This window comes from Salinicola sp. 4072 (assembly GCF_036663415.1).
Classification (GTDB): domain Bacteria; phylum Pseudomonadota; class Gammaproteobacteria; order Pseudomonadales; family Halomonadaceae; genus Salinicola; species Salinicola salarius_A.
Genome location: NZ_JAXOVV010000003.1, coordinates 171403 through 228281, shown reverse-complemented (window position 1 = coordinate 228281; position 56879 = coordinate 171403). Strand labels below are relative to the sequence as shown.

General features: G+C 64.3%; 50 protein-coding genes and 3 tRNA genes (2 of these 53 only partly in view). 20 read left to right on the top strand and 33 right to left on the bottom strand.

Going from position 1 to position 56879, the window contains the following annotated elements; all coding sequences use genetic code 11:
* Both R3F72_RS04570 and R3F72_RS04565 read right to left on the bottom strand, forming a co-directional pair.
* Positions 1 to 1305 carry the 5' portion of an EAL domain-containing protein gene (locus R3F72_RS04570; protein WP_332779006.1) on the bottom strand. Its footprint begins 630 nt before the window's first position, so only the first 1305 of its 1935 coding nucleotides appear in the window; its start codon is at positions 1303 to 1305; the stop codon falls past the left edge of the window.
* Positions 1302 to 1868, bottom strand: coding sequence for a heme NO-binding domain-containing protein (locus tag R3F72_RS04565; RefSeq protein WP_332779005.1), 567 nt, complete (start codon positions 1866 to 1868; stop codon positions 1302 to 1304). The genes R3F72_RS04570 and R3F72_RS04565 overlap by 4 nt, the downstream gene beginning before the upstream one ends.
* Before the next feature lie 223 nt (positions 1869 to 2091).
* On the opposite strand from R3F72_RS04565, the gene R3F72_RS04560 reads away from it, so the two are divergent.
* Together R3F72_RS04560 and R3F72_RS04555 are read left to right on the top strand one after the other, a co-directional pair.
* Positions 2092 to 2979 (top strand): ion transporter, encoded by an 888-nt coding sequence (locus R3F72_RS04560; protein WP_087718146.1) that lies wholly within the window; start codon positions 2092 to 2094, stop codon positions 2977 to 2979.
* Between the two features lie 115 nt (positions 2980 to 3094).
* Positions 3095 to 4807, top strand: a complete 1713-nt coding sequence (locus R3F72_RS04555) for a methyl-accepting chemotaxis protein (RefSeq protein ID WP_332779004.1) — start codon at positions 3095 to 3097, stop codon at positions 4805 to 4807.
* Between the two features lie 83 nt (positions 4808 to 4890).
* Here the strand turns inward: R3F72_RS04555 and R3F72_RS04550 are convergent, their stop codons facing one another.
* A complete protein-coding gene (locus R3F72_RS04550) occupies positions 4891 to 5511 on the bottom strand; it encodes an L-threonylcarbamoyladenylate synthase (RefSeq protein WP_332779003.1) in 621 nt (206 codons plus the stop codon).
* 117 nt (positions 5512 to 5628) lie between these two features.
* Positions 5629 to 6552: a PHP domain-containing protein gene (locus tag R3F72_RS04545; protein WP_071230670.1), complete on the bottom strand. Its 924-nt coding sequence runs from the start codon at positions 6550 to 6552 to the stop codon at positions 5629 to 5631.
* Positions 6553 to 6662: 110 nt separating this feature from the next.
* Here R3F72_RS04545 and R3F72_RS04540 point away from each other — a divergent pair, with 110 nt between their 5' ends.
* The 3 genes from R3F72_RS04540 (at position 6663) to mnmC (ending at position 9739) form a co-directional block, all read left to right on the top strand.
* A complete protein-coding gene (locus R3F72_RS04540) occupies positions 6663 to 7214 on the top strand; it encodes a septation protein A (RefSeq protein WP_071230669.1) in 552 nt (183 codons plus the stop codon).
* Positions 7214 to 7513 carry a YciI family protein gene (locus R3F72_RS04535; protein ID WP_303855408.1) on the top strand — a complete coding sequence of 100 codons (300 nt, stop codon included), beginning with the start codon at positions 7214 to 7216 and terminating at the stop codon, positions 7511 to 7513. The genes R3F72_RS04540 and R3F72_RS04535 overlap by 1 nt, the downstream gene beginning before the upstream one ends.
* A gap of 204 nt (positions 7514 to 7717) precedes the next feature.
* Positions 7718 to 9739: a bifunctional tRNA (5-methylaminomethyl-2-thiouridine)(34)-methyltransferase MnmD/FAD-dependent 5-carboxymethylaminomethyl-2-thiouridine(34) oxidoreductase MnmC gene (gene mnmC / locus R3F72_RS04530; RefSeq protein WP_332779011.1), complete on the top strand. Its 2022-nt coding sequence runs from the start codon at positions 7718 to 7720 to the stop codon at positions 9737 to 9739.
* Between the two features lie 97 nt (positions 9740 to 9836).
* On the opposite strand, the gene R3F72_RS04525 is transcribed toward mnmC, so the two are convergent.
* Both R3F72_RS04525 and R3F72_RS04520 read right to left on the bottom strand, forming a co-directional pair.
* A complete protein-coding gene (locus R3F72_RS04525) occupies positions 9837 to 10568 on the bottom strand; it encodes a response regulator (RefSeq protein ID WP_087718152.1) in 732 nt (243 codons plus the stop codon).
* 3 nt (positions 10569 to 10571) lie between these two features.
* Positions 10572 to 12173: an ATP-binding protein gene (locus tag R3F72_RS04520; RefSeq protein ID WP_256961074.1), complete on the bottom strand. Its 1602-nt coding sequence runs from the start codon at positions 12171 to 12173 to the stop codon at positions 10572 to 10574.
* 344 nt (positions 12174 to 12517) lie between these two features.
* Between R3F72_RS04520 and R3F72_RS04515 the strand changes: the two genes are divergently transcribed.
* Entirely contained in the window at positions 12518 to 13831 is a 1314-nt protein-coding gene (locus R3F72_RS04515; protein ID WP_087718154.1) for a 2-hydroxycarboxylate transporter family protein, read from the top strand.
* Positions 13832 to 14245: 414 nt separating this feature from the next.
* Here the strand turns inward: R3F72_RS04515 and R3F72_RS04510 are convergent, their stop codons facing one another.
* The 5 genes from R3F72_RS04510 to R3F72_RS04490 form a co-directional block, all read right to left on the bottom strand.
* The gene (locus tag R3F72_RS04510; RefSeq protein WP_087718155.1) at positions 14246 to 14515 is read right to left on the bottom strand and encodes a YheU family protein; all 270 of its coding nucleotides are present in this window, start codon (positions 14513 to 14515) and stop codon (positions 14246 to 14248) included.
* A complete protein-coding gene (gene ligA / locus R3F72_RS04505) occupies positions 14512 to 16548 on the bottom strand; it encodes an NAD-dependent DNA ligase LigA (protein WP_087718156.1) in 2037 nt (678 codons plus the stop codon). The genes R3F72_RS04510 and ligA overlap by 4 nt, the downstream gene beginning before the upstream one ends.
* A 165-nt stretch (positions 16549 to 16713) precedes the next feature.
* Positions 16714 to 17955 carry a cell division protein ZipA gene (gene zipA, locus R3F72_RS04500; protein WP_087718157.1) on the bottom strand — a complete coding sequence of 414 codons (1242 nt, stop codon included), beginning with the start codon at positions 17953 to 17955 and terminating at the stop codon, positions 16714 to 16716.
* A gap of 207 nt (positions 17956 to 18162) precedes the next feature.
* Positions 18163 to 21666 carry a chromosome segregation protein SMC gene (gene smc / locus R3F72_RS04495; protein WP_332779002.1) on the bottom strand — a complete coding sequence of 1168 codons (3504 nt, stop codon included), beginning with the start codon at positions 21664 to 21666 and terminating at the stop codon, positions 18163 to 18165.
* 81 nt (positions 21667 to 21747) lie between these two features.
* The gene (locus R3F72_RS04490; protein ID WP_179208828.1) at positions 21748 to 21912 is read right to left on the bottom strand and encodes a c-type cytochrome biogenesis protein CcmI/CycH; all 165 of its coding nucleotides are present in this window, start codon (positions 21910 to 21912) and stop codon (positions 21748 to 21750) included.
* Between the two features lie 65 nt (positions 21913 to 21977).
* Here R3F72_RS04490 and R3F72_RS04485 point away from each other — a divergent pair, with 65 nt between their 5' ends.
* On the top strand, positions 21978 to 22451 hold the full coding sequence (locus R3F72_RS04485) for a LexA family protein (RefSeq protein ID WP_087718159.1): 474 nt from the start codon (positions 21978 to 21980) through the stop codon (positions 22449 to 22451).
* A gap of 70 nt (positions 22452 to 22521) precedes the next feature.
* Entirely contained in the window at positions 22522 to 23133 is a 612-nt protein-coding gene (locus R3F72_RS04480) for an IMPACT family protein (RefSeq protein WP_087718160.1), read from the top strand.
* A gap of 20 nt (positions 23134 to 23153) precedes the next feature.
* Here the strand turns inward: R3F72_RS04480 and R3F72_RS04475 are convergent, their stop codons facing one another.
* Positions 23154 to 23873, bottom strand: a complete 720-nt coding sequence (locus tag R3F72_RS04475) for a GntR family transcriptional regulator (protein WP_303856072.1) — start codon at positions 23871 to 23873, stop codon at positions 23154 to 23156.
* A gap of 195 nt (positions 23874 to 24068) precedes the next feature.
* On the opposite strand from R3F72_RS04475, the gene R3F72_RS04470 reads away from it, so the two are divergent.
* From R3F72_RS04470 to R3F72_RS04440, 7 genes are all read left to right on the top strand, one after another.
* A complete protein-coding gene (locus tag R3F72_RS04470; protein ID WP_332779001.1) occupies positions 24069 to 25700 on the top strand; it encodes a gamma-glutamyltransferase family protein in 1632 nt (543 codons plus the stop codon).
* A 3-nt stretch (positions 25701 to 25703) separates the two neighbouring features.
* Positions 25704 to 26282 (top strand): chromate transporter, encoded by a 579-nt coding sequence (locus R3F72_RS04465; protein WP_087718163.1) that lies wholly within the window; start codon positions 25704 to 25706, stop codon positions 26280 to 26282.
* On the top strand, positions 26279 to 26809 hold the full coding sequence (locus tag R3F72_RS04460) for a chromate transporter (RefSeq protein WP_087718164.1): 531 nt from the start codon (positions 26279 to 26281) through the stop codon (positions 26807 to 26809). Before R3F72_RS04465 ends, R3F72_RS04460 begins: the two co-directional genes overlap by 4 nt.
* 118 nt (positions 26810 to 26927) lie before the next feature.
* The gene (locus tag R3F72_RS04455; RefSeq protein ID WP_218776951.1) at positions 26928 to 27941 is read left to right on the top strand and encodes a Bug family tripartite tricarboxylate transporter substrate binding protein; all 1014 of its coding nucleotides are present in this window, start codon (positions 26928 to 26930) and stop codon (positions 27939 to 27941) included.
* Positions 27938 to 28471, top strand: a complete 534-nt coding sequence (locus R3F72_RS04450; RefSeq protein WP_087718165.1) for a tripartite tricarboxylate transporter TctB family protein — start codon at positions 27938 to 27940, stop codon at positions 28469 to 28471. Before R3F72_RS04455 ends, R3F72_RS04450 begins: the two co-directional genes overlap by 4 nt.
* A 67-nt stretch (positions 28472 to 28538) precedes the next feature.
* On the top strand, positions 28539 to 30044 hold the full coding sequence (locus tag R3F72_RS04445) for a tripartite tricarboxylate transporter permease (protein ID WP_332779000.1): 1506 nt from the start codon (positions 28539 to 28541) through the stop codon (positions 30042 to 30044).
* A 273-nt stretch (positions 30045 to 30317) separates the two neighbouring features.
* Complete coding sequence (locus R3F72_RS04440; RefSeq protein WP_332779010.1) at positions 30318 to 31310, top strand: tRNA dihydrouridine synthase; 993 nt, start codon at positions 30318 to 30320, stop codon at positions 31308 to 31310.
* 167 nt (positions 31311 to 31477) lie between these two features.
* Here R3F72_RS04440 and R3F72_RS04435 read toward each other — a convergent pair.
* The 9 genes from R3F72_RS04435 to R3F72_RS04395 form a co-directional block, all read right to left on the bottom strand.
* Positions 31478 to 31554 (bottom strand) — tRNA-Arg (locus R3F72_RS04435).
* A 47-nt stretch (positions 31555 to 31601) separates the two neighbouring features.
* Positions 31602 to 31678, bottom strand: a tRNA-Arg gene (locus R3F72_RS04430).
* 70 nt (positions 31679 to 31748) lie between these two features.
* Positions 31749 to 31841, bottom strand: a tRNA-Ser gene (locus tag R3F72_RS04425).
* 216 nt (positions 31842 to 32057) lie between these two features.
* Complete coding sequence (csrA, locus tag R3F72_RS04420) at positions 32058 to 32255, bottom strand: carbon storage regulator CsrA (protein WP_075570877.1); 198 nt, start codon at positions 32253 to 32255, stop codon at positions 32058 to 32060.
* Between the two features lie 229 nt (positions 32256 to 32484).
* Complete coding sequence (locus tag R3F72_RS04415) at positions 32485 to 33729, bottom strand: aspartate kinase (protein WP_071230654.1); 1245 nt, start codon at positions 33727 to 33729, stop codon at positions 32485 to 32487.
* 71 nt (positions 33730 to 33800) lie between these two features.
* Positions 33801 to 36404 (bottom strand): alanine--tRNA ligase, encoded by a 2604-nt coding sequence (gene alaS / locus R3F72_RS04410; protein WP_303855585.1) that lies wholly within the window; start codon positions 36402 to 36404, stop codon positions 33801 to 33803.
* A 450-nt stretch (positions 36405 to 36854) separates the two neighbouring features.
* Positions 36855 to 37349, bottom strand: a complete 495-nt coding sequence (locus R3F72_RS04405; protein WP_087718168.1) for a regulatory protein RecX — start codon at positions 37347 to 37349, stop codon at positions 36855 to 36857.
* Positions 37350 to 37370: 21 nt separating this feature from the next.
* A complete protein-coding gene (gene recA, locus R3F72_RS04400) occupies positions 37371 to 38435 on the bottom strand; it encodes a recombinase RecA (RefSeq protein ID WP_087718169.1) in 1065 nt (354 codons plus the stop codon).
* 178 nt (positions 38436 to 38613) lie between these two features.
* The gene (locus R3F72_RS04395; protein WP_332778999.1) at positions 38614 to 39144 is read right to left on the bottom strand and encodes a CinA family protein; all 531 of its coding nucleotides are present in this window, start codon (positions 39142 to 39144) and stop codon (positions 38614 to 38616) included.
* 317 nt (positions 39145 to 39461) lie between these two features.
* Here R3F72_RS04395 and R3F72_RS04390 point away from each other — a divergent pair, with 317 nt between their 5' ends.
* Positions 39462 to 40067 carry a hypothetical protein gene (locus tag R3F72_RS04390; protein WP_332778998.1) on the top strand — a complete coding sequence of 202 codons (606 nt, stop codon included), beginning with the start codon at positions 39462 to 39464 and terminating at the stop codon, positions 40065 to 40067.
* A 151-nt stretch (positions 40068 to 40218) separates the two neighbouring features.
* Here the strand turns inward: R3F72_RS04390 and R3F72_RS04385 are convergent, their stop codons facing one another.
* The 8 genes from R3F72_RS04385 to R3F72_RS04350 form a co-directional block, all read right to left on the bottom strand.
* On the bottom strand, positions 40219 to 41079 hold the full coding sequence (locus R3F72_RS04385; RefSeq protein WP_332778997.1) for a universal stress protein: 861 nt from the start codon (positions 41077 to 41079) through the stop codon (positions 40219 to 40221).
* A 68-nt stretch (positions 41080 to 41147) separates the two neighbouring features.
* Entirely contained in the window at positions 41148 to 42635 is a 1488-nt protein-coding gene (locus R3F72_RS04380) for a SulP family inorganic anion transporter (protein WP_332778996.1), read from the bottom strand.
* Between the two features lie 580 nt (positions 42636 to 43215).
* Positions 43216 to 43638: a manganese-binding transcriptional regulator MntR gene (gene mntR / locus R3F72_RS04375; RefSeq protein ID WP_087718174.1), complete on the bottom strand. Its 423-nt coding sequence runs from the start codon at positions 43636 to 43638 to the stop codon at positions 43216 to 43218.
* A 76-nt stretch (positions 43639 to 43714) separates the two neighbouring features.
* A complete protein-coding gene (locus tag R3F72_RS04370) occupies positions 43715 to 44992 on the bottom strand; it encodes an Nramp family divalent metal transporter (protein ID WP_256961080.1) in 1278 nt (425 codons plus the stop codon).
* Positions 44993 to 45227: 235 nt separating this feature from the next.
* Positions 45228 to 45932, bottom strand: coding sequence for an HAD family hydrolase (locus R3F72_RS04365; protein WP_179208829.1), 705 nt, complete (start codon positions 45930 to 45932; stop codon positions 45228 to 45230).
* A gap of 70 nt (positions 45933 to 46002) precedes the next feature.
* Positions 46003 to 46791, bottom strand: a complete 789-nt coding sequence (locus R3F72_RS04360; protein WP_087718176.1) for a slipin family protein — start codon at positions 46789 to 46791, stop codon at positions 46003 to 46005.
* Positions 46792 to 46886: 95 nt separating this feature from the next.
* Positions 46887 to 48155 (bottom strand): NfeD family protein, encoded by a 1269-nt coding sequence (locus tag R3F72_RS04355; RefSeq protein ID WP_332778995.1) that lies wholly within the window; start codon positions 48153 to 48155, stop codon positions 46887 to 46889.
* Between the two features lie 189 nt (positions 48156 to 48344).
* Complete coding sequence (locus tag R3F72_RS04350; protein ID WP_332778994.1) at positions 48345 to 49040, bottom strand: haloacid dehalogenase type II; 696 nt, start codon at positions 49038 to 49040, stop codon at positions 48345 to 48347.
* Positions 49041 to 49156: 116 nt separating this feature from the next.
* Between R3F72_RS04350 and R3F72_RS04345 the strand changes: the two genes are divergently transcribed.
* Positions 49157 to 50158: a GlxA family transcriptional regulator gene (locus R3F72_RS04345; protein ID WP_332778993.1), complete on the top strand. Its 1002-nt coding sequence runs from the start codon at positions 49157 to 49159 to the stop codon at positions 50156 to 50158.
* Between the two features lie 88 nt (positions 50159 to 50246).
* On the top strand, positions 50247 to 51497 hold the full coding sequence (locus tag R3F72_RS04340; protein WP_332778992.1) for a TauD/TfdA family dioxygenase: 1251 nt from the start codon (positions 50247 to 50249) through the stop codon (positions 51495 to 51497).
* Between the two features lie 122 nt (positions 51498 to 51619).
* Here the strand turns inward: R3F72_RS04340 and R3F72_RS04335 are convergent, their stop codons facing one another.
* The 4 genes from R3F72_RS04335 to R3F72_RS04320 all read right to left on the bottom strand — a co-directional run bounded on the left by R3F72_RS04335 (position 51620) and on the right by R3F72_RS04320 (position 55238).
* Entirely contained in the window at positions 51620 to 52090 is a 471-nt protein-coding gene (locus tag R3F72_RS04335) for a thioesterase family protein (protein WP_332778991.1), read from the bottom strand.
* 17 nt (positions 52091 to 52107) lie between these two features.
* Positions 52108 to 53079, bottom strand: coding sequence for an L-carnitine dehydrogenase (locus R3F72_RS04330; RefSeq protein ID WP_332778990.1), 972 nt, complete (start codon positions 53077 to 53079; stop codon positions 52108 to 52110).
* A gap of 96 nt (positions 53080 to 53175) precedes the next feature.
* Entirely contained in the window at positions 53176 to 54057 is an 882-nt protein-coding gene (locus R3F72_RS04325) for a 3-keto-5-aminohexanoate cleavage protein (protein ID WP_332778989.1), read from the bottom strand.
* A 161-nt stretch (positions 54058 to 54218) separates the two neighbouring features.
* A complete protein-coding gene (locus R3F72_RS04320; RefSeq protein ID WP_332778988.1) occupies positions 54219 to 55238 on the bottom strand; it encodes a GlxA family transcriptional regulator in 1020 nt (339 codons plus the stop codon).
* A gap of 95 nt (positions 55239 to 55333) precedes the next feature.
* Here R3F72_RS04320 and tmpA point away from each other — a divergent pair, with 95 nt between their 5' ends.
* Complete coding sequence (gene tmpA / locus R3F72_RS04315; RefSeq protein WP_332778987.1) at positions 55334 to 56464, top strand: 2-trimethylaminoethylphosphonate dioxygenase; 1131 nt, start codon at positions 55334 to 55336, stop codon at positions 56462 to 56464.
* Positions 56461 to 56879, top strand: partial view of an HD domain-containing protein gene (locus R3F72_RS04310; protein WP_303855809.1) — the 5' portion only. Its footprint extends 160 nt past the window's final position; only the first 419 of its 579 coding nucleotides appear in the window; the start codon lies at positions 56461 to 56463; the stop codon falls past the right edge of the window. Before tmpA ends, R3F72_RS04310 begins: the two co-directional genes overlap by 4 nt.

The window sequence follows — 56879 nt, the reverse complement described above, 5'->3', positions numbered from 1 at the left end:
GATCAACCCGGAGCGTTCCGCGACCTCGATGAAGCTGCCAGGCCCCACGATCGTGCCTCCCGGTGCCTGCAAGCGCATCAACGCCTCGAAACAGCGAACCTCGCCTTTCGAAACGTCGATGATCGGCTGCACGAAACAGCGAACCCCACGAGTCGCCAGCGCCCCACGAATCAACTGCTCGGCCTGGCTGTTCTGTCGCTCCCACTGCCGTAGCGATTCACTGTAGTAGCGCCGGGCGCCGATATCCGACTGGCGTGCATTGGCCAGGGCCAGACGCGACCGATGGCGCCATTCGTCGACACTCACCGGCTCTGACGGGCTCAATACCGCCACCCCGCTGACGTGCGACAGCCAGACCTGCTGCCCATCTATCTCCACCGGTTGCGCGAGCAGCGCCTCCAGGGGTTCGAGGACGTGATCGAGCCGTTCGGCATCACCGATCTCGAAAATCATCGCAAAGGTGTGTTCCGGCAAGGCGATCAAGGCCACCTGCAGGGGCAACTGGCGGCGCATCTGCTGGACCAGCCCCCGTAACGCAGTGATCGCATCCTCGACCGCCACACCATCGAACAGCGAGGCCACGTTGAGCAGCTGGAACTTGACCAGCGCCATCGGCGGCAGTGGCGAGCACGATAGGCGTTCTCGCAGCAGCAGATCGAGATAGTCCCCATTGGGCAGCAGCGTCAACGGATCGACGAGTCGCTGTTCGGTGGTATCGGTCTGGGTGCCGGCCATGCGAGTCGCCACACCATGATCATCGCGCTGGCACAATCCCCGGCACAGCATCATTCGCCAGCTGCCGCGAGCGTCGCGAATGCGGTATTCCACGTTGACCGACGAGGTCAACCCGTCGAGATGCTGGTACAGCGACTGCTGGACCTTGGCGCGATCGTCATCGTGAATCCGCCGTAACCATTCATCGACATCCTGCTGCCCTGCGGCATACGGCAACCCCAGCATGCTGGACCAGCGCTGCGACAACGTGATGTTGCCACTGGCGATATCCCACTCCCAGACACCGTCGTTGGTGGCGGTCAGCACCAGGTTCAGGCGTTGCGTCCGCTCCTCGACGCGGGTCTCGAGCTCGTCTCGTGAGGCCTGGAGATCCCGGATCGTGCGGCGTACCGAATCGAGGACGAAGTTGTTGAGCTGAGCCAGCTTCTGCACCGAGATTTCGTCGCTGTCGGTATGGACGTGGAACTCGAAGTTGCCGTCCACGGCCTGACATAGCTGGTTGCTGATGGAGTCGACCTCCGCCAGCAGGTGTCGCTCGCGCTCTTCCGAACCCCCAGGCCCTCTTCTCATGCCACCGCCTCCTCCGCGAACGTCATTTCGAATCGACAGCAATCGTCACCGCGATGCCGACAGCGCGTCTCGACCAGCTCGCCGGCCTGACCATACACCTCGAGCACCCGGGGGAAGATGGCGCGGTAGAGCGAACAGAGCCCATTCGGCGAGCGGTATTCGACGACCAGCCAGGACGCGCTCTGCTCGACGATCCGAAACTTGTCATTCACCCGGCTACGCAGTTTAGGGTCACGCACACCGGCGCCGAGGGACACATGGATGGCCGGCTGGCGCCCCAGCAGGGCTTGCGCCGATTCGGCCATCGAGAAGAACATGGGGTAGTGTCGGCGCGTCCATTGGATGAACAGATCGGCGTACAGCGCCATCAGCGCCTCATGATCGAGCTCGAGGTAATCGCCGACTGCAGCGAAGAACGCCAGCGTATCGGCATCGTCGTAATCCGTGTCGATACGTCGCCCGGGCGGCAGCATGCCTGCCCGCTCCGCGATCACCTGCACGGTCGTTTCGCCGTAGTTGGCCTCGACATGATCAATGAGAACGCGTTGAATCAACCCGATCATGAAAACACTACCCTCGCGTCAGTTTATGCCTGGGCATGGTACCGGTACATCGCAATGACTCGACGAACTTCGAACGAGCATGAGCTGACGGCCAATGACATCCAGCAAACCCTAAGTATCATTGGCATTATCGGTATCCACGCCGAGAACTGAAATATGCCGTAAACGAATTGCCAGGCGCGCCCTACCGCGCCACTCAACACCAGGGACGGGAACTCAATCGATGCAATCGGGCGACTCATCGCTACGCAAGTGGCTGTTCCAGATCATCTTCGAATCGGACACCCCGCAGGCCAAGGCCTTCGACATCGCGCTGATCACGCTCATTCTGGTGAGCGTGGCGACCGTCTTTCTCGACAGCGTGCCCGAGCTCCACGAGCGCTTCGGAGAGATTTTCTACGTGGTGGAGTGGGGCTTCACGCTAATCTTCACGCTGGAGCTGGTCCTCAGGCTCTACTGTCTCGAGCGGCCGTTGCGCTACCTGCGCAGCTTCTATGGCATTCTCGATCTGCTGGCGATCCTCCCCACCTGGCTCGCCCTTTTCATACCTGGCGCGCAATCGCTGCTGGTGGTGCGGGTATTGCGAGTCTTGCGGGTGTTTCGCGTGCTTCGACTCATGGAGTTCGTCGGTGAAGGCCGCATGCTGGTGGAAGCGCTGCAGCGCAGCCAGCGCAAGATCCTGCTGTTCCTGACCACCATACTGCTGATCATCACGATCTTCGGCTCGGTCATCTATATGATCGAGCCCCCGGAGGCAGGCTTCACCAGCATGCCGCGGTCGATGTACTGGGCAATCGTCACGTTGACCACGGTGGGATATGGCGATATCGCCCCCGTGACCCCGCTGGGGCAGTTCATCTCCGCTTTCATGATGATCCTGGGCTACTCGATCATCGCCGTGCCTACCGGGGTCTTCTCGGCCGAAGTGATCCGATCGATCCAGCGCGAGCGCTATTCCGAGGAAGCCTGCCCGGGCTGCGGTCGCGAGGGCCACGAGCGTGACGCCAAGTATTGCCGCTTCTGCGGCACCTGGCTCAATGAAGAGACGCCGGACCCGAATGCGCGCGATGAGGACGAGACGCCGGCCACCGACGGTAAACCGTCGCACTGACTCTGCACTGCCCCTAAGCCAGCGAAACATGACCTTTTGTCATCATTCTGTGACATGACCGCGACAGACTCCTTCGAGCCCGCCTCGAGCGGTGCATATTCATCGGGAGTCTGTCATGAAATCGTTTCGTTTCACGTTGCGGGGCGGCCTCATCGCCATGCTGCTGCTCTTCGCCCTGCTGACGTCACTGATCGGAGGCGGCAGCTACCTGGCGATGAAGCAAGCCAGGGATGCCTTCGATTCCGTCTACACACTCAATGTCGTCCAGCTCGGCACCGCGCGCGAAATCTACGCGGGACTGATGCAGACCCGCGTCCTGCTGGACAGCTACCAGACCGACTATAACCGCCTGCGCGTCAAGCCCGCCAAGAAGACCTGGGCACAGGCCGAAGCCACCTTTGCTCACGCGACACAGCGACTTGCCGACCTTTCCCCGACGGGCGACCCGTCTTCGGAGCAGAGCCGAACGAATCGCGATCTGCAAAGCCGCTTCCAGGCACTGATCGATGACGGCATACAGCCCGGTTTCGACTCGCTCAAGGCCTGGGATGTTTCGGCCTACCAGGCCAGCGTGCAGAGAGCCAACGAACTGACCGCGGCGCTGGACGCCAGTCTCGCAACGCTGACCACCGCCGCGAATGCCAACGCGGCGTCGGGCGCCGAGGCCATGTCACGCAACGTCAGCCGCCTGCAGCTGGGGCTATCGGCGACCGCAGCGGTCACCGCGTTGCTGGTCCTGCTTGCTTTCTACCTGTTTCAGCGCCATCTGCTGCGCCCGCTTGGCGAAGTCCGGAAACACTGCGCCGATATCGCCCAGGGTGATCTCGGCACGCGCCTGTCAACCCGCGGCGTGCGCGAAATGGCACTGCTCAAATCCGGCGTGGATGCCATGCAGCTCGCACTGCTGGATCTCGTCTCTCAACTGCAGCAGGGAAGCCGGGCACTACGTGACGACGCGCTGGAATTGACCGACGCCAGCCACGCCCTCAACGATCAGAGCCGACAGCAGGCCCAGGCGCTACAGCAGACCACGGCGAGCATGGAAGAGATCACCGCAACCGTCTCGCACACGGCAGAACATGCCGATCAGGGGCGGGCCCTGTCGGCGGAAAACCAGCGCCGGATCGATTCCAGCGGGGAACATGTCTCGACGGCGATCAGTGAAATGCAGGCTGCCCAGGCCCGCTCCGAAGCCTCGCTGGAAGTGATCGCCATGATCGACTCGCTGGCTTTCCAGACCAATCTGCTGGCACTCAACGCATCGGTCGAGGCCGCCCGGGCTGGCACGCAGGGGCGCGGATTCGCGGTGGTCGCCGAAGAGGTTCGCCGCCTGTCGGCTCGCTCCGCCGAGGCCGCCGGAACGATTCGCGAGCAGATCGAAGGCACGCATCGCCAAGTGCAGCAAGGCACCCACGTACTGGTCGGCGCCGGGGAAACGCTGACCACGGCCGTGGGTTCCAGCCAGCGGCTCAGCGAGCTGCTGGACGGCATCGCCCTCTCCTGCCAGCAACAGCGCGACGGCATTCGCCAGATCGATCAGGCCATCAACGCCATCGATGCCGCCACCCAGCGCAATGTCGCGCTGGCGGAGCGGACGCTCCACGCCACGCGGGATCTCGACGACCGCGCTCAGCGCCAGCAGGAACGCTGCGATGCGTTCAAGCTGGTGGCATCGTCATCCGCTGCCGCAGCCGCGACGTCCCTACCGGGTTCGCACGCCCCTGCCGCGCCCGTCGAGGCGAGCTCGGCCACGGATGACAGGCCCAACGCCGAGGCGAGGTCGATAGCCGATGCGAGACACGAGGCCCCTGAACCGTTACCGGCGTGAGCGAGATGCCGGCGCCACGGCGTCTTCCCGCGAGTGGAACCGCCGTGGCGTTGGAAAAATGACGGTGCAGTTCGAGATTTCGCCTAACGGAAGGCTTCGGAATCACCCCGCCCTTCGCGGACGATCACCGGCGGGATCTCGCGCAGATCGACCACAGTGGTCGGTTCGAGCTGACAGGCACCGCCGTCGATGATCAGATCCAGGTGCGCACCGAAGCGCTCGCGGATCTCTTCCGGATCGGTCATCGGCCAGAACTCACCCACCGGAATCAACGTCACGCTCATCAGCGGCTCGCCGAGGGCATCGAGCAGGGCGTGCGTGATCTTGTGGTCCGGCACCCGGACGCCGATCGAACGACGCTTGGGATGCAACAGCAGACGCGGCACTTCGCTGGTGGCGCTGAGAATGAAGGTGTAGGCGCCGGGCGTATGCGACTTGAGCAGGCGGAACACGCTGTTGTCGACCTTGGCGTAGGTGCCGATTTCCGACAGATCGGAGCACACCAGGGTAAAGTTGTGGCGGTCGTCGAGCTGGCGCAGCCACTTGATCTTCTCGATCGCTTTCTTTTCACCCAGCCGGCAACCCAGCGCATAGCCGGAGTCGGTGGGGTAGGCGATCACGCCGCCCTGGCGCAGGATCTCGATGGCCTGATCGATCAGGCGCTTCTGCGGATTCTGCGAATGAATCTGGAAGAATTGGGTCATTGCACGCTCTCCTGAAACCGCTTTGGAAACCCGCCACGACACGCATGACAGCGGTCGTCCGTAGGATGACCCTCGCTTTTCCGAGCGTCACCGCCTTTCAGCGTAACAGACGCCGCGTCATTCGCCGCAGGCAAAGCCTCGCAGGGACGGATGACACCACACCGGCTTGACGTGGGAACGCGGCGGCGGGCTGATCGTTCCCGGCGACAGCGCACCGCCGGGATAGTGGAAATCGCTGCCGATCGAGCCGTACAGGCCATGGAAGTCGAGCTGCCGGGCCAGATCGTGGGTCGTATCCGGATTCTGGTAGCCGCTGACCAGCTCCGCCGCCTCGCCGCCGGCCTCGATGAAGGCCGAGAACATCAGGTCGCGCTTGCGCCGGGTCATGCCGTAGCGCAGCGGATGCGCAACGACGGCGATGCCTTGGGCGTCGCGAATCCAGCCGACCACCGTCGCAAGCTCCGGCCAGTGCATCCTGACGTCGCCGCGCTTGCCGGCGCCAAGGTAGCGTTTGAACGCCGTCTTGATATCCGGCACCACGCCGGCGGAGACCAGCGCTGCCGCGAAATCCGGCCGCCCCAGCGGGCGCTCGCTTCCCGCTTCCCGCCGCGCCCTGGCGAGCCCGTCGTCCAGGCCGACCTTTTCCAGACGGTGGGCAATTTCTCGGGATCGCAGCTCGCGGGCGTGGGCCAGCGACGCCAGGCCGGCATCGAGGGCGCGGGAGGTGCCGTGGGGCAACAGCGCCACGATGTGAAGCGCGATGCCCCGCCACTGGCAGGAGAGCTCGGCGGCCGCCATCAGGTGGATGCCATGGTGACGGCATCGCTGTCGCGCTTCCTCGACGCCATCGAGCGTGTCGTGGTCGGTCAGCGCGACGTGCGTCATCCCGCGGGCATGGCACAGGTCCGCCAGTTCGGTGGGTGAAAGCTTGCCGTCGGAAGACGTGGAGTGCAGGTGCAGATCGACCCCGCGAACGCTTTCCAGCGTTTCTGGCAGCGTCAACGAACGAGTCTCGCGATCATCGGTGGGAAAAACGCTCATGGGCATGACGCCAGCCAGCGTCTTTGTCAGAATAGATCGACTATGGTGACGGGCGCGACGAGCCGGGTCAAACGTCTGCGCCGCCACCACCCGCCAGAGGCCTAGCCCGTATGAAACTGCTGTTCGACTTTCTGCCCATCGCGATCTTCTTCGCCGTGTACCACCTGAGCGGCGACATCATCATGGCGACGATGGTGCTGATTCCCGCTACCGTGGCGCAATTGGGCATCGTCTGGTGGCGTCAGCGCCGCATCGAGAAGATGCTGCTGATCACCTCGATCATCGTGATCGCCTCGGCCGGCGCCACCATCGCGTTTCGCAACCCGGCATTCATTCAGTGGAAACCCACCGTCATCAATGCACTGTTCGGCGTCGCGTTTCTGCTGTCGCCGCTGTTCGGCGGGCAGACGCTGACCCAGCGGATGATGGGCAAGGCGGTAGCGCTGCCCGCGGCCGTGTGGCGGCGGCTCAATCTGGCGTGGGTGCTGTTCTTCTTCGCCATGGCGGCGCTCAATGTCTATGTCTTCAGCTACTACGACGAGGCGACCTGGGTCGACTTCAAGCTTTTCGGCATGCTGGGACTGACGCTGCTGTTCGTGGTCGGGCAGGCCCTGTTCCTGGCCCGCCATCTTTCGCAATCACAATCGGAGGAAGGTTCCTGATGCTATACGCCATTATCAGTGACGATGTCGACGACAGCCTGGAAAAGCGGCTCTCGGTTCGCCCGGCGCACCTCGAGCGTCTGGAAGCGCTGAAGGACGAAGGCCGACTCGTGCTCGCCGGGCCTCATCCAGCAATCGACAGCGACAATCCGGGTGAGGCCGGCTTCAGCGGCAGCCTGATCGTGGCCGAGTTCGAATCGCTCGAAGCCGCGCAGCGCTGGGCCGACGCCGATCCGTACGTCGCGGCCGGCGTCTACTCCCAAGTGCAAGTCAAGCCGTTCAAGCGGGTACTGCCGTAAGCCGGATGTCCCCGTCGCCCCGTTATCCACACCCCTTGTCGCGACGGTTTTGCACAGTGGCTGTGGATAACACTGTTAAGATCCCGCGGACGTCTTTCCGTGCCGCCGACAAGCCGCCGCCTGGCGGAAAGTGTTCAATTTTTATACAGCTCTCCGCCTGGCTTTCATGAAGCGACTGACTGCCGGCGGCTGGACGTGGAAACCATGATCGGCAACTCGGTTCCTCCTCATCGCCATGCCATCCGCCACGCCGAGCTGGACTGGCGTGTCGACGACGGTGACGTCGAGGCCCCCTTCTCGACCGCTTACGACGATGTCTATTTCTCGCGTCAGGATGGCCGCGAGGAGACCCGCTTCGTTTTCATCGACAACAACGACCTGCCACGGCGTCTGGCCGCCTGGCGGGCTCGGCGTCCGTTCACGATCGGCGAGACCGGCTTCGGCACCGGGCTCAACATGCTGTGCGCCTGGGCGTGCTTCGACGAGCACGCCCAGGCGGAGGCCAGACTGCACCTCGTCTCGACCGAGAAGCATCCGCTCACCCGCGAGGCACTGGAACGCGCCTGGCGCAGCTGGCCGCAACTGGCGTCCCGGGCCGCTTCGCTGATCGACCAGTGGCCGCCGGCCGTGGCCGGTATCCACCGGCTGCAACTGGATGCCCGCGTCACTCTAGATCTTCACTTCGGCGATGCCGCGGACTGTCTGTCGCGGCTGGACGGTCAGGTCGATGCCTGGTTCCTCGATGGTTTCGCGCCGTCGAAGAATCCCGACATGTGGCGGCCCGAGCTGTTCGAGGCCATGGCCGCCGCCAGCCGGCCGGGAACGACCTTTGCTACCTTCACCTGCGCGGGATTCGTTCGCCGCGGCCTGGCCGCGGCCGGCTTCCGCTGGCGCAAGGTGCCGGGCTTTGGCCGCAAGCGCGAGATGCTGCGCGGCGAGCGGGACGAATCGGCGCGGCCTGCGTCCGAGGCCATTTCCGCCCGAGCGGCGACACCCTGGTTTCAGCCGCCGCCCGCCCGGCCGGCGGCGCACGTGGCCGTGATCGGCGCCGGTATCGCCGGCACCAGCGTGGCGGCGGCACTGGCGCGCCGAGGCAGTCGGGTGACGCTGGTGGATCGTACCGGCATCGCGGCCGGGGCCTCCGGCAATCCTCAGGCCGCGCTCTACGTCAAACTGGCGATCGAACCCAACCTACAGAGCCGCTTCTATCTCGCCGCGCTGCTCTACACGCAGCGCTGGCTGGCGCGCCTCGATCCCCAGCGCCGCTGGTGGTCGGACTGCGGGCTGCTGCAACTGACCGGGGATGCGCGTGGCATCGAACGCCAGCGCCGGTTCCTGAACCTCTACGACCTGCCGTCGACCGTCGTCTCCGCCAGTGAGGCCGCCGACGCCACGTCGCTCGCCGGCATCGATCTGGACCAGGCTGCTCTCTATTATCCGCAGGCGGGCTGGGTGGATCCGGTGGCGCTGTGTCATCACCTCGCGGCGACGCCCGGCGTCGAAACACACCAGGCCGAACTCCGTTCACTGCGGGAGACGGAAAGCGGCTGGCAGTTGCAGCTGGGCCAGAGCCCGCTGCGCGTCGATCAGGTCGTGTTCGCCACCGGCCACGCCAGCCACGACTGGCTCGACGGTCTGCCGCTGCAATCGGTTCGCGGCCAGGTATCCACCCTGGCGCTACCGCAGCAGACCGAGTCCGGCAACGGTCCGACCCTGGAGCGCGTGCTCTGCGCCGAGGGCTACGTAATGCCGGCCCGGGACGGAATGCTCACCTTCGGCGCGACCTTTTCGCCCAACGATGCCGATACGACGCTGCGCGAATCGGATCATCGCCGCAACCTCGACGAGCTGGCGCGAACGGCTCCGGCGCTGGCCCGCCAGTTTGCCGGAATCAATCCCGCCAGCTGCGGCGGCCGCGCCAGCGTTCGTGCCGCCAGCCCGGACAAGACGCCCTACGCCGGGCCGCTGCCGGACGTCGCGCGCTGGCGCAGCAATTACGCCGCGCTGGGCAAGGATGCCAAGCGTCGCTTCGACTGCCCCGGCAGCCACTATCCGGGATTGTGGATAACGACCGCGCACGGTTCCCGCGGCATGGTCAGTGCCCCGCTGTGTGCCGAACTGATCGCCTCGCGGCTATACGATGAACCGATGCCGCTGGAGCGCGAGCTGGTGGATCACCTCCACCCCGGTCGACGCCTCATCGCCGACCTGATTCGCGGGCGCTGATACGGCCCCTGCGGGCGCTGATACGACACCTGCGGTCCGGGGAGCCTCCGATTGACGCCGTGTTGCCCAGCGGAATCGTCAATCGGGTTTCCTCGCCTCACGAGCCCGGCGTGCCGGTCTCTCCCAGATGCGCCAGCGTCTCGCCATCGAGGCAACGGTAGGTAAAGGAAGGACGGCCGATCTGGCCGTAATGGAAGGACTCCTCGAGCACGCCGCGATCCACCAGATGCTTGAGGTACTTGCGCACCGACACCCGCGACATGCCGGTGTTCTCGCTCAGCGCCTCGGTGGTGAAAGGCGCCCCGTCCTGTTCGGCGGCGGCTCTCGCCACCTGAGCGAGCGAATTGGCCGTCAGCCCCTTGGGCAAATCGCCGGGGCGGGCCGGCTGGGCGGCAATCGACTCGCGGCGGAACAGCGCATCCAGATCGCGCTGGTGCGCGCGCGCCGGCAGCCGCGACAGCCGCCGGTGCGTATCCAGACAGCGCGTCAGGGCCTCCTTGAAGCGCTCGAACTCGAAGGGCTTGACCAGATAGTCGCTGACGCCGAGATGCTTGGCTTCACGCACGGTTTCCATTTCCGAGGCCGCCGTGATCAGCACGATCTGGATATCCCTGGCCTGGCGGCGCAGGTCGCGTACCAGCGACAGGCCGTTGTGCTCGCGGAGATAGACATCGAGCAGCAGCAGGTCCACCGGCTCCCGCGCCAGCAAGTCCCTGGCCGCCGGCAAGTCTTCGCATTGCGCCACCAGATCGATGCCGTCGATACGATTGAGAAACTCGACATTGAGCCGCATCACCATCGGATCATCTTCTACTACCAGTACGCGCATGGATCACGTCACTCCGTCGGTTACCCGCGTTACCGCCATGGCATAGGGTACTGTCACCTCGACCAGCGTGCCACGCCCCAGCGTCGAATAGAGGGCCAGCGAGCCACCGAGCGATTCCACGTGCGTCTTGACCATGGCCAGCCCATAGCCTCGCCCTTCGCCCTTGGAGGAGACTCCCTGCTTCATGGCCAGCCGCTGCTGATCTTCGGCCATGCCTTTACCGTTGTCCGATACATGCAGCGAGAGCGCGCCGGCATCGACGCCCAGTGTCAGGCTCACCTGAGGCGCCTCGCGCCCGGCCACCGCCTCGAACGCGTTCTCCACCAGATTGCCGATGATCGATACCAGAAGATGGATGATCTCGCTTTCGTCGGGTGCGGGTATCTCGCTTTCCAGATCGATCTCGAACGCCACTCGCCGCTCTCTGGCCTCGCTGCCCTTGGCCAGAAGAAAGCCGGCCAGGATCGGGTCCCTGACCCCGGCAATCCGGGCCGCCGCCGGCGCGATCAGGGTGTCGTCGAGCTCGCGCAGGTAACGCTCCAGGCGCCCCAGATCGCGCAGCTGCACGAGCCCCAGGATCACGTGCAGCCGGTTCTTGAATTCATGGGTGGAGGCGCGCAGCGCCTGGGCGTATCGGCTGACGCCGGTCAGCTCTTCGGCGAGCCGATTCACTTCGCTGCGATCCCGCAGCGTCACCACGCTTCCGTCGGCACCGCGTTCGCCGCGAATGGGCACGCGATTGACGATCAGCGCTCGCCCGTTCAGCGTCAGCCGGCGGTCGAGCGAGGGAATGCCGCTGTCGAACAGCTCCTTCAGCGTCGCGGCCGGAATCCCCGAACCGTCGGCCGCCGCCGAGGAGCCCAGCAATTGGCAAGCCGCCGGATTGACCAGCGTGATCTCTCCCTCGCCATTGATCGCCAGCACCCCTTCGTGCAGCGAGGAGAGCATCGCCTGACGCTCCCGAACCCACTGGGATATCTGGTGCGGCTCGAACCCCAGCAGGATCCGCTTGATATAGCGCGCCAGGCACCAGGCGCCCGAGGCGCCGATCAGCATCAGCAGTGCGATACCCAGCAGCAGACCCTGGCGGCGTTCGGCCAGCAACAGGCCGACACGGTTGAGCGTGACCCCGGTCGAGACGGCGCCGATGACCGTACCGCCGGCATCGAGCACCGGCGAGAATCCGCGAATGCTGACGCCCAGCGTGCCCTCCGAGCGAGAGACGTAGGATTCCCCGGCCAGCGAGGGGTCTTCGTCGCCACCCCGGAAATGCCGCCCGACCTCGTCGGGATCGGGATGCGTCAGGCGCAGATGATCGAGATCCATGACGGTGATGAAATCCACCCCCAGCCGCTCGCGCAGTCTCTCGATCTGCTGGCGCAAGGCGGAATCGGGATCGTGGACAATGGGGCGGGCGGAGAGCGCCGTCTTGACGTCACTGCGATCGGCCAGCACCGCCGCCAGCCCCATCACCCTCTCGCCCTGGGTGTCCTCGAGATTGGCGCGCAGCTGGTAGTTGAACAGCAACAGCGCCACGCCCAGCGTCAGCACGATCATGCTGGCGACCAGGATGAATATCTGGGCACTCAGACGTAGCCGTTTCACGCCACGTTCCCACCAGCCGGGCGCGTGGGCCCGATCTCGCCAGACCTGCCGCCGCGTCGAGCCAATCCGAACATCTTCCGCCACTCCTTTTCACAATGCCGGCCGCAACAGCCGCCCTCGAGGTAACCGGTCGGTAACCGCCATGGCTTTAGACCATGGTGGTATACCCTCCAGGCCGTGTGTATGCAGCTCTCGAGCGCGTTTCTTTCAATAGTTTATAAAGGCTTTAATAATTTCCTAAAGCTTGGTCGACACCGTGAGGTCTCTATCCTCGGCACCGTACCGCCCGCCGGGCAAGAATACCGCTTATCGCCCTTTGGGCGAGAATCCATGGGGAGCCAACCATGACTTCAACCGTGACGCAAACTGCACACGCCGATTCCGGCCGTCGAGACAGCTGGCTGTCGACGCCGATCTTCGGCATTCCCCTACCGCTTTTCGCCATCGCCACCCTCGTTCTGATCATCTCCATGGCGACGGACACGATCCCGACCGGGATGATCGGCGCCCTGCTGGTGATGATGATCCTGGGCGAACTCATGGGCTTCATCGGTGATCGGCTGCCGATCGTCAAGAGCTATCTTGGCGGCGGCGCGATCCTGGCCATCTTCGGCGCCGCAGCGCTGGTCTACGTCCAGTGGCTGCCGACCAGCGTCGTCGACAACGTGACCCAGTTCATGAAGGGCGGCGGCTTCCTCAACTTCTACATCGCCGCGCTGATCACCGGCAGCATTCTGGGCATGGACTCCCGCGTGCTGGTCAAGGTCGGCTCGCGCTACGCTCTGCCGTTGATCTGCGCCGTGCTATTCGCCGCCCTGTTCGCGATCGCCGTCGGCTGGATGATGGGCTTCTCGCCGCAGGACGCTGTCGTCGTCATCGCCCTGCCGATCATGGGCGGCGGCATGGGCGCCGGCGCCGTACCGATGAGCCAGATCTACGAGCAGCTGCTGGGCCAGCCGGCGAGCTACTACATTTCCATCCTGGTGCCGGCGCTGGCCCTGGGTAACGTCTTCGCCATCATCATCGCCGGCCTGCTCAACGGCCTGGCCAACCGCATGCCGAGCCTGACTGGCAACGGCCAGATGATGCCGGGCGTGGAAATCGAAGAGCGCGAGAGCAAGCTGGAGCTCTCCAAGCTGGGCATCGGCGTCGTCGCCGCACTCACCTTCTTCGTCGGCGGCGAGATTCTGGGCGGGTTCATTCCGCTGCATCCGTACGCGCTGATGATCATTCTGGTCGCCGTTCTCAAGATCGCCAACGTCGTGCCGGAATCGATCAACGACGCCGCGGCGCAGTGGTTCCAGTTCGTTGCCAAGAACTGGACCTTCGCCCTGCTGTTCGGGATCGGCATTGCCTACACCGATCTCGCCCAGGTGATCGACGCCATCTCCATCACCTACGTGTTGATCGTGTTCGCTGTCGTCGCCGGTGCAGCCTTCGGCGCCGGCCTGGTCGGCAAGCTGGTCGGCTTCTATCCGATCGAGTCCGCGATCACCGCCGGGCTGTGCATGGCCAATATGGGCGGCACCGGGGACGTGGCCGTGCTCTCCGCTGCCAAGCGCATGCAGTTGATGCCGTTCGCCCAGATCTCCTCACGCTTGGGTGGCGCGCTGATCCTGCTGATCTCCAGTATCGTGGTGCCGCTATTCTTTACTTGATGGCGACCTTCACCTGATAGTGGCCTTCACCTGACAACGGCTGTTCTTCATCGAGAAAGGTGACAAAGCAAAACGGCGCCCCTGTTCTTAATGACGGGGCGCCGTTTTGGTTTGCTGATAAACCGATACGCTTGAATTCCCCACCCGATGACGCCTTCCAGAACGGCGCTGAACGACGATCGCCGCGTCGGGTCTCGCGTCATGGATGACGCGAGAGGCGCGTTGGGCAGGATGCCCTTTCGCGCCGACCCGAGCGCGGGCGGTTGGCGTTCAGGGTTTCGCCGTCTGGGGCGTCAAGAAAGGGGAGCGCGAGGGGCTTGCCCCTCGCAATAATGAGCAAAAGGGCGGTTGATGCTCGGTCAGTGGTAAGCAAATGCTGCTCGAATTAGTCATCTGGCAAAACGGACGCACCGTTTAGCCTTCCTCCTCGTCATCGGCCAGATCCCGCCCGAAGCTGCGCCACTGGGCCAGGGTCATCACCTCGGTGCTCTCGGTCTGCAGGTCGTGAACGATCAGCAACTCGCTCCGCTCGAGTTGCCGCTTGAGATCCCGCACCCAGTCATGCATGTCCGTCGCGACATCGGTGGTGTCGTACCCCTGCCGCGTGACGAACGTCTCCAGCAGCGCATCCAGCGTTTCCGCGGGCAGCATGCGGTGCGGGATTTCGATGAAGCGTCCACTCATGTTCCTGCCTCCCATGCGTTCAGCCGTTCGATGAACGTGGCTTCGTCGATCACCTCGACGCCCAGCTCTTCGGCCTTGGTCAGCTTGCTGCCGGCACCGGGCCCGGCGACGACGGTAGCGGTCTTCTTCGAGACGCTGCCGGCGACCTTGGCGCCGAGCGCCTGCAGGCGCGCCTTGCCTTCGTCACGAGTCATGCCCTCCAGGCTGCCGGTCAACACCCAGGTCTGCCCTGCCAGCGGCTGCGGCCGTTCGCCGATAGCCTCCTCTTCCCAGGTCACGCCCACCTTCAGCAGGTCGTCCAGCGTTTCCTGGTTGTGTGTCTGACGGAAGAAAGTATGGATATGGTGGGCCACCACGGGGCCGACATCGTCGACAGCCTTCAAGGCCTCCAGCGAGGCTTCGCGCAGCGCCTGGAGCGTACCGAAGTGGCGCGCCAGGCTGGCCGCCGTGGCTTCGCCCACTTCACGGATGCCGATGGCGTAGACGAAACGCGCCAGCGTGGTGTGCTTGGCCGCCTCGAGCGAATGGACGAGGTTGTTCGCGGATTTTTCCGCCAGCCGGGGCAGTTCGGCGAGTCGTTCGGCTCTCAATCGGAACAGATCGGCCGGCGTCTTGACCCACTCGCGTTCGACCAGCAGATCGATCAGCTTCTCGCCGAGACCGTCGATATCCAGCGCGCGCCGGCTGGCGAAGTGCTTCAACGCCTCCTTGCGCTGCGCCGGGCAGTAAAGGCCACCGGAACAGCGCGCCGCGACCTCGCCTTCCAGCCGCTCGATCTGCGAGCCGCAGACCGGGCAGGCCGTCGGCATCTCGATGGCACGCGCCCCCTCCGGGCGCTGCGACTCGACGACACCGACGATCTGCGGAATGACGTCGCCGGCTCGCCGCACGATCACGGTATCGCCGATGCGAACACCGAGCCGCTCGACCTCGTCCATGTTGTGCAGCGTGGCGTTGGAGACCGTCACGCCAGCGACCTGCACCGGCTCCAGCTTGGCCACCGGCGTCAGCGTACCGACGCGACCGACCTGAAACGCCACGTCGTTGAGCGTCGTGGTCTGCTCCTGGGCCGGGTATTTGTAGGCGATGGCCCAGCGCGGCGCGCGGGAGACGAAGCCCAGCTCGCGCTGATCGCGCAGGCTGTCGACCTTCAGCACGGCGCCGTCGATGTCGTAATCGAGCGTCTCGCGCTGCTCGCCCAGCGTCTGGCAGAACGAGACGACGCCGCTCGCGCCCTCGACGACATCGAGCAGCGGGCTGGTACGGAAACCCAGCTCGCGCAATCGCTTCAGATAGTCGGAATGGGATTGCGCGCTGTCGTCCCCCTCGAGCCGGGCGACCTGATAGGCACAGAACTCCAATGGCCGTTTGGCGGCGATCGAGGAATCCAGCTGCCGGAGGCTGCCGGCAGCGGCATTGCGCGGGTTGGCGAAGACCTTGTCGCCGTTCTCCCGCGCACGCTCGTTCATCGCCTCGAAGCCTGAGTGGCGCATATAGACTTCGCCGCGCACCTCGATCAGCGGCGGCACCGACTTGCCCCGCAGCTTGAGGGGGATGGAGTGGAGCGTACGCAGGTTGAGCGTGACGTCTTCGCCGGTCCGCCCGTCGCCACGCGTTGCGCCCTGGACCAGCCGGCCGTTCTCGTAGACCAGCGACACCGCCAGCCCGTCGAGCTTGGGTTCGCAGCAGAACCTCAGCGTCTCCGAGTCACTCTCGAGCTTGTCGGCGACACGTTTGACGAATGCCTCGAGTTCTTCCGTGCTGAACGCATTATCGAGCGACAGCATCGGCACGGCATGCGTCACTTCCCGAAAGCGTTCGGCCGGCGAAGCCCCGACACGCTGCGTCGGTGAATCCGGCGTCACCAGGTCGGGATGATCGGCTTCCAGCGACTGCAGCTCGCGCAGCAGCTTGTCGTACTCGATATCCGGAATCTGCGGCTGATCTTCGACGTAATAGTGATAGTTGGCATCGTCCAACTGCTGGCGCAGGGCATCGGCCCGCTCGAGGACCGCTTGGGGGATCTGGCTCATGACGCTCGATTCGATCGCTGCACAAAGTGACCCGCATTGTAGCGGAAGCCGATCACGGCTGCCGTAACGCGGAGCCCCGACTCAGGCCGAACGAGGAAACGAAACGACGACGGGGCCCCGAAAGGCCCCGTCGTCAAGTCCGGCTCATTTCGAGCCTTTGCCAACTCAATTGGCTTGATAGCGATGCAACCGATGGCGGCGCTCGAACTCCTGCACCCGTTGACGCGCGAACTCGATCGTCTGGGCGGTCATCACGCTGTGGTTCTCGTCCTTGAGCTCGCCACCGAGATTGCGCACCAGCACCATCGCGGTTTCCAGCATCGCCTCGAAGGCGGCCGAGGTGTCGTTGGCGCCCGGCAGCGGCATCAGGAAGGTCACCCCCGGCGTCACGATCTCCTGCATGTTGTCGAGATCGAAGACGCCCGGCTTGACCACGTTGACCATCGAGAATTGCAGCTCGCTGTCGTCCGCTTCGGTCTCGTAGCGATGGAAAATGCCCATCTCGCTGAAACGCAGGCCGCAGGCCAGCATCAGGTTGAGCAGATCGGCACCGTCGAACCCATCTTCGGTTCTCGCCAGCACACTGATGACGATGATCTCCTCGGAATGCGCCAGGGTTTCGCGGGCACGAGCGGCACTCACGTGATGACGCTTGGCACGCTCCACCGCCGGATGCTGCGTCACGACGTCGTTTCGTGGCGATACGTCGGCATCCTCGGCTGGCGCGACGGACCCTTCTGCCGTCTCCGGTTCGACACGGCGTTCCGAGAGGGTGGGCTCGGGCTGATCGGCCGAGTGCGCCTCGCTGGCCACACGGTCACCGTCATACGAAATCGACGCGCCCTCGGGCGGCACCAGCGTCGTGATCTGCAGCTGGCTCGATGGTTCGGCGACGTCGGTTTCCCGAGATGCCAGACTCGGCTCCTGGTGGCGCTCCGTCGTCTTCTGAACCCGTGTTTCTTCCGCGTCGCGCTTGTGGCTCAGGCGATGAGCCGATTCGCTGACGCGTTTGGCACCCGCGCGAACGGCGCTCTTGACGTTGTGCTGCATGTCGGCGAACGAGGAGCGCGTTCGGCGATCGACGATGCTGCGCTGCAGTTCCTCTTTCGGAATTCGTTCCTGGCGCTTGGGTTCGGAAGGCCTGATCGGTTCCGAACCATTGCCACTGCGTTCAAACGTCGCCGGACGTACGACACGTGCCCCTCCATTGGGCAATTCCCAGTTGACCTCGGCCTCGCGGGCCGCCTGTTCCGGATCCACGTCGGATCCGGCGTCGGATTCGCTGTCTCCGATCGCCTGATCTAGGCGTGGAACCCGACGTTGGCGCTGAAGACGACGGAAACCATCGATCACGATGGTCGCCACCAAAACCAGCCCCAGGATGATCAGCCACTCTCTTAGTTCCATGGGTCGTCTTGCCTGTTCGCGGTGCCACTATGCTGGAAGAGGACAACATGCCTATGGCATGTTCGCACTAGCATAGCGTGATTTGTCAAAAATGGGCTACTTTTTCTTTGTCAAGCGAAGTTTTGCCCATCAGCAATCACCCTTCAATTCCATCCCATGCGAGACATCCTATTACGTCATTAGCCGGTTTGGCTATTTTCGCCAGTATCAGGACGTATCCGCCATCGACGCCGCTTCTTCCACCCCCACCGATACCAGGCGTGACACGCCCGGCTCCTGCATGGTCACGCCCATCAATCGCTCGGCCGCTTCCATTGCGATCTTGTTGTGCGTGATGAAGATGAACTGCACGCTTTCCGACATTTCCTTGACCAGTTTTGCATAGCGTCCCACATTCGCGTCGTCCAGTGGCGCGTCGACTTCGTCGAGCATGCAAAAAGGTGCCGGATTGAGCTGGAAGATGGCGAATACCAGCGACAGTGCCGTCAGTGCTTTCTCTCCCCCGGAAAGCAGGTGAATGGTGCTGTTTTTCTTGCCCGGGGGGCGGGCCATAATGGCCACGCCCGTCTCCAGCAAATCCTCTCCCGTGAGCGTCAACCATGCGGTCCCACCGCCGAAGACTCGGGGAAAAAGTGCCATCAGGCCCTGGTTCACTTCTTCGAAAGTCTGCTTGAAACGGGTGCGCGTCTCCTGGTCGATACGCTTGATCGCACGCTCCAGGGTGTCGATCGCTTCGCTCAGCTCGGCGTGCTGGGCTTCGAGGTAATCACGGCGCTCGGCCTGCTGCTCGTACTCCTCGATCGCAGCCAGGTTGATGGCGCCGAGCCGCCGAATGCGCTCACCGGTCTCTTCCAGCCGAGTCTGCCAGGCGGATTCCGTGGCATTGGGATCGAGATTTTCCTGTAGGCTCCGGGCGTCCTGCTGCTGTTCCGCCAGCGCCTCCTGCTGCGCATCCGCCTTGAGCGTCAACGCCTGAACCTGCATCCGCGCTTCCTGCAACCGCTGGCGGAGCCCTTCCAGATTGCGTTCGTGCTGCTGGCGTTCGATCTCGGTCTGGCGCAACGTCTCGCCGATCTGATTGGCGCGATCCCGGCAACGGTTGAGCGTGGCCTCCTGCTGGGATCGCGTTTCGAGTCGTTGCGCCAGGCGTTCACGCTGATCGTCGTCGGGTTCGCGCAAGGTTTCCAGCTGTTCCTGCAGCAGTTCGACACGTTCGTCGAGTCGCGACAGCTGCTCCCGACTGCGCTCGGCCTGCTGCCGAAGCTCGCCGCGCTGGGCCTCGAGACGCTGACGTTCGAGCGCCAGTTGCTGCTGGGTCTGCCGGGTCTGCTGCTGTTGCTGGCGCAGCTCCGCGAGCCGGGACTGGCTCTGTTCGCGGGCCGCTTGCAGCGCGTCGCGCTCGGCGCTGTTGGCCTCGACCTGATCGAGCGCCTGCTGCCAGCGCTCCCGCACGCTTTCCAGTTCCAGTGCCTGCTCCGCGTGTCGCTCCTGCCCCTGCGCCTGTTCGGCATCGAACTCCCGCAGCCGCGAAATGACATGCTCGAGACGACTCTCCAGCGTCGCCAGCCGGGTCGCCTGCGTCTGACGCTGCTGGGCGAGCCCGCGTTCGTCCTGCCCCAGCGTTTCCAGTGCCGCTTCGCTGGCCTCGACTTCGGACTGCCAGTGTGCGATCCGTGTTTCATGCTCGGCCAGCGTGGCGTCGAGCGTCGCGATCTCCTCGATCAGCGCATCGCGGCGCTGTCGCTGCAGCAGGACGCTGTCCGCATTGGCGTCGTCCCGACCGAGACGCCGGGCCCAGCCCCGCCCCAGCCACAGGCCATCCTGCGTGATCACGCTCTGCCCCGCGGGAAGGTCGGCGACCATCTGCCAGGCCGCCTCCGGGTCATCGACGCAATGAATCGCCGACAGCCACATCGACAGCGCACCGGCGCCCTCGACCCGGGCGCCCAGCGACCGGGGAGGTGCGGCCTCCGGCGACTGGTCCGAGACCACCGGCAGCTCACCGCTGACCAGCGACGCCAGCGGCACGCGGGCGGCTTCCGGATCCGCCAGGCGCGCCTTCAACCACGGCGCGAGCACCCAGGCCACGGTGCGCTCCCAGCCGGCCGCCACCTGGAGACGCTCGGCGACTCGCGGGGCACTACCCAGCGGGTGATCGCCGAGCTGTTCGGCCAGGCTGGCGTCGTCATCGTTGAGGGCCGCGTCGATCAGTGCCTCCAGCGAGGCGATCTCTCCCTGGCAGCGATGCCGACGCTCACGTTCGCTGTCTCTGGCCGCCTGCGCTTCAGCCTGGCTTTGCCGAGCCCGCTCGCGGGACTGCTGATGCGTTTCGCGACGAATCTCCAGCGCCTGCTGCCGTTCGTCCAGCATTGCCAAGTCTTCCCGGAGCGCGTCTCTTTCCGCCTCCAGATCACTGACATCCGGCAGTTCGGACCGCTGCTGCCGTCGACGTTCCAGTTCACGGGCCGCCTCTTCGAGCTGGCGTTCGAGACGCCGGATCGTCTCCTGCTCGCGTTCGGCCCGGTGACGGGCATCCCGGTCGCGTTCGCTGAACGCTTCCCACTGTTGCCGGTGCTCGTCTGCCAGGGCCTCGGCCTCTTCTAGCTGCAGCTCCAGCGTCAGCAGCGATTCGTCCGCGATCTCGGCTTCGGGCAACAGCGTCTCGAGTCGGGTATCGAGCTCCGCGCGGCGCGTCTCGTCCTGCTCGACCAGTTGCGCCAGCGCATCCCGCTCGCGTCGGGCGCTCTCCTGATCGTCGGCGAGCTGCTGCTCACGCTGCCGGGCATGTTCCAGCGACTGCTCCAGCCGGGCGATATCGGCGCCGGTCTGGTAGAACGCGGCCTGGTGCGTTTCCAGCTCCGCGGCCACCGCATCGTGGGCCTCCCGGCCTTCCGCCAATCGGGTTTCGCACTGGCGCTGGCCGAGAATCTCGCGTTCGACCTGGATCTCGCAGTCGCGCACGCGCGCCTCTTCTTCGCGCTGCTGGCTGCGCAGGGCGCGTTCCCGCAGCACCGCGAGCTCGCCGCGCAGGCGATGTTCTTCCTCTTTCAGGGTGCGATAGCGTTTGGCCGCTTCGGCCTGACGCTTGAGCCGTTCGAGCTGCTTGTCGAGCTCTTCGCGGATGTCGTCGAGCCGTTCGAGGTTCTCCTGGGTGCGCCGCAGGCGATTTTCGGTCTCCCGCCGACGCTCCTTGTACTTGGAGATTCCCGCCGCCTCTTCCAGTGTGTTGCGCAACTCTTCCGGCCGCGCCTCGACCAGCCGGGAAATCATGCCCTGGCCAATGATCGCGTAGGAACGCGGCCCGAGCCCGGTGCCCAGGAAGATGTCGGCGATATCGCGGCGACGGCATTTCTGGCCATTGAGGAAATAGCTGGACTGGGCCTCGCGGGTGACCAGGCGCTTGACCGCGATCTCGTTGTAGCCGGCATAGGCGCCGCCGAGATCGCCGTCGCGATTGTCGAAGATCAGCTCGATGGAGGCCTGGCCGACGGGAGAACGGCCGGTGGAACCGTTGAAGATGACGTCTGTCATCGACTCGCCGCGCAGGGTCTTGGCGGAGGATTCCCCCATCACCCAGCGCACAGCGTCGATGACGTTGGACTTGCCGCAGCCGTTGGGTCCGACGATGGCGGTCATGTTGCTGTCGAACGGCACCGTCACCGGATCGACGAACGACTTGAAGCCGGCCAGCTTGATGGACTTGAGACGCATGCGGGGAATCGAGCTCCTGAACCGATATGGCGATGGCGAACTACCCGGTCGGCAACCCGCCATCGCCGGTTTCGGCAGAGCCTAAGGCACCGTGTGATCGATATCCAGCGTCAATGTCCTGGCGCCAGCGATCTCGACGTCATCCAGCCGCCCGTAGAGATCGCCGGATTGCGGCATCGCCTGGCCGGACGCGGAAACCCGCGCCACCAGGAAAACCGGAGTCGCTGGTGGCAGGCGATCCTGCAACAAAGTATCGACTTGCCGCTGCCGTTTGCCTTGCTATGATGGCGGCACCACCTCGGGAGAAGACGATGACAAACGCCGCACCGAGCTATCTGCAGCGCCAGCCGAACCTGCCGCTGATCGACGGCAACTGGGAACCCATCGATGCCACCGATCTGGTCGAGATCCCCCTGCTCGGACAGGTCGCCGCCGGGCTGCCGATGGAAGCCTGCCTCGACGATGCCACGGTTCATGTCCCCGCGAAGCTGGTCCGCCGAAACACCTATGCGCTACGCGTTCGAGGCGATTCGATGGTCGACAGCAACATCTTCGATGGCGATGTCATCATCATCGAGCGCTACGAGTCGGCCGAAAACGGCGAAACGGCGGTAGTCCTGATCAACAACCAGGAAGTGACGCTGAAGAAGCTGTTCATCGAGAAATCCGGCGTCCGCCTGCAACCCGCCAACGACAGCATGCCGCCGATCTATCTGAAGAACGAGGATGTGCAGGTACTCGGCCTGGTCATGGGCGTGATGCGCAACCCACCCCAGGTGGCCTGATTCCCCCGGAATCGACCCAAGTCTTCCGGGCCGAGCAAAAAACTCGGCCTGAGTCAGCCAAGAGAACGCCATGCGCTATCCGATTCCCGATCTTGCCCCGCGTGCGCGACACGCCAATACCGTCGAGATCGAGAAGAGCCGTTTCATCTGCTGGCTCTGTCATGCACCCGACAACGCCGCCTTCGATGTGCTGCTGAACGACGCGCGTTCGACCTATCCCGATGCCAGCCACCACTGTTCCGCCTTCATTGCCGGCGCGCCCGGCGAGCAGATCGCGATCGGCTTTTCGGATGACGGCGAGCCGGGCGGCACCGCCGGACGCCCCATGTTTCAGGCGCTGGAAGGCAGCGGACTGGGGCAGATCGGTGCAGTGGTGACGCGCTACTTCGGCGGCACCAAACTGGGAACCGGCGGGCTGGTTCGTGCCTACACCCAGGCCGTGCTTAAGGCACTCGACACTCTGCCCCGGCGCGAATTCACCGAGCGTCGCGACGTGACCATCCAAGTCGATTTCAGCAACGAAGCGGAAGCCCGCCGCTGGCTGGCGGAGCATGACATTCCGGTGGTCAGCGCCGACTACGATAGCCAGGGGGCGCGTCTGCTGCTGGCGTGGCCGGCCGATGACAGCATCTCGCTGGCCGTGCTGGAGCGGCGCCTGAAAGGCGCACTCGTGCGGCTCTGATCACGCCGTTGTGATCGTCGTCATGCTTTCTCTGTCGCCCCGCCTATCCCTGTCGCCCCGCCTTTCCCTTTGCTCATCTCGTTTTCCTGGCAGGCACCCTGCGCCACCTCGTAGGAGAGCCGTATATGCTCTTCGAGCAGCGCTCGCGCCGCAGCGGTATCGCGTGACATGGCCAGATCGACCAGCTGGCCGTGCTGGTCATTGAGTGTCTCTCGCACCGCATTGTTGGCCGGCGCCATGCGCCGGTAGCGATCGAACTGGTCATGCAGCTGTTCGATGAAACGCAACAGCCAGGGCGAACCGCAGGGCTCCAGCAGATGACGATGGAACTGCAGATGCATCTGCTCCCAATGCTCCAGCTGACCCGGCGTCTCGTCGGCCCGCTTGAGACGGTGAAACGCCGCCAGCAGGCCGGCTTCCCATTCATCGTCACCCGCCTCTAGCGCCTGCGCCAGCGCCTGCCCTTCGAAACGCTGTCTCAGCTCGGCGATGTCGTCCAGTTCGGCACGCGTCAATGCGGGAACCCGGAAGCCACGCTGATTTTCCTGCACCAACAGGCCATAGGCGGCCAATCGATTGAGCGCCTCGCGCAGGGGACTGAGCCCGACCCGGTAACGTTGCTTGAGGGTGGTGATTGCCAGCTTCTGCCCGGCGGCGAAACGTCCATCGATCAAATCGCGCTTCAAGGCCGTGTACAGCTGGCTGGCCGTCATGTTGGCGGTGGGTGCTTCAACTCCCATAAGTGCTCACCTTCCGATCCAGTGATAGAAACTCACTATCTCGCCGACTCAGGTCTTGACCTTCACAAGAATTCGACGCCATAGTAAAAAATCGATTTTTCACATCATAAACGATTAACATCAATTTACCGTACGACCTTCGGCATCCGGCGAACCGCCTTACGGTGAATCGGCTCACAATAATCGAGAAACGCCATGTCCCTCGCTTTCGATCACAACAATCCCTACCCCTCTCGCCGTAGCGCCACCTATGCCGATCGCGGCATGGTCGCGGCTTCGCAGCCACAGGCCAGCCAGGCCGGGCGAGACATGCTGGCCCTGGGTGGCAACGCCATCGACGCCGCCATCGCGACGGCGGCGGTGCTGACTGTGGTCGAACCCACCGGCAATGGAATCGGCGGTGATGCCTTCGCCCTGGTCTGGATTGCCGAAGGCAACGACGGGAAAGGCAAGCTCCACGGTCTCAACGCCAGCGGCCATGCGCCGAAGCGGCTGACGCCGGAAGCCGTCAAGGCCGCCGGCCACGACGAGATGCCGCTGCACGGCTGGACGCCGGTCACCGTCCCCGGCATTCCTGCCGCCTGGGCCGAGCTGTCGAAGCAGTACGGCAAGCTGGACTTCGCCACCCTGCTGGCGCCGGCGATCCGCATCGCCCGGGAAGGTTCCCCGGTTTCGCCGGTGATCAGCCAGCTATGGCAACGCGCCGAGGTCGAATTCCGTGCCAAGGCAAGCGATCCCGCCATTGCGACGTGGCTCGAGGCCTTCGCGCCCGAAGGGCACGCGCCTCGCCCTGGCGAACTCCATCGCAACGAAGCTCAGGCCAGAACGCTCGAAGCCCTGGCCGAGAGCCGCTGCGAAAGCTTCTACCGCGGCGAACTGGCGCAGAAGATCGACGCGTTCTCGCAGGCGACGGGCGGCTACCTTCGCGCCGACGATCTGGCGGATTATCGCCCCGAATGGGTCGAGCCGATCTCGGTCAACTACCGGGGCTACGACGTCTGGGAAATTCCGCCCAACGGTCAGGGCATGGTCGCATTGATGGCGCTGCGCATGATGGAAGGGTTCGATGTCACGGTCCGCGACGACCCGCAACTGCTGCATCGTCAGCTGGAAGCGATGAAGCTGGCCTACACCGATGGCCACCATCACATCACCCAGGCCGAGTACATGCGCACGAGCGTCGCTTCGCTGCTCAGCGACGAGTATGCCGACACCCGCCGCCGCCTGATCGGCGAGAATGCCATCGACCCCGAACCCGGCCAGCCACAGGCCGGCGGCACGGTCTATCTGGCGACCGCCGACAGCGACGGCAACATGGTCTCCTATATCCAGAGCAACTATCACGGCTTCGGCTCCGGCGTCGTAGTGCCCGAAACCGGTATCTCGCTGCAGAACCGGGGTCACGGTTTCAGCCTCGAGGCGGATCATGTCAACGTGCTGGCGCCTGGCAAGCGCACTTTCCATACCATCATCCCCGGCTTTCTGACCCGGGGCGGCACCGCGCTCGGCCCGTTCGGCGTCATGGGCGGCTTCATGCAGCCCCAGGGCCACATGCAGGTCGTCATGAATCTGATCGACTTCGATCTCAACCCGCAGGCGGCGCTGGATGCGCCACGCTGGCAGTGGATGGGCGGACGCAAGATCGGCATCGAACCCGGCTATCCGCTTCACGTGATCCGCGAGATGGCGGCACGTGGTCACCAGATGACCATGGCCGTGGACAGCACCGCCTATGGTCGTGGTCAGATCATCCTGCGAGAACCTCAGAGCGGCGTTTACTGCGGCGGCACCGAGCCGCGCACCGACTCCAGCATCGCGGTGTTCTGATCCATGTCTTCGTCTTTGACAACCCAGCGTCATCTGTTCGTGGCGTTCCTGCGCATCGGCCTGCTCGGATTCGGCGGCGGGCCGTCGATGATTCCGCTGGTTCGCGCCGAGGCGGTCACTCGCTATCAGTGGATGAACGATGAGGAGTTCGGCGACGTGCTGGCCATCGGCAACACCCTGCCCGGCCCCATCGCCACCAAGATGGCCGGCACCATCGGTTATCGGGTTGGCGGCGTGGTCGGCTGTCTCAATGCCGTCCTGGCGGTCATCGTGCCGTGCATCGTGGCGATGGTGGTACTGCTGGGGCTGTTCACCCGTTTCCGCGACCAGCGCTGGATCCAGGGCATGAGCGAAGGCGTCATTCCGGTGGTGATGGTGATGATGGCCCAGCTCACCTGGGACTTCTTCCAGAAGTCACGCATCGTGCTCGGCTGGATCGCGACCCTGATCATGGGGGCGGTCGCCGGCGGTCTGATATACGGGCTCGGTATTCATCCAGGTCTGGTGATTGGCGCGATCCTCATTGCCGCACTGCTGCGACCGGAACGGTGGCGCAAGCGCAGCGGGGAGGCGAAGTCATGATCTACTGGGATCTGTTCCTCGCCTTCTTCATTCCCAACATCATCGGCTATGGCGGCGGGCCGGCGATCATTCCGCTGGTCGAGAATGAAGTCGTCGGCCGCTATGGCTGGATGACCTCCCAGCAATTCGCCGAGACGCTGGCGCTGGGCAATACCCTGCCCAGCCCCATCGCCACCAAGATGGCCGGCTATATCGGCTATGACGTGGCCGGCATCGGCGGCGGACTGGTGGCCACGTTCGCCACCGTCGCCCCTTCACTGATCCTGATGCTGGTAGCGCTGGGAACCCTGTATCGCTACCGGGATTCGATCAAGGTCAAGTCGATGAGCCAGTGGGTCCGGCCGGTGATCATGGTGCTGATGGGCTATCTCACCTGGTCGTTCCTCAACGAAAGCGTCACTGATTCCGGCTGGATTCACACGACCATCATCGGTGCGATCGCCGTGGTGATGCTCTGGCGTCTCAAGCTCCATCCGGTGTGGGCCGTTCTTCTGGGACTGATCTATGGAGGGCTACTGCTCGGGTAGGTGCCAAAGCGCGAGCGCACGCGCCCTCGAAAGGCAGCAACGCAAGAAGCGAAGAAAGTCAACGGACCGAAAAAAGTCGATACGACGTCAAAACCTACAAGCCAAACAAGGACAACTCATGTTCTACGACGTACTCCGTAACGCCGCCCAGGGTAAACTGGGCCGAATGCTCGCCTCCGGCGGCGCGATCGCTTCCCTGACACTGGGGCTCGGTGCGACCGGTCTGGCGACCAGCCAGCTCGCACAAGCCGAAGACTATCCCGACAAGGCCATCGAGTTCATCGTGCCCTGGTCACCCGGCGGTGGCAGCGATGCCCTGATGCGCATCATCTCCAACGCCGCCGACGAGCACATCGGCCAGCCGATGCCGGTGATCAACATGCCCGGCGTCAGCGGTACCATCGGCCTCAAGGAGCTGGCGCAGAAGGATCCCGACGGCTACACCGTCGGCCAGGTCCACGAGGGGCTGATGGCCGCCAACGCCACCGGCCTGACTCAGCTCAACTGGGACGACTTCCAGCCGATCGCCTCGCTGGCCTCCTCGCCCCAGTATCTGGTGGTCAATGCCGACAGCGACTGGGAGACCTTCGAGGATTTCGCCGAATATGCCAAGGAGAATCCCGGTGACATTCGCGTCGGCGCAACGCTCGGCGGCATTCCCCACGTGCATGCGGCGATGATCGAAGACGCCATCGATGCACAGTTCCGATACGTCGGCTTCGAAGGAACCGGCGCTCGCATTCGCGCGCTGGTCGGCGGCCATATCGACGCCTCGATCGGCGATATCTCGTCGAGCCTGGAGTTCGTCAAGAACGGCGACCTACGGTTTCTCGCCATCGGCAGCAAGGAACGTCTCAAGCAGACCCCCGACGTACCGACCTTCAAGGAGCTCGGCTACGACAACCTCAACCTGAGCATCAATCGCGGTATCGTCGCGCCCAAGGAGATCGATCCGGCCAAGGTAGAGACCCTGGCCCAGGGCTTCGAAGCCATGTCCCAGGATCCGAAGTTCGTCGAGCGCGTGAACAAGGCCGGCGCAGAGGTCGAGTTCATGGGGCCGCAGGCCTATGCGGACTACCTCGCCGAGGTCGATGCCACGGTCAAGCGCCTCTCCGGCAAGCTGGCACGATGAGCAAGGATGCCGAGATGGTCTCCCGCCCCGCGCGGGAGACCAGCAGCGAGCACGGCAAGGCGGTCGCCAACGTCATTTTCAATGCCGTCCTGGCCGCGCTGTTCGTCGGGCTGTTCGTGCAGGCCGGCGACCTGCCGTCGTCGATGTGGGAACCGCTGGGTGCCGGCTCGTTCCCGAGGCTGATTCTCGGGGCGCTGGTGATCTTCAATCTGGCGATCGTGGTGCAGTCGATGGCGGCATTGCGCGTCACTGACCGATCCGCGAGCGCCGGTGCAAGACAGTGGTTCCTGCAGCGACGCCTGGCCTTTGCCACGCTGGCGGCGTTTGCCGTCTACGCGCTGCTCATGCCATGGATCGGATTCGCCCTGGCGTCACTGCTGTTCCTGCTCGCCGTGCAGTTCATCCTGGGCGCTCGTCGCGGACGCCGACTGCTGATCGCTGCACTCGTCGCCGTGATCTTCGGCCTGGGTCTCTACATGCTGTTCAGCCACGTGTTCCTGATTTCGCTACCCGCGGGACGCCTGTGGTAGCGCGGAGCGGGTAGCCCGAGACCGGTCGTCCGACTCGAACAAGACCAACGGGACAAGAGAACTTTCCATGCTGATGACCGATGCGCTGCTCAGCAGCGTCGAACAACTGTTTTCGCTGGCGACCCTCGTCAGCATGATGATTGGCGTCATGGCAGGTGTCGTGGCCGCCGCCATTCCCGGTTTCACGATCACCATGGCGATCGTGCTGACGCTACCGGTGACCTTTACCATGTCGCCGCTTCAGGGCGTGGCGACCATGCTCGCCGTGTATGTCGGCGGGGGCTCGGGCGGGTTGATCAGTGCCGCCCTGCTGGGCATTCCGGGCACGCCTTCTGCGGTGGCGACGACGTTCGATGCCTACCCGATGGCGCGCAAGGGCGAACCGGGCCGCGCGCTGGCGCTGGGTATCTGGGCTTCGTTCTTCGGCGCGCTGGTGAGTGCCGTGGTGCTGATCGTCGCCGCGCCACCGCTGGCGATGATCGCCGTCAAACTCGGCCCCTGGGAGTATTTCTCGCTCATCCTGTTCGCTGTCACCGTCGTCGCCAGCCTGGTCGGCAAGTCGGTTCTCAAGGGCTTGATGATGAGCCTGCTGGGGCTGTTCATCGCGACCGTGGGCCAGGATCCGATGATGGGCGTGCCACGCTTTACCTTCGGCATCGACGTGCTGGCGGCCGGCTTTCCGTTCCTGGTGGTACTGATCGGCATCTTTGCGGTGAGCCAGCTGGCCAGCGAGGTGGAGAATCCGTCGGAGCTCCAGCAAGGCAAGGCGCTGGTGAGCGGAAGCATGCAGTTTCGGCCTTTCGCCGTCATGCGCGAGGTTCTGAGCCGCCCTGTAAATCTCTTGCGTTCGTCGCTGCTGGGCGTGGTCATCGGTGCCGTCCCCGGCGCCGGTGGCAGCATCGCCAACCTGATCGCCTACGATCAGGCCAAGCGTGCCTCGAAGACCCCGGAACGCTTCGGTACCGGTATCGCCGATGGCGTGGTCGCCTCCGAGTCGGGCAATTCCGCCACCGCCGGCGGCGGGCTGATCCCGATGATCGCGCTGGGCATTCCCGGTAGCGCGGTCGACGCCGTGCTAATGGCAGCGCTGATGGTACAAGGCGTCAGCGTAGGCCCCAGGCTGATCATGGATAACGCCGATTTGGTCTATGGCATGTTCCTGGCGATGTTCCTGGCCGCCGGCATGGTGCTGGTCTTTTGCCTGATCAGCATGCGCTGGTTCCTGCGAATCACCGAGATTCCCAAGTCGATCATCGTGCCGGTGGTGCTGGTCTGCTGTGCGGTGGGCGCGCTGGCGCTGAACAACCGTATTACCGACCTCTACCTGCTGATCGGCGTCGGCCTGGTGGGTTATCTGCTGGCCAAGCTCGATTACCCGCTGGCCCCGCTGGTACTCGGCGTCATCCTCGGGCCGATCGCCGAGACCAATCTGCGCCGAGCGCTGATGGCCGACGAGGACTGGACGCTGTTCTTCACCCGCCCGATCTCGGCGGGCCTGCTGGTGCTCGCGGTACTGTCGGTCGCGTTTACCGTCCGGCGCATCCTCCAGCAACGGGCTGCCGCCCGCGCCTGACGAGAGTGAGCGGCATGCTTCTGGCATACCGCTCACTGACCATCTTTTCAGTGGCGCTCAGCGAGAGATGTGCCAGGGCCTGATGCCGGTTCAGCACGGCCGTGCATGAAATGGCAATAGGCCCTAACATGGCGACCGATCATCGGAGGTCGCATGGCACAGCCTTTCCCCTATCCAGATACGTCCGCTTTTCGTGGCGACAGGTTCAATTTCCATAGCGAAACGCCGTTTTCCCGAGCCGCCTCGGCCACAGGCCGTATCGGCCTGGCACCGATGGAAGGTGTCATCGATGCCGACACCCGTGCGCTGTTGAGCGAGGACGGCGCGCTGGACTGGTGTGTCACCGAATTCGTGCGAGTCGTCGACGCGAAGCTGCCGCCACGGGTGTTTCTGCGCCATTGCCCCGAGCTGGCGACGGCAGGTTCGTCCGGGCCGATCACGCCCTCGGCCACGCCCGTCACGTTGCAGTTGCTCGGCTCCGATCCGCAGGCACTGGCGGCCAACGCCGAACAGGCGATCGCGCAGGGAACGACGCGGCTCGATCTCAACTTCGGCTGCCCGGCCAAGACCGTTAATCGCCACGACGGCGGTGCGTCGCTGCTGCGTACGCCAGCGCGCGTCTACGCTGCCGTCGCGGCGGTCTCGGACGTCGGGAAACGGTTCGGCGTATCGGTCAACGCCAAGCTGCGCCTCGGCTTCGATGACAAGCAGCTGGCCCTGGCCTGTGCGCAAGCGGCCGAAGCCGGCGGCGCCGAGGAACTGGTCGTGCATGCGCGAACGCGACGCGAGGGCTATCGTCCGCCAGCCCACTGGGAATGGATCGCTCGGATCCGGACCGCCGTGAGCGTGCCGGTGGTGGCCAATGGCGATATCTGGTCGCTGGAGGACTACTGGAAGGCGCGTTCACTCTCGGGTTGCGACGATGTGATGCTGGGTCGCGGCATGCTGGCAGACCCCTGGTTGGCACGACGCATTCGTCATTGGCAGATCTCGGACGGCGAGCGCCTACCCACTACACCGTGGTCGGCACGTAGCGCCGTGCTGAACCGCTATGCCGAGGCAAAACGAAGCGCGGGGATGTCGGAGAAGGTGATCGTGTCGCTGTTGAAACAGTGGCTGAACATCATGCGTGGCCGAGATGCAGAGGCGGCGTCGCGCTTCATGGCATTGCGCCGGGAGACAGCGCTGGACGCCTTCCTCGCGGGTCTGAACGCCTCCGAGCCGGCACCGACATCGACCCACGACTCCTCGGCAGCGTTCGCCTAGCAAGCATCCTCACCGGCTCTGGCCGGACAAACCGTCATGCGTGGCCGGCGCGTCGATGTCCTATCGGCGCTCGGCTGCGATCGGCCAGATATCGCCGATCAGATACCCGACAAACAAAAACCCCCGCGCCCTGTATAAGAACATGAGTGCGGGGGTTTTCGTCTATATGGCGCGCCCGGGAGGATTCGAACCTCCGACCACCTGATTCGTAGTCAGGTACTCTATCCAGCTGAGCTACGGGCGCTTGAAATCTTGTGAAGCAGCGATGCCGGTTTACCCGACTTTAGTGAGTGGCGCGCCCGGGAGGATTCGAACCTCCGACCACCTGATTCGTAGTCAGGTACTCTATCCAGCTGAGCTACGGGCGCTTGATCACTAACTTCTTTCACACTGTCTTTCTTCACACTGTGTTGATCGCGGTTTCCGATTTCCCGGAAATGGCGGAGAGGGAGGGATTCGAACCCTCGATAGGGCTATAAACCCTATACTCCCTTAGCAGGGGAGCGCCTTCAGCCACTCGGCCACCTCTCCCCGATCAGCACGGCGCGTAGATTACCGATTCCGATGAGTGTTGTCCAGCCAACAGACAAACTTTTTTCGAAAAAAACCTTAGAGGATGAAGAAGTTACCAGAAAGCCAGGATAGAAGGCTGATGCCTGCGGACGAAGAAGGTCTTCAGGGGTAGCCCGAGCCGATAAAGGGGACGACTTCACCAGCCCAGACGGTACCAAAGCGCCTATCCAGCACTCACGCGCCAGGATCGCCGTCTTCGTCTTCGGATTTCTCGCGCTGAATGCGCTGATAGATCTCTTCACGGTGGACGGCCACATCCTTGGGCGCATTCACGCCAATACGCACCTGATTCCCTTTCACTCCCAGAACCGTGACGGTAATGTCGTCGCCGATCATGAGAGTCTCTCCCACGCGACGGGTCAGGATGAGCATTATCTGATCTCCTTCTCAGGGCCTTCTTCCATTCTCGGGTCACGTTCTCGGGCTTCCGCGAGGCAAGCCTGCCACCCGAGAAGCGATTATGCGTCATACGGACCTTCAGGCCAATGACGCCGTTCCATGCAAACCCGCGGCAACGTTGAAAGAACGCATGTTCCTTTCACTTCCTTCCAACTCACCCTTAGCGTAGAACGCCTGAGACATTGTTGAAGGTGTTATTCAGCTATTCGCTCTGAATACTGTCTTTGTCGAGGCCAAAAGCGGTGTGCAACGCACGTACGGCAAGTTCCATCGCCTTCTCGTCGATCACCACGGATATCTTGATCTCGGATGTCGACACCATGCGGATGTTGATATTCTCTTCGGAGAGCACCCGGAACATCCTGGACGCCACGCCGGCGTGAGAACGCATGCCGACACCGACCAGCGAGACCTTGGCGATGTTTTCGTCGCCACGCAGCTCTCCACCGCCGAGCGCCGGGATGACGTCATTCTGCAGAATCCGCATGGTCTGCTTGTAGTCGCCCTTGGCCACGGTGAAGGTGAAATCGGTGTAGTCGCCAGCCGGGGCCACGTTCTGCACGATCATGTCGACTTCGATATTGGCGTCGGCGATCGGCCCCAGGATGCGCGAGGCCACGCCGGGCACGTCCGGGGTATTGAGCAGGGTCAGCTTGGCTTCGTTCGCCGTGAAGGCGATACCGGAGATCAGCGGTTCTTCCATCGATTCGAATTCCTCGTCTGCCACGATCAGCGTGCCCGGTCCTTCCTCGAAACTCGAAAGCACGCGTAACGGTACGTTGTATTTGCCGGCGAACTCCACGGCACGGATCTGCAACACCTTGGAGCCCAGGCTGGCGAGCTCCAGCATCTCCTCGACCGTAATCTTCTCCAGGCGCTGAGCCTTGGAGCAGACGCGGGGGTCCGTGGTGTAGACGCCGTCGACGTCAGTGTAGATCTGGCACTCATCGGCATTCAGGGCCGCGGCCAGGGCGACACCGGTCGTGTCCGAACCGCCGCGCCCCAGCGTGGTGATGTTGCCTTCCTCGTCGACGCCCTGGAAACCCGCGACGACGACGACCTGACCATCGTTCAGATCGTCCTGAATCTCATCGGTCTCGATGCGCTGGATCCGCGCCTTGGTGTGCGCGCTGTCGGTACGGATTCCTACCTGAGCACCGGTATAGGAGGTCGCCGGCACGCCCAGCTGATGCAAGGCCATGGCCAGCAGCGAAATGGTGACCTGCTCCCCGGTCGAGACCAGCATGTCCATCTCTCGAGGCGTCGGATCCTCGTTGATCTGGCTGGCCAGCTCGATGAGCCGGTTGGTCTCGCCGCTCATTGCCGACACCACGACCACGACCTGATGTCCCGCATCGCGGTCCCGCTTGACCTTCTCGGCCACCGCTTTGATCCGCTCGACCGAGCCGACCGATGTGCCTCCAAACTTTTGTACGTATAGCGCCATGAGTCTGCTTATCGCTCCCTAGCGTTGTCGGCCGGCGCTGGCGCCGACCGTGAATGCATTTAGCCCAGCCCCTAGCTCAGTTTCTGCGCGACCCAGGCCGGTACGCCTTCCAGTGCTACCGGCAATTGCGCCGGGTCGCTACCACCGGCCTGCGCCATGTCAGGGCGTCCACCGCCCTTGCCGCCCACCTGCGCAGCGACGTGATTGACCAGCTCGCCGGCCTTGACCTTGGCGGTCAGATCGTCGGTCACGCCGGCAATCAGGCTGACCTTGCCATCCTGAGCCGTCGCCAGCACCAGGACTCCCGAGCCCAGCTTCTGCTTGAGCTGATCGTGCAGGCTCCGCAGCTCCTTGCCCGAGATTCCCTCGACCTGCGTTGCCAGTACCCGAACCCCGGCAACGTCCTGCGCTTCGGCCAGCAGGTCGTTGCCTGCCGCGCTCGCCAGCTTGGCCTTGAGTCGCTCGAGCTCCTTTTCCAGCGAGCGTTGACGCTCGAGCACGGCATCCAGGCGTTCCACGACCTGCTCCGGCTTGGCTTTCAGCCGCTCGCCGACGGCATTGAGCTCCCGCGACTGGGCATCGAACCAGGCCAGGGCGCCCTCGCCGGTGACCGCCTCGATGCGACGCACCCCAGCGGCCGTACCCGACTCCGAGACGATATGGAAAGGCCCGATATCGCCGCTGCGCGCCACATGCGTGCCGCCGCAGAGTTCGATCGAGAAGTCGTCGCTGCCGATCGTCAGCACACGCACGCTATCCAAGTACTTGGCTTCGAACAGCGCTCGGGCCCCCTTGGCCTTGGCCTCGTCGAGCGTCATCAATTCGGTCTGCGTCGGCGCGTTGGCCAGCACCTGAGCATTGACGATACGCTCGATCTGCGCCAGCTGTTCCGGCGTGACCGGTTCGAAATGGCTGAAATCGAAACGCAGACGCTCGGCGCTGACCAGCGAGCCCTTCTGCTGCACGTGGTCGCCGAGCGTCAGACGCAGCGCCTCGTGAAGCAGGTGAGTGGCCGAATGGTTGCGCATGGTCGCCTGACGCAGCGTGGCGTCCACCTGGGGCGTGAGCGTCTCGCCCACGGCCAGACGGCCCTCGACCATGACGCCTTCGTGGAGATGATGCCCGGCCTGCTTGCGGGTATCGGTGACCTGGAAACGGCCGCCACCGGCCTTCAGGTAGCCGGTATCCCCCACCTGGCCGCCGGACTCGCCGTAGAACGGCGTGCGATCCAGCACCACGACGCCCTTCTGGCCTTCCTCGAGCGCGTCGAGGGCATTGCCCTCTCCATCGACGATCGCCGTTACCGTCGACAAATCTTCGAGACGGTCGTAACCGGTAAACTCGGTGCTGCCCTCGAGCTCGAGCGCGGCGCCGTAGTCGCCGCCGAACTGGCTGGCGGCCCGCGCGCGCTGACGCTGCGCCTCCAGCTCGCGCTCGAAGCCGGCCTCGTCGAGCGTGACACCACGCTCGCGGCAGACGTCCGCGGTCAGGTCGTAGGGGAAGCCGTAGGTATCGTAGAGCTTGAAGATCGTCTCGCCCGCCAGGACATCGCCCTCCAGCGTGGAAAGCGCCTCTTCGAGCAGCCCCATGCCATGATCCAGGGTACGCGCGAACTGCTGCTCTTCCTTCAGCAGCACGCGTTCGATCTGATCGCGAGCCTGATGGAGTTCGGGGTAGGCCTCGCCCATCTCGGCGTCCAGCGCCGCCACCAGCTTGTGGAAGAACGGCTCGCTGGCGCCCAGCTTGTGACCGTGGCGCACCGCGCGACGGATGATGCGGCGCAGCACGTAGCCGCGCCCTTCGTTGGACGGCAGCACGCCGTCGACGATCAGGAAGGCGCAGGAGCGGATATGGTCGGCGATGACGCGCAGCGAAGGCGTCTTGATATCGCCGTGGCCGGTCAGCTCGGCAGCGGCCTTCAACAGGTTCTGGAACAGATCGATTTCGTAGTTGGAGTGCACGCCCTGCATCACCGCCGCCATGCGCTCCAGGCCCATGCCGGTATCGATCGACGGCTTGGGCAGTGGCGTCATCTTGCCGGAGGCGTCGCGGTCGAACTGCATGAAAACGAGGTTCCACACTTCGATATAGCGATCGCCGTCCTCTTCCGGGCTGCCCGGCGGGCCACCCCAGACTTCGGGGCCATGATCGTAGAAGATTTCCGAGCAGGGTCCGCAAGGGCCGGTGTCGCCCATCTGCCAGAAGTTGTCCTCGTCCAGGCGCGACAGGCGCGCCGGATCGACACCGATGTCTTCGACCCAGATCCTGGCCGCTTCATCGTCGCTGATATGGACGGTGACCCAGAGCTTGTCCTGGGGTAATCCCAGCACCTCGGTGATGAAAGTCCAGGCATAACGGATGGCGTCGGCCTTGAAGTAGTCACCGAAGCTGAAGTTGCCCATCATCTCGAAGAAGGTGTGATGGCGGGCGGTATAGCCGACGTTGTCGAGGTCGTTGTGCTTGCCGCCGGCGCGCACGCAGCGCTGTGCCGACGTGGCACGCACGTAAGGACGCGGATCTCGACCGAGGAACACGTCCTTGAACGGCACCATGCCGGCGTTGGTGAAGAGAAGCGTCGGGTCGTTTTCCGGCACCAGGGAGGCGGAAGGCACGATGGTGTGTCCGCGCTCCTCGAAGAATCTCAGGAAAGCCTGTCTGATATCTGCACTTTTCATAAACAATCCGTGGCGATAGGCGCGTCCACGGCGGCTAGCAGACCACGTGGCGACGCAAAATCCGGCAACGGAAAGGCGCTATCAACACCTCTCCGGCCATCGCAAAGCGCATTAGTATAACGTGGAGGGCCAATAGTCTGTCGAGTGCGACGCCACTGTCGGCGGGATTCGACAGCTCGGTCTCTTCGCTGCCTGTCTTCGAAGAACCAGATGCGTTCCGCCAGGGAAAGCGATATCAGACGTACCAGAGACGGTTCGCCGGTTTGGTGGGAAATCTGGAGACGAAGCATACGGAGATCGTATGAGGAAAAGGTGGTGCGAGGAGGAAAGGTGGTGCGAGGAGAAACGCCGTGGAGAATTCGAAATATCGTGCCGCTTTGAACCAGCGGCACGGAGCGGTGGCGAACCCATAAATAGGAATCGAGAGAGCCGAATTTCAGTAGCCGAAGATCACGCTCCGTCGTTCCAGGCATGCCTCATGGCGTGGCGAACCTGATCGAATTCGAAGCCGCGCCCGGCAAGGAAGCGCTCGCGCTTGGCGCGTTCCCGTGGCGTTGCACCGGGGCCGTCGAAACGCTTGGCCAGTGCCTCGCAAGCCAGGCTCTGCCAATCGGCGGACTCCGCCTCGAAAGCCAGCACCATCAGTGGTTCGGCGATGCCGCGCTGTCCCATGTCGACGCGAATCCTGACAGGCCCCTGCCCCCGCGCGATGCGCGAGCGCACGAAGACTTCGGCAAAACGCGCATCGGACTGAAGACCCTCATCGGCCAAATCATCCAGCACGCGATGGATATCGTCGCCGTCGACGCCTTTGGCGCTCAGCCGGCTCACCAGCTCGGCGCGAGAGTACTCGCGCCGAGCCAGGAACTGGATGGCCATGTCCCGAGGAGACGCCTCTCGGGACCTGGCGCCGCCGGAAGGCTCGCCGCCGCCGTTACCGAACATCGGTAAAGCTCCCGGAAAGCCTTACAGCAACGTATCGTTGGCGTCGTCGCTTTCGGCAGCGGCAGCCTCGGGCGCCTTTTCCTGCGTCGTCGGCGTGGCGAGCAGCTGGGCCCGGATCTGGTCTTCGATCTCGGTCATCGTCTCGGGATGCTCCTCGAGATACTGCGCGGCATTGGCCTTGCCCTGACCGATCTTGCTGCCCTTGTAGCTGTACCAGGCACCTGCCTTGTCCACCAGATTGCACTGAACGCCGAGATCGATGACCTCGCCGGCGTGGTAGATGCCCTTGCCGTACAGGATCTGGAACTCGGACTGCCGGAACGGTGGCGCCACCTTGTTCTTGACCACCTTGACCCGGGTCTCGTTGCCGGTGACCTCGTCGCCCTGCTTGACCGAGCCGATACGACGAATATCGAGGCGCACGCTGGAGTAGAACTTCAGCGCGTTACCACCGGTGGTGGTCTCCGGGCTGCCGAACATGACACCGATCTTCATGCGGATCTGGTTGATGAACACCACCATGCAGTTGGCGTTCTTGATGTTGCCGGTGATCTTGCGCAGCGCCTGCGACATCAGACGCGCCTGCAGACCGACGTGGGAATCGCCCATTTCCCCTTCGATCTCGGCACGCGGCGTCAACGCCGCCACGGAGTCGATGATGATGACGTCGACACCACCCGAGCGCACCAGCATGTCGCAGATTTCCAGCGCCTGCTCGCCCGTGTCGGGCTGCGACACCAGCAGATCGTCGAGATTGACGCCCAGCTTCTCGGCGTAGCTGGGATCGAGCGCGTGCTCGGCATCGATGAAGGCGCAGGTCTTGCCGTCCTTCTGCGCCTGGGCGATGACCGATAGCGTCAGCGTCGTCTTGCCCGAGGATTCCGGACCGAAGATCTCGACGACACGGCCGTAAGGCAAGCCGCCGACACCCAGTGCGATATCCAGCCCCAGAGAGCCCGTCGACACTACCGGAATCGCGGTACGCGGGGTGTCACCCAGGCGCATCACGGTGCCCTTGCCGAATTGGCGATCGATCTGTGACAGAGCCGCATTGAGTGCCTTGCTGCGGTTTTCGTCCTGTGCCATGAACGTCTCCTATGAATGCGCAGGGTGAGACGGGGCAACGCCAGTCACGGCGCTCGGCTCACATACTGTATGATTAGACAGTAGTATGGCGAAAAAACCGTCGCGCGCCTATCCCCGTTCGAAGTTTTTCGATCAAGTTCTGATACGGCCACGACGCCAGCGTCGTCGCCGATGCGGATCATGTGTCACGGTCACTTTCCGACAGCGATTCTATCAATCCCGCCAATGCCACCGACACGGCCAGCTCACGCACACCCTGACGATCGCCGGGCAAGCGGAGGCAACGTGCGTGCTGGTTTCGTTCATCGCCCCAGGCGAACCACACCGTGCCCACCGGCTTGTCGGGGCTGCCACCCTCCGGACCGGCAATGCCGCTAACCGCGACGCCCAGCTCCGCGCCGCTGTCATGGCAGGCACCAGCGACCATCTCGCGCACGGTCGCCTCGCTGACGGCGCCGTGCGTCTCCAGCGTGACGCTCGACACCCCCAGCAGGCGCTGCTTGGCGGCATTGGAATAGGTCACGTAACCGGTCTCGAAATAAGCGGAGCTACCGGCGATCGCGGTGATGGCGCTGGCAACGCCGCCGCCGGTGCAGGATTCCGCCGTCGTCACCCGAACGCCCCGAGCCAGACAGGCTTCGCCCAGACGCCGGGACAGCTCATCGCATCCCAGTTGGACCTCGGAAGGCACCGTGGATTCCAGTGACATGAACGACTTCTCCTTCTTCTAAATCCCGACACGCTTCTGTCAATGACAATGGCTATCCTACCGACGGCACGATTCCCGAAACGACGCACTCTGGATAACCGCACCGGGATGACAGCAGGAAGCCGACTGCCATTCAGTATGCGGAGAATCGACATTCGTGCAATGCCGAGGGTTCACCCCACATCCGGGTTGGCCGCATGCGCGGTAAATACCTGTACGGGACGAACGTGAAGATCCATTTTAGACAATGCTCAAGGATAGCCCTCCAGCGCCGATAAAGCGTCATGGAGACGACGCCCCTCTTTTATGGACATCGCATGAAATCTGGCATTTCCATCGCTCTGATCATCATCGTGCTGCTGGCACTGGCCGCTGGCGGCGTGCTCGCCAGCGACCTCCGCTGGCCGCTGCCGGCCGATGCGCTGGCACCGTTGGGCCTGTATCTACTGACGCTGGTACTGGCCGGCTGGCTCTGCGTGCAACTGGTGATCCTGGCGAGAGGACTGACACGCCAGCAGCAGGCGCTGATCGAAAGCCAGGATGCGGTGCGCCGCCAGCTGGAAGCGGCCGAACTGTCCCAGTTGATGAGCCAGTTCGTGCAGCATGCCGAAGCGTTGCTGGACAAGGAGGGCCTCGATCCCAACAAGCGCAGCGTCATGCGCTGTCTGGCGGTCGATGCTCTGCGCGGCAACAGCGGCCGGGGCGACGTGAATTACACCCGCCTGGCGCAACTCTTCGAATGGCTGGATGCCGAGGCGCAGCGCCACGAGAATGACGCGCATCGCCTGCAACTGATGCTGCCGACACTCATGCAGTACGCCGAGATCGCCTGGCAGCTGTGCCAGGTCGGCGAGAGCCAGGCGGAGCGGCTGTCGCGCTTCCTGCAACACCAGCCGGCGCCACCCTCCCGCCACGACGCCTGATCGATTCCCTATCATCCGCTGACGCCCCGGTCTACCGACACCCGATCCAACACCCGGGCCACCGATACCCGAAGCGACTGACGACCGATCGCCACGACGAGCGTCCTGGCGATCGGTCGGCTGTGGGTGCCCAGTCAGCGCAGTACCAGTATCAGCGCAGAATGAGCGTTGCCGTCCGCGCGTGGCGCAGCATGGCGGTCGTGGTACTGCCGACCAGCAGGTGGCGAATCCGCGAATGGCCATAGGCGCCCATGATCATCAGGTCGATCTGATGCTGGTCGGCGTATTCGGCGAGCATCTCGTCGACGTCGCCGGCCAGAATCGTGCCCTGGGCATCGACCTCACCCTCGCGAAGCCGATTCAGCGCCCATTCGAGCTGGGCTCGCTGATCGTCGGTACCGGCCCCGACCATGATCACGTGACAGATCAGGCCGTTGAGCAGCGGGCTGTCGGCGATCATCTCGACGCCCTTGCGGGTCGTCCGGCCACCGTCGAAAGCCAGCAGCAGTCTCGAGGGCGGCTGGAATTCCGGAGGCGTCACCAGGATCGGGGTATGCAGCGTGCGTACGACCCGCTCCAGATTGCCGCCCAGATGTTCGAGCGCCTCATCCTCTGACTCGCCGCGCTTGCCCAGCACGACCAGGCGGGTCTGAGGCTCGCGCTCGACCAAGGATTCGATCAGATTGCCGTGACGCAGCGCAGTGGAGACCGTGGTATTCGGGGCCAGGCGCTCGGCCTGGCCGCGGGCGGCTTCCAGCAATTCGCGACCATGCTGCTGGGCCAGCTTGGCACGCTGCTCGTCGAGATCGGTCAGCTGTTCGCGCAGATGTTCTCGGCTCCCGAGTCCGATCTGTCCACTGGCATCGGTGGCGCCCAGACACGGCGCCTTGCTCAGCACGTGCATCAGCTCGAGCGGTGCGCCGATCCGTTCGGCGGCCCAGGAGGCCGCGGCGCACACCGCGAAAGCGTGACGCGAATCGTCGATGCAGGCCAGAACCTGACGTTCACTCATGGGATTCTCCTTTCAGCCGTTCTTGGTTGATGATCGAAAGCGGGCCAGACCGGCCCGATAATCGGGCGTCAGTGACCCATGAGCTTCTCTACTGCATCCGGCTTGCCATGCACCCCGAAACGATCGACCAGAGTGGCACTGGCCTGATTCATGCCTACCACTTCGACCTCGGCGCCTTCGCGGCGGAACTTGATCACCACGTTGTCCAACGCCTCGACTGCCGTGATATCCCAGAAGTGGGCGCGGGAAACGTCGATCGTGACGCGCTCGACCGCCTCCTTGAAATCGAAGCCGGCCGTGAAACGGGTCGATGACGCGAAGAACACCTGCCCCACGACCTCATAGTTGCGCGTCTTGCCATCGTCGTCCATGCGACTCCCGATGTAGAGAATCTGTCCCACCTTGTTGGCGAAGAACAGCGACGCCAGCAGCACGCCGACCAGCACGCCGATCGCCAGGTTGTGGGTGGTGACGACGACGGCGACGGTGGCGATCATGACGATGTTCGTCGACATCGGGTGGCGGCGCAGGTTGCGGATCGACTCCCAGCTGAACGTCCCGATCGAGACCATGATCATGACGGCGACCAGGGCGGCCATCGGAATCTGCGAGACCCAGTCGCCCAGGAAGACGACCAGAATCAGCAGAAAGACACCGGCCACCAGCGTGGAAAGACGCGTGCGTCCACCGGATTTCACGTTGATCACCGACTGGCCGATCATCGCGCAGCCCGCCATGCCGCCGAGCAGACCGGAGAAGATGTTGGCGACGCCCTGCCCCTTGCACTCGCGGTTCTTGTCGCTCGAGGTATCGGTCAGTTCATCGACGATCGTTGCGGTCATCATCGACTCGAGCAGGCCGACGACGGCGATGCCCAGCGAATACGGCAGGATGATCATCAGCGTGTCGAGATTGAGCGGCACGTCCGGCCACAGGAACACCGGCAGGGAGTCCGGCAGCTCGCCCATGTCACCCACGGTACGGATATCCATGCCGCTGACCATGTAGACGATCGTCAGTACCACGATGCACACCAGCGGCGACGGCAACATCCTGCCGATGACCGGCAGATACGGAAACAGATAGATGATGCCGAGCCCGGCCGCCGTCATCGCGTAGACATGCCAGGTCACGCCGGTCAGTTCCGGCAGCTGCGCCATGAAGATCAGGATGGCCAGGGCGTTGACGAAGCCGGTGACCACCGAGCGCGACACGAAGCGCATCAGCTCGCCCAGCCTGAGATAGCCGCACACGATCTGGATCACCCCCGTCAGCAGCGTTGCCGCCAGCAGGTACTCCAGACCGTGATCGCGCACCAGGGTCACCATCAACAGCGCCGTGGCGCCGGTGGCGGCAGAGATCATCCCCGGCCGACCGCCGGTGAAAGCGATCATCACGGCAATCGAGAACGACGCATAGAGGCCGATCTTGGGATCGACGCCGGCGATGATCGAGAAGGCGATCGCCTCGGGGATCAGCGCCATCGCGACGACGGTGCCGGCCAGCACGTCGGCACGGACGTTGGAAAACCAGTGTTGTTTTATCGTTTCTAACATGGGCAGTTCCCTGTCATGGGCCGCGATAGACCGTTGCCGATCGCGCCGATCCGCCCTTAGCCAAAGCGGAATGGCCACCTGTATCACCCGGTCGTCGGCGGGATCGATACAGCGTGCAGTCGAACGACGGCCACGCAGTCGCGGCAAGAGTTTGATTTGAATGGGTCGAACAAGAGCATGCCGTCGTGCCGATACAGAGGTATCGGAGACAGCGAAGCGCGCGCAAGAGGCACGCCGGGGTGGGGGCGTTACGCTAGGGTGGCGTCATGCCAGCGATGGTGTTGTCGATGCGGTCTTGCATGGGAGCGACCTGTCGAGCGCGTCGTTGAATGATCTAAAACTTTAGGGAAACACTGCATAAATGCCTACGCAGGCGAATCGCTGCGTTGCGCGGTGCTCGGAATCCTCACCTATACCCCATAGGCTCCGGTTCCTGCGCTCCGTGCGCCTTGCGCTTCATCCTGCTCGCCGATTTATTCAGCCTATCCTGAGCGCGCAGGAGTCTACCACCAACGTCGAAAGGTTCCCAGACGGCATTCCCGGGAACGACTATCGGCAGGCCCCTGACGGTATCGGCGTATCAGCGATCATGCGCTTCCAGAAAGCGCTGCATCGCTTCGACGGTGGCGTCGCTGCAGTGGTGCTCGATCCCTTCGGAATCGGCTTCGGCCACATGGGGCGGTACACCGAGCGCCAGCAGGGTCGATAGCACCAGCTGGTGGCGCGCCTCGACCTTCTCGGCCAGTTCGCTGCCCTTCTCGGTCAGAAAGACGCCGCGATACGGGCGCGCCTCGGCCAGACCGTCACGCTTGAGCCTCGCGATCACCTTGGAGACCGCAGCGGCACTGACGCCGAACCGTTCGGCCAGATCGCTGGCCCTGGCCTCGCCGTGGTCGCGGTGCAGCTGCGCGATTTCCTCCACGTAATCTTCCACCAGCTCCTGCTGGTGATCGAGACGCGTGCGCTCGAAGCGGGCATAACGTGGGCGTGGCGTTGCTGGCATGGTGTTCTCATCGACGGGCAGAAATGATGGGCGACGGGGGCCTTTCAGGAGTTCGCCCGCGCGCGTCCTAGAGAGCCTACAGCAACTCGAAGGCCAACACATAACCATTCAGCAAGATGATGACTGCCGCTAGGAGACATCCCAGGCCCGTGACCCAGGGGCGACTGGTCAGATTGCCCATCAGCCGGTGCTGGGCGGTGAAGTGGATCAGCGGGATCAGCGCGAAGGGAATCCCGAAGCTCAGCACCACCTGGCTGGCGACGAGAACCTGCTGCTCGGGGAACCCCAGCATGATCACCACGATCGCCGGCAGCATGGTCATCAGGCGCCGCAGCCACAGCGGGATGGTGAAGCCGACGAAGCCCTGCATCACCACCTGCCCCGCCAGGGTGCCGACGATCGACGAGGACAGCCCGGCCATCAGCAGCGTGAAGCCGAACAGGGTGCTCGCCAGCTCCTGGTTCATCAGCGGCGCCAGCAGTTGATAGCTCTGCTCGATCGTGGCGACGCCGGTACGCCCGTTGTCGAAGAAGACCGAGGCGGCCAGCGCCAGCATCGAAAGGTTGATGACGCCGGCGATTCCCATGCCGATGATCACGTCCCACCGGTAGTAGCGCATGGCGCGGCGACGCTGCTCGTCGGTATGGGTCGCGACGCGTCGCTGCGACAGCGACGAGTGAAGATAGATGACGTGCGGCATCACCGTCGCACCCAGGATGCCGGCGGCGAGAAATACCGCATAGCCATCCGGGAACTGGGGCAGCAGCAAGCCCTCGAGCGCCGGCGCGGCCTCGGGGCGTCCCATGATGATCTGGATGACGAATCCGGCGGCCACCGCCAGCAGCATGCTGCCGATGATGATCTCGAGCAGGCGAAAGCCGAAGCGCTGCATGTAGAGCGCCCCGTAGGTGATCGCCCCGGTCAGCAGCGCCCCTTCGAGCATCGACATGCCGAACAGCAGATTGAACGCCAGCGCGGCACCGAGAAATTCGGCCAGATCCGTTGCGATCGCCACCAGTTCGGCCTGGACCCAGTAGAACCAGACCAGCGGCCGCGGATAGCGCTCCCGAATCATCTCCGCCAGATTCTTGCCGGTTGCCAGCCCCAGCCGCACCGATAGCGTCTGGATCACCATCGCCATCAGATTGGCCCACAGCACGACCCACAGCAGCAAGTAGCCATAGCGCGAGCCGGCTTCGATATTGGTGGCGAAGTTGCCCGGATCGATATAGGCCACCGCCGCGATCATCGCCGGCCCGAAGAACGGCAGAAAGCGCGACAGCGTCGAACGACGCCGGGCAGCCGCTGGCGTCGTCAAGTGTTCGTCACGGGCTTGGGTCAAGGAGTTGGACACGATTGCCTCTGGAGATGGTCAACACGCCAAGGTGATGATCCCCTGGTTATCAAGTTAAACCTTGGTTGACAAAATATACCCCAGTTACCAACGACGCAACGGTGTCCCGTCATGAGTTATTTCAATCAGGACGATTGATTCCAATGGTTATCTCACCCAAGCCCGATGACCCTGCGTCGCGACAATGGGACCGGCCCAGGCGGCTTCCGGACGGAATCCTGGAGTCGCACGAAACCTAGCGCCATCGCAGAATCGGCCACCCCCGCGCCTCGGCGGTTGCCTGCAGACGCTCGTCCGGCTGCGTGGCATGCGGATGATCGACGAATTCGAGCAGCGGCAGATCGTTGAAGGAGTCACTGTAGCCCCAGGTCTCCCAGCCTGCGGCGAAGCCGGTATCGTGAGCCTCGAGCCACTGGGCAAACGCCTCGAGCTTGCCGCGCTGGTAGGTCTGGATGCCGGTCGGCTCGCCGGTGAAGCGATCGTCGGCGTCGAACTCGGGCAGCGAGGCGAGCGCACCATCGGCGCCGACGGCATGCGCGATGGGCTCGACCAGATGGTGCATCGAGGCGGAGATCACCAGCGTGGCGTGTCCATCCCGGCTGTGGGCCTGGAGCCGCTCCACCCCTTCCTGCATCAGGCGCGGACGCACCCTGGCATCGACGAACGCCTCGACCTGTTCACGCACGACCTGACGGGGGCGGCCGACCAGCGGCGCTAGCGTGAAACGCAGATGGTCGGTCATGTTCAGCGTACCGGCGTGGTACTGCCTGTCGTGCTCACGCATCTGCGCCAGCAGCGCCTCGCCATCCTCGACCCAGCCGCAATCGATGATCCACTCGAGCCACAGATGCGTGCAGTCGCCGTCGAGCAGCGTGTCGTCGAGATCGAAGATGGCGAGCGCGGATGGCTGGTGTGGTGAAGGGGGTTGTGACGTGGCCAAGCGGACTCCCTGTTCTATCGGCGGAATGAATCTCAAGCATACACGCTCCAGCCACCACGGTGACCCGAGGTCAGATCTCTTCCTGCGGCCTGGGGTCGGGCTTCGGGGTATTGAATCCCGCCATGGTCTTGAACGCCTCCATGATGTCCATCGGCAGCGGGAAGACGATGGTCGAGGCGTTCTTGTTGCTCATGTCGCTCATGGTCTGCAGATAGCGCAGCTGCAGCGCCGCCGGGTTGCGCGACATGATATCGGCTGCCTCGACCAGTTTCTCGGCCGCCTGCTGCTCGCCCTCGGCGTGGATCACCTTGGCCCGGCGTTCGCGTTCGGCCTCGGCCTGGCGGGCGATGGCGCGAATCATGCTCTCGTCGAGATCGACGTGCTTGATCTCGACGTTGGCCACCTTGATGCCCCACGCCTCCGTCTGGGCGTCGATGATCTCCTGGATGTCATCATTGAGCTTGTCCCGCTCGGAGAGCATCTCGTCGAGATCGTGCTTGCCCAGTACCGAACGCAGCGTGGTCTGGGCCAGCTGGCTGGTGGCATTGACGTAATTCTCGACCTGGATGATCGCCTTCTGCGGGTCGACGACGCGGAAGTACAGCACCGCGTTGACGCGAACGGTGACGTTATCCTGGGAAATGACGTCCTGCTCCGGCACGTCCATGGTGATGACGCGCAGGTCCACGACCTCCATTTTCTGCACTACCGGAATCAGGAAGAACAGCCCGGGTCCCTTGACGTCCTGGAATCGGCCCAGGAAAAACACCACGCCGCGACGGTACTCCGGCAGAATCCGGATCGAAGCCAGCAACAGCAGGATCAGCAGTACCACAGGTACCAGATAGGCGAACATCATTTCGTCTCCTCCATGGGAAAGCCGGCCGTCGTCTCTTCGGTTCGACCACGCGGTCGACCATGTGGTCAACGACGTGACCGGCTTCAGGATCGGGCTTACGTCGACGGGCGCTCGACGCCCGTGGGTTCCACGCTGACGGTCAAGCCGTCCAGCGCCATGACGCGCAGCTTGTCGCCTTTCCGGATAGGCCCCTTGCCACGCGCCTGCCAGCGCTCTCCGTGCAGCAGCACCTTGCCGCGTCCGGCGACAAAATCCCCCAGCGCCACGGCCTCGGCACCGATCAACTCTTCGCGACCGGTCAAGGGCATGCGTCGCCGTACCCCCATCAGGCGCATCACGCCCCACAGCAGGAAGCCGGCCGCTACCAGCGCCGTGCCGCCGATCAGCGGCCACGCCACGGCACTGTTGGCCTCGTCCATCAGCAGGATGGAACCGATCACGAACGCAGCGATACCGCCGGCACCGAGCGCGCCGAAGCTGGGCAGGAAGGCCTCGCCGACGATCATGGCCAACCCCAGCAGCACCAGTCCCAGGCCGGCCAGGTCGATCGACAGAACCTGAAAGGCAAACAGCCCCAGCATCAGGCTGATGCCGCCAATGACGCCCGGAACCAGCGTGCCGGGGCTGGCGAGTTCGAACACCAGCCCGTAGAAGCCGATCAACAGCAGGCCATAGGCCACGGTGGGGTTGGCGATCAGCGACAGCAGCGACGTGCGCCAGTCCGGCGCTTCGCGGACGAGTTCGATATCCGCCGTCGAAAGCGTTCGAGTCCCGTCTTCCAGCTCGACCTGCCGGCCGTCCAGCTGTGCCATCAGGTCATCGAGATCCACGGCCACCACGTCGATGACATCGCGTTCCAGCGCCTCCTTCGCGCCGAGATTGGCCGCCTCGCGTACCGCCTGCTCGGCCCAGTCGGCGTTGCGGCCGTGACGCTCGGCGTAGCCACGAATCGTGGCCACGGCATCCTCGATCATCTTCTGGCGCATCGCCTGGCTGTTGGCGTCCTCGGGCGTCTCTCCGCCCAGGGTCACCGGCGTGGCCGAACCGAGATGGGTGCCCGGCGTCATCGCCGCGATGGGGCTGGCATAGAGCAGATAGGTGCCGGCGCTGGCTGCCCGTGCCCCGCTCGGAGTGACGTAGGTCGCGACCGGCACCCTGGCGGCGAGGATCGTCTGCGCCAACCGGCGCATCGACTCGACCTGACCGCCGGGCGTGTCGAGCTCGACGACCAGGAGTTCGGCGTCCATCGACTCGGCGCGGCGAATGCCGCGTTCGACGTAATCCCGCGTCGCCGGGTTGATGCTGTCGTCGAGGGTAAGCACCAGCGCCCGATTCGCGGCCGGCGACTGGGCCAGCGCCGTCATTGCCAGGATGCCGCCCAACAAAAGGCAGACGAGCCAACAGGCGCAGCGCTGTCGGTGCGTCAAAAGTCTGCGAGAGTGGCCCATGGAATCGATCATACTCGCAGCGTAGCCAGTTTCCCGCGTTCGTGCCGTTGGATCGTCGTGCCGTTGGATCGTCGCGCCGTCTCGACTCGCCTCCAGCGCTTATCCTCACGCCCGCTCGCGCTTGAGCATCACCTCAAACTGATCGGCCAGCGCTTCCAGGTCGGGCGCCATCATGTCGGGTGGATCGCCCCAGGGCTCGAACGGTGTCTTGGGGTTGCGCTGGACCCAGGCCGCGCGCAGGCCGGCGTAGCGCGCCCCGATGATGTCGAAGGGGTTGCTGGAGACCAGCCAGGTATTGTCGGCACGGCTATGCGTGCGCTGCCGCAAGTGGGCGTAGACGACCGCATCCGGCTTGAACCGCCGCACCTCCTCGACGCTGATGATGTCGTCGAACATCGCCATCATTCCGGCATTGTCGAACAGCAGCTCGACGCTCTGGCGGCTGCCGTTGGAGAACGCCACGCAGCGCACGCCCAACCCGCGAATACGTTCGAGCGCCGCCGGCACCTCCTCGAACGCCGGCAAGCGGCGGTAGGCGGCCATCAGGCTCTGCTTGAACTCCTCGCCGAACCGTGTGCCCCACTCCTGATCGAGCAGATCCAGGGCTTCCCGCTTGCACTGGGAAAAATCGGCGTAGGCGCCCATCAACCCGCGGCGAAAGGCGAACTCGAGCTGCTTGTCGCGCCAGCGGCCAGCGAAGACGCCGGCCTCGTCGCCGATACGGGAGCCGAGAAGGGAGACCACTCCCTGCGTATCCACCAGCGTCCCGTATACATCGAAGGCCAGTACCGGTGTTTGCATGTTAAATCCTTGGTCAAAGTGTTTCGTCCCGCGTTTTTTGTCACTATAAGCTCACGGAATTGGAAAAAATCCGAATCAAATCATTGTTTTATTTTGTAATGACAGGGTGACAAACCATGCGCCTGGACTACGCAGGGCCCTTACCCGAACCCGTGGGGTTTCTTCTGGTCCCGCGCTTTTCGATGATGGCGTTCTTCTCGGCCGTGGAGCCGCTGCGAATCGCCAATAGGCTGGCCGGCCGCGCACTCTACCGGTGGCTGCTGATCAGCGAGGATGGCCAGCCGGTCACCGCCAGCAACGACATGACCCTGCTCGTCGATTGCGGCCTGGCCGACGCCCCTTCCCTGCCGACCCTGGCGGTGTGTGCCGGCTTCGAACCCGAGCGGGACCGCTCGCGCCGGCTCGGCCAGTGGCTGCATCGCCAGGCCAGCGAAGGCTGCCTGCTGGGCGGCATCGATACCGGCCCGCTGATCCTCGCCGAGGTCGGCCTGCTCGACGGTCATCGCCTGACGCTGCACTGGGAAAGCCTGCCCGCCTTTCGCGAACGCTTCCCGGGACTCGACGCGGTGGAGTCGCTGTTCGAAATCGGCGCCCGCCGCTTCACCTGTGCCGGCGGTGCCGCCGCCATGGACATGACGTTGAGCATGATCGCCAGTCGCCACGGCCAGGACCTGGCCGACGCTATCTCCGAACAGCTGATCCACGCCCGCCTGCGCCCGCGCCAGGACCATCAGCGCCTGCCGTTGGCGAAACGCCTGGGTACGCACCGCCGCCCGCTGGTCGATGCCGTCGCGCTGATGGAGCAGCATCTCGAGCAGCCACTGTCGATGACGGCGCTCAGCGAGCGCATCGGCCTGTCGCTGCGTCAGCTTCAGCGCCTGTTCCTCGAGGAGCTCGGCAAGCGCCCGCGGGATTACTATCTCGAACTGCGTCTGGACCGGGCCCGGCATCTGCTCGAGGAGACCGACCGCGACATCCTGAGCATCGGCCTGGCCTGCGGCTTCAGTTCGGCCTCGAGCTTCTCCCGCGCCTATCGCCAGCGCTACGCCCAGTCGCCGAGCGATGCCCGCCGCCCTGGCGCAGCACCGTCATCACCGACGATCGATCACGGCCAATAACCGCAAGAAAATGGCGTTTTAGGTCAACCTCTGCCCCGAGGCATCCGCCACGCTGGAGTCAATCTCACCAGAAATCGTCGGAGCCTGCATGTCAGCCCAACCCGATTCCCCGTCTCCCTCCCCGGCGCTGCCCGCCACCCCGGATTTCGACGCCTGGCCGGTGGATGTGGCCATCGCCGCCGTCGACCACGACGCCCACACCCTGACGGTTATCTGGGAAGACGGTCGCCGGAGCCACTATCACAGCATCTGGCTACGCGAGAACGCCGCCGACGACAGCACCGTCAATCCGGCGACGCGGGAGCGCATCCTCGATCTTTCCCGGCTGGAGGCGTGGCCGACTCTTGAGCAGGCCCGACTGGAAGCCAACGGCGCCGTCACGCTGGCATTCCTGCCCGAGCAGCGCCAGCTGTCGTTCCATCCCGGCTGGCTGAGAGCCCACGATTACGCCAACCTCGTCGAGCATGAGCCCGCATTGGTGCCGCGCACCCTGTGGCGGGGCGTGGATCGAGATGCCCCGATCACCCTCGACGCGGCCGGCTGGATGGCAGAAGACCACGATGCCATGAGCGTCGATCCCCTGCTGGAGCAGGCACTGGAGGCCGTGATCGGTGAAGGGCTGGTCCGGCTGCGCAACCTGCCCACCGAGCCGGGCAGCCTGGACGCCATTGCCCGGCGTATCGGGCCGCCGCGGCCGACCAATTTCGGCGCCCTGTTCGATGTCCGCGCCAAGCCGGATCCGGACTCCAACGCCTACACCTCGATCGCCCTGCCGCCGCATGTCGACCTGCCGACGCGGGAGTACCAGCCAGGCCTGCAGCTGTTGCACTGCCTTGAGAACGATACGGTGGGAGGAGAAGCGGTCATGATGGACGGCTTTGCCGTGGCCGAGGCGCTGCGCGATCGCCATCCGGACCATTTCGCGACGCTGACCCGGGTGCGCTGGTGCTATGCCAATACCGCCAGAACCAGCGACTACGTCTGGTTCGATCCGATGATCAAGCTCGACGCCAATGGCGAGTTCGACGAGGTGCGCATCGCCGACTTTCTGCGCGGCCCGTTGATGGCGCCGTTCGACGACGTGGAGCCCGCCTACGCGGCGCTGATGGCGCTGCAGCGGTTGTTGCGCGAACCCGAGTTCGCGCTGCGCTTCAGCTACGCGCCCGGCGACTTGGTGATTTTCGACAACCGGCGTCTGCTCCACGCGCGAGACGCCTTCGATGTCAGCCAGGGCGGGAGCCGCTGGCTGCAGGGATGCTATCTGGAACGCGACGAGGCGCGCTCGCGTCTACGCATGTTGAAGCGCGCCAAACGCCGGGCGCGGCTGGAAGACGCCTGAGCCCGGAGGCCGACCAGTGCCTTGCGCAACGTAACGACCCAACACAAAAATGCAACGCAACAATGCAACGACCCCGCTGTTTTCAGCGGGGTCGTTGGTGTTTCAGACGGCCGGTGAGCCGATCAGCGTCGGATCCCGATTCTGCGGCCGGCGGCCTTCGGCCATTCGTCTCCGGCTTTCGGCAGTGCTTCGACCCGCGCAACCACCGGCTCGGGGAACGGCGCCGGGCGGCCGCTGGCCACGTCGATCCCCATCAGCATCTGTTCGCTGGTCGCCAGCGTATCGTCATCGGCATTGGTCAGCGTGAACAGCACGTGCAGACGCTTGGCATCGCTGTCGAGCAGCGTCAGAGCTACCGCCAGCGCCTCGCCACGATGCGCTTCCTGGCGGTAGCAGAGATGCGTCTCGAGGGTGTAGATCGTGTAGCCGTGCTCGGCACGGCCGGCCTCGTCGAGCCCGACACGATCCATCAGCGCCTCCACCGCCAGCGAGAAGACCCTGGCGTATTCGGCGTCGTTCATGTGGCCGTTGTAGTCGACCCAGGCGTCCTGCACCCGGGTCTTGAACAGCGGATTGTCCGGAATCGTGGTCATCGGATGTGCCTCGTTGATCAGATTCGCCCCTGGAGCCCTTCGGCTTCCGGCCAATATTTCTGGGTCAGCTCGAGCAGCTCGGTGAGAAACGCGTCACGGCGTGTCTCGAGCTCGGCAACGCTGCGTCCGGCGGCCTGATGCTCGCAGCCATCGGCCACCTTCTCGATCAGTTCCTCGGTCAGCTCGGGTGCTTCCAGCTTGGTCCACGGCAGTTTCAGCGCCGGCCCGAACTGGTGCAGCATGTGGCGCATGCCGCCATCGCCACCGGCCAGGTGGAAGGTGAGGAATGTCCCCATCAGCGACCAGCGCAGACCACAGCCGTAGACCACGGCCGCGTCGATCTCCTCGGTGGTGGCGACGCCGTCGTTGACCAGGTGCAGCGCCTCGCGCCACAGCGCCTCCATCAGCCGGTCGGCCACATGACCCTCGATTTCCCGGCGAACGACCAGCGGACGCATGCCCAGCGCGGCGTACTGCGCCTGAGCGCGCTCGAGTACCACCGGCGCGGTATGTTCGCCACCGACCAGTTCCACCAGCGGCAGCAGATAGACCGGGTTGAACGGGTGCGCCACGATCACGCGGCCCGGCGCCCGCTGGCAGGCGGACTGCAGATCGCTCGGCTTGATGCCGGAGGTCGAGGAGCCGATCACCACTTCCGGCTCGGCCAGCGCGTCGAGCTGGCTCAGCACGTCGTGCTTGAGCGCCAGCCGCTCGGGCACGTTTTCCTGGATCAGCTCGGCGCCCTTCGCCGCGGCTTCCAGCGAGTCGACGAAGGTCAGCGCCTGCGGATCGGCGTCATCGGCAAGCCCGAGTCGCTCGAGTGAAGGCCAGGCACGCTCGACGAAGGCTCGAGTGCGCGCGGCGGCAGCGGGATCGGGGTCGAAGGCGGTCACACGGCAGCCGGCGGCCAGGGCGCGGGCGATCCAGCCGTTGCCGATCACCCCGGTGCCGATGACGGCGACGGTCTTGGGAAGCGTGGTAGTGTTCATCACATCTCTCGAAATCGGGTAGGGAAAAGGTAGCGGCCGCCGGATGATGCGGCGGCCGGTTCCGTGGGCGCGAACCCAGGGGAGAATCAGCGGGGATCAGGGCTTGCGCAGCGCCAGCGATTCACGGGTCTGCTGCGGCGTCTGCACCTTGCCGCCGAGATTCTCGACGATGGTCGCGGCACGCTCGACCAGCTGCGCGTTGGTGGCGAAGACGCCCTTGCTCAGATAGAGGTTGTCTTCCAGGCCGACACGCATGTGCCCGCCCATGATCATCGACTGCGCCGCCATGGGAAACTGCTGGCGGCCGATGCCGAACGCTGACCAGATCGCGTTCTCCGGCAGCTTGTTGCGCATCGCCAGCATGGTCTCGGTGTCCGCTTCGGCGCCCCAGGGAATGCCCAGGCAGAGCTGGAACAGCGGATCGCCGTCGATCAGGCCTTCGTCGACCAGCTGCCGCGCGAACCAGACGTGGCCCAGGTCGAAGCACTCGAGCTCCGGCTTGACTCCGGCCTGCTGAATCAGACGCGCATGCTCGCGCAGCCAGTCGGCACTGTTGAGGTAGACCATGTCACCGAAGTTCAAGCTGCCGCAGTCCAGCGTGCACAGCTCCGGCAGCAGTTGGCCCACCGGCTCGTGGCGCTCGGCCGCTGTCTGCAGGTCGGTGCCCTCGAGCCCGTGGATCACGCCGTCGCGGATCTCGGGGAACAGGTCGCCGCCGCCGCCGGCGGTGATGTTGATCACCGCGTCGACATCGGACTCGCGGATGCGCTCGACGACTTCACGGAAATGATCGGTGGAGTGGCTGACGCCGCCGGTTTCCGGATCGCGAACGTGCAGATGGACGATGCTGGCCCCGGCACGGGCGGCGTCCAGCGCACTGTCGGCGATCTGCTTCGGAGTGATCGGAAGATCCGGATGCTTGCCGGCAGTATCGCCGGCACCGGTGACAGCGCAGGTGAGGATGACGTCGCGATTCATGAAAGAGCCTCTCGGTCCGGCCCCGAGCCGATCACGGTACGGGGCGATGTATGAGCGCACCAGCAGGTGCGTTGCGATGACACTCATTGTGGGTGTCGAACCGGCTCACCTGTTGTCATGAGACGTCGCTACATTGACCGGAAGCGACAACCGATGACCCGTCACGACGAACGCTTGCCTCGCTGCGCCGTGGTTCGCGGCGACTCGCCGAACCGCGCCCGATAGACCCGGGAAAAATGCGCCGGCTGACCAAACCCCGCCGCCAGGGCAGCCTGGGTCACGCTGGTGCGGCTATCGGCCAGAATCTGCTGCGCCCGATCGAGCCGCAGCGACAGGTAGCGGCCTTTCGCGGTTTCGCCGCAATAGCGCTGGAACAGACGATTGAGCTGGCGCTGCGACTGTCCGATACGTCGGCAGATCTCGGGAATCGTCAACGGCTGGGCCAGGTTGGCCTCCATGATCGCCTCCGCCCGTCGCACGCTACGCGGGCGATAATCCGAGCCGGCGTTCAGACCGCCCTCCCCCTCGACGCGAGGGTCCAGCCGCGAATGCACCAGCTGGCGACTCAGCGCCGCGACGAGATTGGCGCCGTGTTCGCGCTCGATGAAGGCCATCATCAGATCGAGACTGGCCGCCCCGCCCCCGCCGGTCAGGCGCTGGCGATCGAAGCGATAGCGGGCATCGCTCAGTTTCAGCGCCGGGAACTCCTCCACGAACGCCGGGGCGCTCTCCCAGTGCAGCGCTACCTCGAAGCCGTCCAGCAGCCCGGCGCGAGCCAGGATGAACGCCCCCGTCTCCAGCGCCGCCAGCAGTCCGCCGTGGGCCGCGACCTGACGTAACATCGCCCATTGCGACGGCGCCACGGTCGCCTCGGCTTCATAGGAGGCGACGACGAACAGGTTGTCGAAGATTGGCGCCTCCCCCAGCGCCGCATCGACATCGACGGTCACGCCGTTGCTGGCCGTCACCGGCCCGCCATCGTTGGAAAACAGCCGCCACGCGAACAGCGAACGCCCGAAGCGGTTGGCGACGCGCAGCGGCTCGAGCAGGCAGTAAAGCGTCAGCATCGAGAACTTGGGCAGCAACCAGAGATTGACCGTGACGTCCGCCTCGTCGGGCGAGAGCACGGGCGGCAGGTCGGGGCGGGGGTAGAGCCATTGTGGCGTCGAATGATCGGTCATGGCGAAAAGCGTCGCCGATAAGGCCAAAAAGATCAATTGATCCGAGACGCCACCTTCTAGGGTATCAGGACACTGACACACCGAGAGATGTCGCCATGGACGTTTTCGTCGAGATCATTCCGGGCACCCGGGCACGGCAGCTGAGAGTGGTCGAAGGGAATCGGGAGACGCGCTTCCACGCGCTGTGGCTGCGCGAGCGCGCCCCGAATGCCGAAACCCTCGACCCACGTACCGGCCAGCGCCTGATCGAAGCGGCCGCGCTGCCGCTGGATCTCTCGCTGCTAGAGGCAAGCTGCGATGGCGAGCGGATCGACCTGACGTTCAGCGACGGTCATCACGCCCGCTTCGACCTGAGAGACCTCCATCCCGCGCCACGATCCCGCGTGGTCCAGCAACGCTGGGACGCGTCACTGACGGAGCTCCCCAGCGCCGATTTCCGGCAGGCTCTCGACAGCGACGAGGCGCTGGCGGCGATGCTCGAGTCGCTCGAGCGCTACGGTTTCGTCAAGGTGAGCGGCGTCCCGTTGACGCTCGACGGCATGATGCCGCTGGTTGAGCGACTGGGGCCACTGCGCCGCACCAATTGGGGCGGCATCGCCGACGTCAAGTCGATCGCCGAAGCCTACGACCTGACCATGACCCAGCGCGGGCTCGAACCGCATACCGACAACCCCTATCGCGATCCGATTCCCGGCTATATCTGGCTGCACTGCCTGAGCAATGCCGACAGCGGCGGCGACAGCACGCTGGCGGACGGTTTCATGGCCGCCGAACGGCTCCGCCAGCAGGATCCCGCGGCCTTCGACTGCCTGACGCAGACATCGACCCGCTTCCGCTACGTCGACGACAGCGCGCATCTGGAGAGCGAAGGGCCGCTGATCGAGCTGGACAGCCGCGGCGAGGTGATCCGGGTGCGCTACAACAATCGTACCGAACGGATTCCGCCGCTGCCGCCCGAGCAGCTGGAGCGCTACTACGCTGCCCGGCGCGCATTCTTCGCGCTGATTACCGCACCGGAACTGACGCTGACCCCCAAACTGGCGCCGGGCGAGATGCTGATCATGGACAACTACCGGCTACTGCACGGACGTACCGCCTTCCGACTCAGCCAGGGAGTACGCCACCTGCGCCAGGGTTACGTCGACCGCGATACCACCGCCAGCCGGCGCCTGACCCTGCGCCGCCAGGCCGATGCCACTTCACCTTCTCTGCAGGAGCCCGCATGAGCGCTACCTTCACCCGATTCGACCATAGCCAGGCGGATGACTGGCGCGAGATCGATGCCCACTTCCGCGACTACCGCGAAGGCGTCGTTGACCGCGTCATCGCCCACCTGCTGCGGCTCGAGGGCGATACCCACGGCTACCCGGTCGATCGTTACACGCACTGCCTGCAGACCGCGACCCGGGCCGAACGCGCCGGCGCCGACGAGGAGACCATCGTCTGCGCGCTGCTTCACGACATCGGCGACGATCTGGCGCCGGACAATCATGCCGAGATCGCGGCGGCGATTCTGGAGCCGTTCATCGAACCCTTGAATGTCTGGATGATTCGTCATCACGAGCTGTTCCAGGGTTATCATTATCGCCACTTCTATGGTCTGGATCGCCACGCGCGCGACGACTACCGCGACCATCCCGC

Excerpts from the sequence above, each read along its gene's own strand:
- R3F72_RS04535 (WP_303855408.1), top strand. The coding sequence starts at position 7,214 with ATGCTATACGCCATTATCAGTGACGATGTCGACGACAGCCTGGAAAAG.
- R3F72_RS04555 (WP_332779004.1), top strand. The coding sequence starts at position 3,095 with ATGAAATCGTTTCGTTTCACGTTGCGGGGCGGCCTCATCGCCATGCTG.
- csrA (WP_075570877.1), bottom strand. The coding sequence starts at position 32,255 with ATGCTCATCCTGACCCGTCGCGTGGGAGAGACTCTCATGATCGGCGAC.
- mnmC (WP_332779011.1), top strand. The coding sequence starts at position 7,718 with ATGATCGGCAACTCGGTTCCTCCTCATCGCCATGCCATCCGCCACGCC.
- R3F72_RS04560 (WP_087718146.1), top strand. The coding sequence starts at position 2,092 with ATGCAATCGGGCGACTCATCGCTACGCAAGTGGCTGTTCCAGATCATC.
- R3F72_RS04340 (WP_332778992.1), top strand. The coding sequence starts at position 50,247 with ATGTCAGCCCAACCCGATTCCCCGTCTCCCTCCCCGGCGCTGCCCGCC.
- R3F72_RS04415 (WP_071230654.1), bottom strand. The coding sequence starts at position 33,729 with ATGGCGCTATACGTACAAAAGTTTGGAGGCACATCGGTCGGCTCGGTC.
- R3F72_RS04480 (WP_087718160.1), top strand. The coding sequence starts at position 22,522 with ATGCGCTATCCGATTCCCGATCTTGCCCCGCGTGCGCGACACGCCAAT.
- R3F72_RS04325 (WP_332778989.1), bottom strand. The coding sequence starts at position 54,057 with ATGAATCGCGACGTCATCCTCACCTGCGCTGTCACCGGTGCCGGCGAT.
- R3F72_RS04345 (WP_332778993.1), top strand. The coding sequence starts at position 49,157 with ATGCGCCTGGACTACGCAGGGCCCTTACCCGAACCCGTGGGGTTTCTT.
- R3F72_RS04360 (WP_087718176.1), bottom strand. The coding sequence starts at position 46,791 with ATGATGTTCGCCTATCTGGTACCTGTGGTACTGCTGATCCTGCTGTTG.
- mntR (WP_087718174.1), bottom strand. The coding sequence starts at position 43,638 with ATGCCAGCAACGCCACGCCCACGTTATGCCCGCTTCGAGCGCACGCGT.
- alaS (WP_303855585.1), bottom strand. The coding sequence starts at position 36,404 with ATGAAAAGTGCAGATATCAGACAGGCTTTCCTGAGATTCTTCGAGGAG.
- R3F72_RS04335 (WP_332778991.1), bottom strand. The coding sequence starts at position 52,090 with ATGACCACGATTCCGGACAATCCGCTGTTCAAGACCCGGGTGCAGGAC.
- smc (WP_332779002.1), bottom strand. The coding sequence starts at position 21,666 with ATGCGTCTCAAGTCCATCAAGCTGGCCGGCTTCAAGTCGTTCGTCGAT.
- R3F72_RS04460 (WP_087718164.1), top strand. The coding sequence starts at position 26,279 with ATGATCTACTGGGATCTGTTCCTCGCCTTCTTCATTCCCAACATCATC.
- R3F72_RS04485 (WP_087718159.1), top strand. The coding sequence starts at position 21,978 with ATGACAAACGCCGCACCGAGCTATCTGCAGCGCCAGCCGAACCTGCCG.
- R3F72_RS04355 (WP_332778995.1), bottom strand. The coding sequence starts at position 48,155 with ATGACGGCGCTGGCCCAGTCGCCGGCCGCGAATCGGGCGCTGGTGCTT.
- R3F72_RS04380 (WP_332778996.1), bottom strand. The coding sequence starts at position 42,635 with ATGTTAGAAACGATAAAACAACACTGGTTTTCCAACGTCCGTGCCGAC.
- R3F72_RS04510 (WP_087718155.1), bottom strand. The coding sequence starts at position 14,515 with ATGAGTGGACGCTTCATCGAAATCCCGCACCGCATGCTGCCCGCGGAA.
- R3F72_RS04540 (WP_071230669.1), top strand. The coding sequence starts at position 6,663 with ATGAAACTGCTGTTCGACTTTCTGCCCATCGCGATCTTCTTCGCCGTG.
- R3F72_RS04350 (WP_332778994.1), bottom strand. The coding sequence starts at position 49,040 with ATGCAAACACCGGTACTGGCCTTCGATGTATACGGGACGCTGGTGGAT.
- R3F72_RS04390 (WP_332778998.1), top strand. The coding sequence starts at position 39,462 with ATGAAATCTGGCATTTCCATCGCTCTGATCATCATCGTGCTGCTGGCA.
- ligA (WP_087718156.1), bottom strand. The coding sequence starts at position 16,548 with ATGAGCCAGATCCCCCAAGCGGTCCTCGAGCGGGCCGATGCCCTGCGC.
- zipA (WP_087718157.1), bottom strand. The coding sequence starts at position 17,955 with ATGGAACTAAGAGAGTGGCTGATCATCCTGGGGCTGGTTTTGGTGGCG.
- tmpA (WP_332778987.1), top strand. The coding sequence starts at position 55,334 with ATGGACGTTTTCGTCGAGATCATTCCGGGCACCCGGGCACGGCAGCTG.
- R3F72_RS04445 (WP_332779000.1), top strand. The coding sequence starts at position 28,539 with ATGCTGATGACCGATGCGCTGCTCAGCAGCGTCGAACAACTGTTTTCG.
- R3F72_RS04440 (WP_332779010.1), top strand. The coding sequence starts at position 30,318 with ATGGAAGGTGTCATCGATGCCGACACCCGTGCGCTGTTGAGCGAGGAC.
- R3F72_RS04515 (WP_087718154.1), top strand. The coding sequence starts at position 12,518 with ATGACTTCAACCGTGACGCAAACTGCACACGCCGATTCCGGCCGTCGA.
- R3F72_RS04320 (WP_332778988.1), bottom strand. The coding sequence starts at position 55,238 with ATGACCGATCATTCGACGCCACAATGGCTCTACCCCCGCCCCGACCTG.
- R3F72_RS04330 (WP_332778990.1), bottom strand. The coding sequence starts at position 53,079 with ATGAACACTACCACGCTTCCCAAGACCGTCGCCGTCATCGGCACCGGG.
- R3F72_RS04385 (WP_332778997.1), bottom strand. The coding sequence starts at position 41,079 with ATGAGTGAACGTCAGGTTCTGGCCTGCATCGACGATTCGCGTCACGCT.
- R3F72_RS04550 (WP_332779003.1), bottom strand. The coding sequence starts at position 5,511 with ATGACCCAATTCTTCCAGATTCATTCGCAGAATCCGCAGAAGCGCCTG.
- R3F72_RS04565 (WP_332779005.1), bottom strand. The coding sequence starts at position 1,868 with ATGATCGGGTTGATTCAACGCGTTCTCATTGATCATGTCGAGGCCAAC.
- R3F72_RS04545 (WP_071230670.1), bottom strand. The coding sequence starts at position 6,552 with ATGAGCGTTTTTCCCACCGATGATCGCGAGACTCGTTCGTTGACGCTG.
- R3F72_RS04525 (WP_087718152.1), bottom strand. The coding sequence starts at position 10,568 with ATGCGCGTACTGGTAGTAGAAGATGATCCGATGGTGATGCGGCTCAAT.
- R3F72_RS04455 (WP_218776951.1), top strand. The coding sequence starts at position 26,928 with ATGTTCTACGACGTACTCCGTAACGCCGCCCAGGGTAAACTGGGCCGA.
- R3F72_RS04475 (WP_303856072.1), bottom strand. The coding sequence starts at position 23,873 with ATGGGAGTTGAAGCACCCACCGCCAACATGACGGCCAGCCAGCTGTAC.
- recA (WP_087718169.1), bottom strand. The coding sequence starts at position 38,435 with ATGGCACAGGACGAAAACCGCAGCAAGGCACTCAATGCGGCTCTGTCA.
- R3F72_RS04395 (WP_332778999.1), bottom strand. The coding sequence starts at position 39,144 with ATGTCACTGGAATCCACGGTGCCTTCCGAGGTCCAACTGGGATGCGAT.
- R3F72_RS04470 (WP_332779001.1), top strand. The coding sequence starts at position 24,069 with ATGTCCCTCGCTTTCGATCACAACAATCCCTACCCCTCTCGCCGTAGC.
- R3F72_RS04465 (WP_087718163.1), top strand. The coding sequence starts at position 25,704 with ATGTCTTCGTCTTTGACAACCCAGCGTCATCTGTTCGTGGCGTTCCTG.
- R3F72_RS04450 (WP_087718165.1), top strand. The coding sequence starts at position 27,938 with ATGAGCAAGGATGCCGAGATGGTCTCCCGCCCCGCGCGGGAGACCAGC.
- R3F72_RS04405 (WP_087718168.1), bottom strand. The coding sequence starts at position 37,349 with ATGTTCGGTAACGGCGGCGGCGAGCCTTCCGGCGGCGCCAGGTCCCGA.